Below are 57671 nucleotides of genomic sequence, written 5' to 3'. Positions count from 1 at the left end.
AAAACAACATAAAAAAACAAATAAAAAGTAAAAGTATTTCTATAAGTAGAAATAACCCCGTGTGTAAATGCCACCGTCAGGTGGCATTTTTTTGTTTGAATAGTCATAGACTGTAATAAGCACATTTTGAATAAAGATATTACTTTATAGGTGCTAACTTATAGGTGTGTAACCAGGTAAGTTATCAAAATCTACCTCATCTAGCTGCTCTGGGTTAGCATATTCGTTGATATAATTTTTATAGACTTCTGACTCAATAAAAATAGCAAAAATATCAGGATCAAGGTGATTATTACTAACCATGTTCCCTAGAATATTCAAACATTCACTTACCGGTTTTGCTTTTTTGTAGGGCCTGTCTACGGCAGATAGTGCTTCAAATATATCCGTAATAGCCATTAACCTTGCAGGCACCGACATTTGCTCTTTGGTTAAACCTCTTGGGTAACCAGTACCGTCAAGTTTTTCATGATGACCTAATGCATATTCAGCTACATTACTAAGATGTTTAGGGAACGGCAAAATATCTAATATATTTTTAGTTATATCCATATGGCGTTTCATGATTTCGCGCTCACCTTGGGTAAGTGTGCCGCGTCGTATCATGAGGTTTTCTACTTCATCATCAGTCAGTAAAGGTGTTTCTTCGCCGTTTATTTTAAGCGAATACTGTTTTGATATTCTCAGTATATGGGCTTGTTCTTCTTCGCCCAAAAACTCACCGCCAATATTTACCCGCTGTAATAATGCACGGTCGAGGGCTAGTTGTTTAAGCTCAGTTTCAAGCAATCGTTCAAATTGTAAAACCTCAATCGACTTATTCTGTTTTATTGCTGAAATAATTTTCTGCTGATAAGAGAGTTCTAAATCTCGACTAATTATTTCAAACTTAGCATCAATAAACTCTATGCGATCGAAAATAGTCTCTAACTTGGTCGACTTTTCCATAATGTGATCAGGAGTAGCAATTTTCCCACAGTCATGTAGCCATCCCGCAACACTTAGTTCATGGCGATCCTCTGGGCTCATTATAAAATCTGCTAGTGGACCTTTATCTATTGCATGCACTGCATCAGCAAGCATTAACGTCAGTGCTGGTACTCGCTTACAGTGGCCGCCCGTGTGAGGAGACTTTTCATCTATTGCCATTGCGATAGCTTCGGCAAACGTTGAAAAAAGCACTTCCATATCTTTAACTAAAGTAGAGTTAGTTAGTGAAATAGCGCCTAAAGAGGCAAAAGATCGAATTAGAGTGACGAGTTCTTCACTAAAAGGAATATTTTTATTTTGCTCGTCTTTAACATTTATAAGCTGAATGACACCAATAATATCATCTTCATGATCTTTCAAGGGAATTGTTAGCATGGACTCAGAGCGATAACCCGTGCGTGCATCCATTTTGCGTGCAGCGCTCATATCAAAAGGCAAGGCATCATACACGTCAGGAATATTTATTACTTCCCCTGTATTAACAGAATGCGCAACAATAGCGGTGTCATTTGGTTTGCCATCAATAAAAAGCTCTATATTAGGAAAATCAACAGGACCACCTAATGTGCCGCCTAAATAAAGATTCAATGATTTGTTTATTACTGTTTCAAACTTTAGTTGTTTGTTTGAGGTAATAGAGTAAATGCTGCCAGCATCAGAATTTGCTATCGACATTACAACTTGCAGTATTTCATCAAGTAACTTAGACGAATTTTTTTCTGTTGTTAGTCTAATGCTAATATCGATAAAGTGTTGAAGATTTGTTTTGTCTTTAATGTGCTGTCGCATATGTTTACTACTTTTGAGTATGTTTAAAGGCACCATTCCAATCCTTAGCTAGTGTTTGCAAATCAGTGCCCTTAATACGTTCAATAAAAATGGCATAAATGTTGGGGCTAAATACGGTTGTACTGTGTAGTTCTTTAAATAAGCTAAGTGCTTGTGGCCAGTTTTTATTATAAAAAAGCGTTATGGCCTGCTGCGACTTTTTAACTTCATTTAACTGCTCTTCATCGAGCTTATCTGTAAAGTTTATAGGTTCAAACAACTGTACAGCAGCTGTTTTACCAACAACTTGCACTTTATCTATTAGACGAAATGAAATATGAGGGCATTTCTTCATCGTTTCTTCTGTAACAAGAATAGCTACGCCATAAAATTTGGTCAAGCTTTCTACTCTAGCACCTAAATTAACAGTATCACCAAGAACTGTATAGGCTTTACGGTAAACCGAACCCATATCACCTACATTCATGTCGCCAGTACTTAAACCGATACCTATTTTTATTGCAGGCTGGTTGTTTTCTGCAAATAACTGATTTATTTTCGTTAACCCGTGGATCATAGACATTGCGGCTTCAACACCATGGCGAGCGTGATTTTCATCTTTTAGTGGGGCATTCCAAAATGCCATCACCATATCGCCTACGTACTTATCAATAGTTCCGTGATGATCAAATATGATTTTGGTAATAGCCGTAAGATATTCGTTTAAATATTCACTTAACTGATGAGGGGTCATACTTTCTGATAGTGAAGTGAAACTACGAATGTCGGCAAACAACACAGTCATATTTTTTCGCTCACTTTTTTGAGATAAACTTTTACCTTGCAGTATCATTTGGTTTATACGCTCAGGAGGAACATATTGGTCAAACATAGATTTTATTTTTCGGCTGTGTTTCATTTCAGCGATAGAGCCTACAATGATGTAATAACCGGCTAATATAATGATGAGTAAAAGAGGCATTAATAAAGGTAAACTAATTTTTTGTACTGACCATAAATAAACGTTTGAAAATATAACGACACTTGTGACTATAAGAGACAAAATAATAATAAAACGTGCGCTCTTACCGTGGCTAAAAAACGATAATACGCCACCAGTTAATGCAATGATGAGTAAGCTTGCCCCCAGTGACCAATTAGGTTTAGATGGAAGTAGTTCTGGGTGCATTAATCCTTCAAATATGTTGGCATGTACCTCAACACCAGGGTACTGCAAACCAACCGGTGTTGATCTTAAATCAGCGAGCCCAATTGCCGATGTGCCAATAAACGCTACAGTGCCTTCTAATTCCTCTGAGCCAATTCGCTGAGTCAAAATATCGGTAGCCGAATAATAAGGAAAGCTATGCGCACGGCCTTTGTAAGGAATTAATACTTGCCCATACTCATCAGTTTGAATCCACTTATCTTGAAACTTTATACCTTCGAATAAGGTTATACCATCTAACATATTGGAACGGGTTTCTATGTTTTCAGCAAGGGTATACAGCCGAGCAACTTCAAGTGCTAAAGAAGGGTAGAGTGTATCGCCAACTCGATTTACAAGAGCTGCTTTACGTATAAAACCATCTTCATCGCTATGTGCATTGATAAAACCGGTACCCGTTGTCGCATTTTGTAACTGAGGAATATTTACAATAGCACCAGGAAACTGGTTTATTTGTGAATTAGTATGATCTGCATTTGCCCATACAACACTGCTTTTAGCTGGCAAGTTTTGATTTGTGAGTTGTTCATCAATTAATAAAAAACCAAGAACAGTATCATTTTTAGATAATGCGCTTGCTAGCTTTGAGTCTGCATCGACTTGTTTAGTAATTTCAGCAAAGGGGATGGTGTACTTTTTTGATAAATCAGGAATCTCAGACATAATTTTTGTAACAGGGTTTTCTTCCTGTTCAGAAAAAAATATATCGAATGCAATAACAATAACACCTGCATCGCTAAGCTTTGTAACAAGGTCGGCTAATTTTGAGCGACTCCAAGGAAAGCGTCCTTGTTCTTGCATGCTCTTTTCATCGATATCAATTATTACAACGGTTTCATCGATGCGCCTAGGCGTCTCTGAAAGCGTCAGTAATAACCGAGAGTCGTATATTATGCCTTCTACACGGTTAACTAACTTTGCAAGCGACCCAGTTGAAAATAACTCTATTGATGCAATTAATAATGTAATAACAGCGCCAATAAAAAAGTGCTTTGAGGTAATGGGTTTTAAGAAGCTAATGAGTAACGCTCCTTGATAGACTAAAAATCAAAAACTCGTCCTTCTCGGCCGCATTCTATTTTTACCTGTTGAGCGTACTGCGTGTGTAAATACTTTTCTATAGCGACTAACTGTTCATCGGTTCTTGATGGATCGTGGCTAATAATAATCACATTTTTAATACTCGCTTTTATAGCAAGCTCAGCAACCTGATCTATGGTGCTATGACCCCAACCATGCTTAAGAGGCAAGTCTGCATCTATAAATTGAGCATCGTGAATTAGTAAATCAGCGCCTTCAATAAAATTACTCCATTCGCAAATACTTGTGTTTAGCTTATCTGGTGGGTTTAGCTCATTGTCGGTAACGTAAGCTATCTTTTTTTCATCTGCTTTAATGCAATAAGCAGTACCGCCACCAGGGTGATTCAGTGGAGCAGTAGAAACCAAAAAACCGTTAAGTGTAAATTGCTTTTGAGACGATAAATCAGTATTAAGCGTAATATTGGCAGGTAAATCCTGATAACACACAGGAAAGTACGAACCACTCATTTGCTTTAATATGGCATCTTGGCTTTTTTTATCATCAACGTTGCCAGCTACAATGGTTATATTGCGGTTGGGCTGGTAGATAGGTTTAAAAAAAGGAAACCCTTGAATATGATCCCAATGATTGTGCGTTAGCAAAATATTGATAGGACTTTGTGTTTCTAGTAAACGTGTACCGAGTTCTACAATACCGGTACCAGAGTCTAAAATAAGATCTTTACCGTTGTTTTGTTCAATGTACACACATGAGGTATTTCCCCCAAAAATGTGTGTATTACTTCCAGCTGAAGGCATCGAGCCTCTAACACCAAAAAATTCAACTTTCATAATTTAAGGCTAAGCTCCATCTGCTTCAAAATTGAATTTAGAAATACTAACATTGTTAGAGTTAGTGTCATTACAGGTGCTACTTACAACAACTTGGGTATCATTTTGCAGGATGATTGAAGTAAACACATGTGTACTGACACATTGGCTTGCTTCATAAAAGCCGGCACCACTGGCTCCAAACGTATTATCCAAAGTACCGTCAGTTAAAATGCGCGCTAACATGCCTTTATTGTTAGCCTTGCCTGCTAAAATAAGTTGATTGCTGCTATCTAGCGCTGCACCACTTAGCTCAGTGTTACCGGTTGAGGCCAAAGTATATTCACCGACACCATTTGCGGCAAAGCTAGTATCAAGCGTACCCGTAACAAGCAACCTAATAACATTGGCTTTATTTGGCGAATCAATAAGGTTTGCTATTAAATATAACTTACCCGTTGTGTCAGTTAAAATCTGCACTATTTTATTGTCGGTATCTGTAGTTTCTTGACCTACATATTTAAAGATTTCAGTACCGTTTGAGCTCAACTTCAATGCGATTAGCTTTGAAGTGCCACTTAATACAGACTTACCACCAATGAAAATATCTGCATTGTCGGTATGTACGCGGTTATAGTACTCAAAAGCTGAGCCTATGATACTTCCGCCAGTGCCAAAGTTAGGCTCAAGGGTGCCTTCTGGAGTCAACATTATAACGATTGGGCTAGGAGTACCACTTGTTACTATTGACCCGACAGTAATAATGTTACCGCTGTTATCAAGTGCAATATCTGTCAGGTTTACCAATTCTGCGCCACTGACAGAGGTTGTGTATACACCGTCTGTTGCAAATGAAGTGTCTAAATTACCAGACTGTTCAACTTTAGCTATAAAGCCCTCTTCACCGTCAGTTTTGCTTTTAGATCCCACAATAAATAAGCTTCCGCTATTGTGTTCAACCAACGCTATATTAGATGCGCTTAAATCTATGGCAATTTCTTTATGGCCACTTTCGCTAAAGCTAGTATCGATATCACCTGCACTCGTAAAGCGTGTTAATACTAACTTAGTAATTGAGTCCGATTTAGCCGTTGATGCAAGAATGTACTTACCGGCATGAGGGTCATTGCTAAGTTGTAAAACGTGCATTGATTGATCGTCAGATTCTGCGCTTATAGTATCAAAAGCAAGATAACCAACGTCTGCAAAGTTGGTAAATAATGTGGCTTGCTCGTCAACTGCAGCAACAAATGGTTTGGTGGTTGAGTCGTCAACAACACCCGATATCCATACAGTATCATTAGCATCTATAGTTGCTGATTTGGCAAATTGTTTTCCATTGATATCTGAAATGATATTAATACCTGATGCACCATAAGTACTATCAAGTGAGCCGTCTGAAGTTAAAATACGGGCAGAAAATAACTTTTCGTTAGCTGAAACACCGGTAGTGCCAGATAAAGTAATTCCATTTTTAATTGGCTCGTATTTTACGCCTGTTACGTTCGCGCCACCATTACCTGCACCACCGTTACCATCAATATCGTAAATAGCAGTACCTGCATCACCAAAACTCGTTATAAGAGTACCCGTTTTATCAATAGCCAAAACCACGGCTTCTTTTTCACCACTGTTACGAGTTATGTAACCACCTGCAAAAGCTGTAAATTCGGTGTTTTTAGCGCCGCCAATTGCAAATAATTCGTCATCTTTATTATTCTCAGACAAGTCGAACGATAATGCTGCGCTACCATTAAAGCTTCCATTGTTTTCACCATCAGAAATTAAATAACGAATAAGTACGTCTTTATCACCAGTTGCACTTGTGACACTGCCAACAACCATAAGATCAGAGCTATTAAAGTTTTTAATAGCAAACGCTTCGTCATCTCTACTAGCGCCGCTCACATCGACAATTTTAGGGCTTCCGGCTTCATAAGCGAGCGTAGATATGTCGTATTTTATCCATAAGTTATCGTTGTCGTTACCATTAAATGACTTACCAACAGCCTGAATTTTATTGTCGCTAAATTCAAGGTCATTAATCACGAGGGTGCTTGCTAATGCGGTACAGTGAATACCTGAATTATTATCTCCAGAGTTATTACTTAATACGCCAGCGGTATTCATTTTCAACAAACATGCTTCGGTATTTGTGCCATCAAAACTAGTGTAAGCAACAAAGAGGCTTGTACCATCAGAGATAATAGCAGTTGCTTGTTCATCATTTTCTAAATCTAATACCTTAACGCCATCACTGTTAAATGCTGTATTTATCACACCACTCGTTGTATAGGATGCAATAACAATATCTTTGTCGCTGTTATTACTAAAACCTACAAAGTAAAGGTTATTATTTAGCTCAATACTGTCATTAAATTCACCACTTGAAAAAACACCCGAAAGCTCAAGTTCACCTGTTATAGGGCGACCAAATGTTTCATCTTCAACAGGAACTAGAGGCTCCGCATCATCAGTGACATCAATTATTATATCAATAGTAGTTGTTTCGTTAGGCGTACCATCGTCAGTAATAGCTAGGCTCAATATGTACTGAGGAGTTGTTTCAAAATCAAACGGGCTTTCACCTTTTACAGTTAATAAGCCAGAATCATTATTTATTTCGAATATGGGGGCACCACTGAGCAGGGTGTAACTTAAATTTTGGTTCTCAATGTCTGAGGCACTAACAGACCCAATAGTGTCGCCATCGGTTGCGTTTTCGCTAATATTAAAACCTTGGTTTGACGCAACAGGAGCATCGTTAATAGGAGCAATCGTAATTGACAAACTACCAGTATCTGTAGCGTTATTCCCATCATCAACAGTATAACTGACAACAACAATACCGTTGGTATTTGCAGCCGGTGTGTACTGTAGTTTGTTATCAACAACGGATACTGAACCGCTATCGGCTGACGCTGCTGTTATGCTTAGGTTATCACTATCAGCGTCTATATCATTAATCAACACATCAATGAGTAGCGGTGCTGCATCTTCATCCATCGTTGCCGTGTCAGCATTTGCAATGGGTTCATCGTTTACGGGAGTAATAGTAATAGATAGTGTTGCTGTACTGGCACCACCGTTGCTATCAATTGCCGTATAAACAACAGTTGCGAGTCCATTTACATTGGCTGCCGGTGTATATTGAATTTGATTGCCAACTACTGAGACCGAACCAGTATCTGCCGAGGCTGCACTGATAGTGAGGCTATCGGCATCCACGTCTGAGTCATTTGCCAATACGTTTATTAGTATCGGCGCTGCATCTTCAGCCATGGTCGCGGTATCATTATTAGCAACAGGTGCATCGTTCACTGCCGTTATCGTAATAGCGACCGTAGCGGTATTCGTTCCACCATTATTATCACTAACAGTATAAGTAACTGTTGCTAAGCCGTTGCTATCGGCTGCCGGTGTGTACTGAATTTGATTGCCAACAACTGAAACCGAACCAATATCAGCTGAGGCTGCACTTATCGTTAGGCTATCGCCGTCTTCATCTGAGTCATTTGCTAATACGTTTATTAATATTGGCGCTGCATCTTCAGCCATGGTCGCGGTATCATTATTAGCAACAGGTGCGTCGTTCACTGCAGTTATCGTAATAGTAACCGTAGCGGTATTCGTTCCACCATTATTATCACTAACAGTATAAGTAACTGTTGCAAAGCCGTTGCTATCGGCTGCAGGTGTATATTGAATTTGATTGCCAACTACTGAGACCGAACCAATATCTGCCGAGGCTGCGCTGATCGTGAGGCTATCACCATCCACGTCTGAATCATTTGCTAATACGTTTATTAGTATTGGCGCAGCATCTTCAGCCATGGTAGCCAAGTCTGCGTTTGCAACTGGGGCATCGTTTACGGGAGTAATAGTAATAGTTAATGTTGTTGTACTTGAACCACCGCTGCTATCACTTACTGTATAAGTAACCGTTGCTAAACCGTTGCTGTTAGTCTCAGGAGTGTATTGAATTTGATTGCTTATCACTGAGACCGAGCCAGTATCTGCCGAGACAGCGCTGATCATGAGGCTATCACCATCCACGTCAGAGTCATTTGCTAATACGTTTATTAGTATTGGCGCAGCATCTTCATCCATTGTAGTTGAGTCAGCGTTTGCAATTGGAGTATCATTTATTGGTAGTATAGTAATTGTTAAGTTAGTCGTTGCAGTACCGCCGCTACCATCACTTATTGTGTAACTAATAATTGCAGTTCCATTTGTATTAGCAACAGGCGTGTATTGGATTTTATTATCAACAATAGATGCAGAACCTATATCTGCAGTAGCAGCTGTTATTGCAAGAATATCGCCATCAATATCGGAGTCGTTAGTTAATACGTTAACTAATACCGCAGGGGCATCTTCGTTCATCGTTACTGAATCAGCATTTGCAATAGGGGCATCATTAACGGGTGTGACTGTAATAGTCACACTAGCTGTTCTGTCGTTTATACCTTCATTACCAGCGCTATAGCCATCAGTAATGGTGTAAGTTAGTACTATCTCACCTGAAAAGTTGGCTGGTGGAGTAAACTCTATTTTTCCGGCAACAATAGTCGCCTCTCCAACAACATTTTCTACATTAGAAATAGAAATTGTATCGCCATCTTCATCTGTATCGTTAGCTAGCACATCTAATAGAGATGCAGAGCTGTCTTCATCTAACGTATATTGATCGTCATTGGCTTCTGGAAAAGTATTAACACCGCTTTCACTTAACGTTACTTGGGCTGTTGCGGTTAAGCCTTGCTCATTTGAAATTGAATAAGTAAAGCTATCTACACCAATAAAACCTAAGTCTGGCTGGTAAGTAAACGAGCCATCAACTTTTAATGTAAGCTCGCCATTTTGAGTCGTATTAATTGCTGTCGTATTAACTGATAAATCGCCAGCTTCAATATTAAAATCGTTAACTAGTAGGCCATTTTGCGTAGTTACTTCAAATAGTTTATTTTTACCAAATTGATAGGCATCATTTTGTGCGACAGGGCTATCGGGTTCGCTGTTTATTATTAAAGTTACTGTGGCTGTAGAGGTTGCACCTAATGAGTCTATAGCTTGATATCGAAATTGATCAACACCATTAAAATTAGCATCCGGCACATAACTAAAGCTGCCATCAATTGCTAATAATAGTTGGCCATGTGTTGGTGCCACAATAAATGTTTCATCAACTGAAAAAATGTCATTATTTGGGTCAGTATCGTTACTAAGCACACCATTGGCTGATGTAACCACAAGTGTTTCATCTTCGCTTAAACTATAGCTATCATTTTTTGTTACAGGGGCTACGTTAGTGTTTGAGCTTACAATAGTTACATTTGCAATAGCCTGAGCACCTTGTGCATCAATAACTCTATACTGAAAGCTGTCTTGGCCTTGCATGTTCTGCTCGCCTTGGTATTCAAAGCTACCATTATCAAAAAGGGTTAATTGTCCTCTTGTCGGTTCGCTAACAGGCGTTGTATCAACAGTTAAGTTATCTAAGTCAATATCGCTATCGTTAATAAGTAAGCCAGGCGATAGGACAACTAAGGTTCCATTGTTTGTAATGTTATAAGTATTATCAAGCGCAATAGGGGCGTCGTTAACAGCTAAAATAGTTATCTCTACAACTGCGGTGTCTGTCATACCTAGCTCGTTAGCAACTTGATAGCTAAAGGCATCTTCACCATTAAAGTTTGCAATAGGGATATAAGTAAAATCCCCATTTTCATTTATATTAAGCGTGCCATGCTGCGGTAGAATTAAGGCATCAGCATTTACACGTAAATCGCCACTGTATTGATTTGTATCATTTGTTAATACGTTGCCTTGTAGAGTTTGATCTTCACTTATCTGAAATTGATCGGTATTAGCTTCTGGTGCAAATGCAAGCTCTCCACCCACTGGTGCTATATTTATTGTATTAGCAAAGCCACTTTCACCACTGCCATCAACACCGGTAATAAGTACTTGATAACTTTTATCTGTCAATGACTCGGTAATGCTTAATGCAGTATCTTGAATACTTAAAAATTGTTGCCCGTTTTCTAACTCATTAATATTAGTAGATGAGACACCCGCTTGAGTTGCAATATAAACATTATAACGATTAAGTTCGGGGTTAGCTTGCCACGAAAGATTAATATTATCTTCGTCTCGCTGAGCTGTAACACCTTCAATTTGATATGGTTGCCAGTTAAAAGTAATTGCATCAGCAAGGACTTGATTATTTAAAGTGTCAGTTATCCATATTTCTAGGCGTATCTCTCCTGGAGTTACACCATAAAGTGCAGGGCTGAGGCCTATAATTGATTTTTCGTAGTCAAAACCACAATCAGAAGAACACAGTGATATGCTTTTATTGACACTAGGGAGCACTAAATTAACTTCAGCAATGCCATCAGTATCCGAAGCTTCAAGTAAAAAAGAAACGTTGCCTTGCACAGTTTCGTTTGTTTGTGAAAAAACAATATTAGCGCGTGTATTAGCTATGCTTGATCCAACTACTCCTCTACTTGAAGTGACAGCACCTAAAACTTTTGTATTCTTGGTTTGATTACTCGCTATAACACCAGCTAAATTTATATAGCTAGTCACCGTTGGCGTTACTACTTCAGCCGTAGGTGATTGTATTGTCTCTTGAGCAGGGCTTTCTTCTGAGCCTCCACAGGCACTTAACAAAAACACCATAGAACCAAGCAAAAATATATTTTTTGCTGTCATTTTAAATACTCCATAATAAAAGCTTTGTATCCAATGTGTTTATGGTTCTAATTTAAAAGAACCGCTAGCATTTACATCAGGATTATTTATTTCGTTAAGATTAAAGTTGCCAGTAATGTTGTCTAAGTCATTCAAAAATATTGCATCAACATCGCCCTCGGCTTTATTGTTGCCATGGGATGCAAATGTAACGGCTAAGTCAAGTTCGCTTAAATTTATTAAACCGCTGTAAGCCGCATACCAATTTCCGCCCGCGTCATTAAAACTAATTTCGCCATCAGGCACTGTGCCATTATCAAAATCAACGGCCATAGTCATAGCAAAGTCAGTAACAGCACCCACACTCGAATTTACATTAAAGCTTGATGCTTCATAGTTAAATACACCTTGGCGCTGAGCTATTTGATCGACTAAAGATGCGCTGCTAACTGTTTGAAATTGTTGTTCAGAATATATATCCATAGTATCTGTATCTGCTTCAAAAGCATTTACTTCAACTTCAGTTACAGCTACTTGCTCAGTTTCTTCTTCGTTGTCATCTTTAGGGTCGATCGTTACTATATTTTGATCAAACACACGTGCCGCACGCGTCGTTTTTAATACTTCACCAGAGGCTGTAATTTGTGCAAACGAAAATGCCTCGTTATCACCCAAAGAAACTACGCTATTATTTTCGAGTGTTAGATCTATTGCGCCATCCCATACAGCTAAAAATACATTGCCTTCAACGAGCTGAACTTCAAAATGTGTTCCACGTATACCAATAGAGCCCACGGGAGTTTTTACACTATAAGAGCCGCCATTTTTTTTAATCACACCCGAAATAGAGCGTAAACCACCTTTAAGTAACTCAATGGACGCAGAGCCTTGTTGGGTATTAGCATCAAATTCGTAGTTAGCAATATTTAGTTCTGAATTTTCTTTTAAAGCGATTAAACCACCATCCGACATCGAAAACTGCGCTTTACTTTTCTCTCCAGTCGTAATGCGATCTACACCAAAAACGGTATCTCTGCGCTGCAACTGTCGTTGTTGTTCAGAGCTTCCATCAACCGCTAGTACAGAGCCTCGCGCTAAAATAGTTTTACCAGCAGGATCATTTGCTTGCGTATAAAAACTTACACACAGTAAAGTGGTAATTACAGGGAGTAAATGTTTCATAAATACCTTAAATTAAAATGAGTAAGAAGCGCTTAAATTGATATCTAAACGGTCATATTCGAATAAAGAAATATTACTGGATTTATCTTGATAGTTTGCAGCCAACTGTATTGCTAAATCACGATTAACTAAATAGCGAACAGTAGTCGAAAGCATAAAGAGGTTATCGGCACGTTCTTGTAAAAATAAAGGGTGATCTTCTTTATAATTAATCCATTGGTATCCAGCAAGAGAGAACAACTGCCAATGTTGAGCCAGCTGAGTGTTTGCTTGGTAGTACAAGCTAGTAATATTTCGGCTATTAAATTCGCCTTCAGTAATATCGGCTTTTTCGTTTTTGGCGTTAACGCTTAAACTTTGAAACCATTGATTAGTTGCATAGCTAGCACCTGCATTTAATGTATAAAACGAATTATCGAGCTTTTCATCAAACCTATTATTCAAAACACCAGCAGTCGCAGAGCTAAATAAATTAACTTGTTTATTCAGCTTATAATTAGCACCTGCTGTTAAAGTTGATTCAGTACGATAAAGATCGCCATCAAGCATTAATGGAGTCGTCGATACTTGTGCAAACCAACTTATGTCATTTTGTTTATATTGATAAGCAGCATTAATGTGCGCGTTTATACGATCGTATTGGCTGAGTTCTGCAAATTTGTACCACCCAGTATTAACACTCAAAGTGATTAAACTTTTTTGATCTATAGGGTGGGAGTACTTTCCTCTATAATTTAGTCGCGCATAGTTGTCTTGCGTACTTTTACTTTCTGGCGATAATAAAAATTCACCAATGTTAGGAATTATAATTGTATCTTCTGCCGTACCTGCATTTACGTTGCCATCAACGCCAAGGGCAAGCTCAATATTTTGCTTATAAGAACGCCTAGCTTCTTGTTTTTTAAGTGTGGTTGTATCAAGTAACGACTGTGCTGAAGACTTTATGTTATTAGGTGTATTAGGTGAGTTAATCAGTATTAAAGCTTGTGTGTCAGCAGCAGGTAAATTATTAACTGTTAAATAAGCGCGCACTAAATACAAGCGAGCTTGATACCACCTTGGGTTGTTTTCAACCACACGTTCAAAGGCAAATACAGCTGGCGCCGGATGTCCTGTTTTAAGGGCAGAGATCCCTAGTAAAAAATCGTATACGGGTTCACCCAGGTACTGGTATTCACTATTACTTTTTTGATAAGCCTGAGTATATTTTTTTTCAGAAACTAATTTTTGAAGTTCAATCAGTAGCTTATTATATTCATCATTGCTTTGAGCCAATGAGTTAAAGCTCATTACAGCTAAACAACTACACAGTAAATTTCTTAAAACCTGTTTAATCATGCTTAATTTTATATCCCAGTAGAAGTTTGATGTTTTGCATAAAAAGAGATGTATGTACTAGAAATTTAGCACTTTTTGTACTTAAGTACAGCCAATGTAATCACATTGGTTAAATAAATGTTATTTAATTTAGGCTAAATACTTGTTTAATAAATCTTCTAATTAAACTTATTAAAACAGAAGAGGTTGCTGATAGACTGCTTTAGCTTAAAATAGTAATTAATTTGGGTAACAAAGGTTAGATATTCTGTATAGGATATAAAAAGATAATTTAGGGAGATTATTGAAATATAAATAAAGGGTATTAATAGGAGAAAAAGTGGGGCGATTGACGGGGCTTGAACCCGCGACAACCGGAATCACAATCCGGGGCTCTACCAACTGAGCTACAACCGCCACTACACACACCTTGTTTGGTGTGGCGCGCATAATACATAAAATAATAAATGTTGTGAAGCCCAAAAGTGAAATAAATTAAAATAATTTAAACCATGCAAATGTAATCAGCGTTGGGCAACTAATATTTATCCATACCAGGGGATATATTTGGCACAGAATTACCCCTAAAAAATCGAATGAAGTTATGTTTAATAGTATTAATTCATTATTTCATGAGAATAAATTGTAAATTAATGTATAATAATGCTCGGAAAACGCTTAATAAAAAACATTTGGAGTAAATATGGATTCAGTACTTAATTGGCTTAACGAAAACTCAGGCCTAATCTTACATTATGGTATTCAAGCTGTTGTTGCGCTTGTTATCTTTTTAATTGGTAGTCGTGTTGCTAAGTTTTGTTCTAACTTAACTGAAAAAGGTTTTGCTAAGAAGAAAGTAGATAAGGCAGTTGGATCTTTTGTTGCTAGCATCGTGTTCACTCTTGTGTTCGCAGTAACCATATTAATGGCACTTTCGCAAATTGGCATTGAAACAACTTCGTTCATCGCTATTTTAGGTGCTGCAGGCCTAGCTGTTGGCTTAGCATTACAAGGTTCACTATCTAATTTTGCATCAGGCGTGCTAATTATTTTACTTCGTCCGTTTAAATCTGGTGACTTTGTAGAAGCTGGTAGTAAAATGGGTACTGTTAAGAAAATCGAAATATTTTCAACTGAGCTTCGTACTCCAGACAATAAAGTAATCATCGTACCAAACTCTCAAATAATGTCTGGTGCTATTACTAACTTCTCGCGAGAGTCTACTCGACGTATCGATTTAGTTATTGGTGTTGGTTACGATGCTGATTTACGCCAAGCAAAAGAAGTACTAAAATCTGTATTAGATGCAGAAACACGCATACTTAAAGACCCAGCTTATACAGTAGCTGTATCTGAGCTAGGTGATTCTAGCGTAAACTTTATTGTTCGCCCTTGGGTTAACGCTGCAGACTACTGGCCTACTTACTGGTCATTAATGGAAAATATTAAAATTGCATTAGATGATGCAGATATTGCCATCCCATTTCCGCAAATGGATGTTCATTTACACAAGCAAGACTAATTTTAAATACCTATTAAATTAAGGTTCTTCTTAATTGTTGTAGCAGTAAAATTGCTTATAAAATTTTCATGTGGATTTTCTGCATGAAAATTTTTAATTTAATTAATAAGCTATTTAGCTTGCTCTAACAAGTAACGCTTTAATAAAATAGATATACATTTATACAAAGGTTATTTTTTAATGAAATTAAAGCTTTTATCAGTTTTAGTTGCAGCATCTGCTGCAACAAATGCATTCGCTGCAGACGCAGATCAAAAAACGTGGGAAGTTACCAGTGAACTTGGTGCTATTATCACTAGTGGTAATACCGAAACAACCACACTTAAAGGTGGTATCAAGGTACAACACAACCTTGAAAACTGGAACAACGAATACAAGCTAGACGGCATCTACAAAGAAGATGAAGTTGAAGATGCTGATGGCGACAAAAATAAGCAGCGCACTAACGAAAAGTACTCAATTTCTGCTCAAGGCAATTACAAATTAAATGAAGATCATTCTCATTTATTCATTTATGGTTCACACGTTTCAGATTATTTTGGAGCATATAGAAGTGAGTCGGTAATTTCTGCTGGTTACGGTCTACGTTTATTAAACGAAAAGACAATGTGGTTAAGCGCCGAAGTTGGTCCTGGTTATAAATATTTTGAATACCCAGATGACAGCACTGAAATAGATGATAACGGTAACTCTCTTGCTGGCGAGTTTGAAGGCGAAGTAATTGCCTTAGGTAAGTTAGATTACAACTGGCAAATTTCTGAAAGTGCCCGTTTTACCCAATTAGTTGCTGTGGAGTACGGTGATACAAACACTAAAACTCGTTCAGAAACTGCATTGCTTGCAAAAATAAACGGCTCATTACAAATGAAAGTAGCTTTTAATGTTACCAACAACTCAGACGTTGCTGATGATAAAGAAAGTACAGATACTGAAACGTCATTCACGTTGGTTTACAGTTTTTAACCAATGTAACTAAGTTAATGACACAAAAGTGACAAAAGGGGCGAAAGTCCCTTTTTTATTTGCTCAAAATTAATGTATTATAGCCACCAATTTTGGTTGTAGACCTAGGGATATACCTACTCGTGAAAGTTTTTACACAATTTATTAGTGCTTTTATTCTACTTTGTAGTTTTAGTACTTTGGCTTTTACGCCAACAGCTTCTCAAATTGAGCAATTTAAAAAGCTGCCAAAAGCTCAGCAAGAAGCCCTAGCAAAACAATACGGTGTTGATGTTTCAACAATCACCGGTACAAACCAATCCAATAATCAAAATAATACAGAGCAACAAAACAGTATTGGCGAGCGCGCAGAGCCAGAGAAAGAGCAGCTAACAGATGAAGAGCGGTTCAAACCAAAAGCAGACGAATTAAAACCATATGGTTACGAGTTGTTTGCAGGTGAACCAACTACATTCATGCCGAGTGAAAATGCTGCAGTACCAGATACCTATATTGTAGGCCCTGGCGATCAGTTAAAAATCAACTTTTATGGCAAAGAAAGTGACAGCTTTGAAGTCATAGTTGACCGTGAAGGGCGTATTAGTATCCCTGATCTAAGCCCTGTAGAAGTGGCTGGTTTAACCTTTGCTGAAATTAAAGAACTAATAAAAGTAAAAGTAGAGCAAGAGGTAATAGGTGTAAAAGCTTTTGTATCGCTTGGTCAGCTTCGTAGCATGCGTATTTTAGTGCTCGGTGAGGCTTACAAGCCGGGTAGCTATAGTGTTTCTTCATTAACAACCGTTTCGCATGCATTATTTGTAAGCGGTGGTGTATCTGATATTGCTTCTCTTCGTAACATTCAAGTTAAACGAGCTGGTAACGTAGTTGCAAATTTTGACCTTTACGACTTACTTATTAATGGCGATAGCAGTAATGATATTGTATTGAAATCGGGCGATGCTGTATTTATTCCATCGGTTGGTGCCCAAGTAAGAGTTGAAGGGGCAGTAAAGCGACCAGCTATATTTGAACTTAAAAAAGGCGAGTCGGCAAAGCAGTTATTAGCAATGGCCGGAGGTCTTAAACCAAATGCCTATGCCAAAAGTGCAATTGTAGAGCGCTTTAACTTCGATCGTAAAGAAGTACTCTCGGTAGATTTTTCAAAATCACAAATTAACTATATTCCACAAGATGGCGACCGTATTCGCTTTAATTCAGTTAGCTCTCAATATCAAAATTCGGTTAGCCTAATTGGTGCAGTAGCACGCCCAGGCAATTATCAATGGCACCAAGGTAAGCGTATTTCTGATGTACTTAAATCAGTACGTGGTGACTTACTACCGCAAGCAGATTTAAGCTATGGACTCGTAATCCGCGAAATAAATATAAACGGCGATATAGAAGCGCATCAGTTCGACGTTGCTCAAGCGATTATTAAAAACCCTGAAAACAACTTACAACTTAAAGCTAATGACAAAATTGTTGTATTTAGCCGTTTTGAAGAAAAAGAAGTAGAACAATCAGCTCTAGCAAATATGGCTCTTAGCCAAGAGCAACAAGAGCAGCAACAAAAAGCCGAGCAATGGCATAAGTTTGAGCAAAAAGAGTTCGAAAAATACATTGGTGTTAATCAAGAAGGTGAAGAGCTTGTTCTTGAAGACAATAAAATACTCACTATTGCTGAAATTTCTAAACGCAAAGCAAAAGAAGAAGACCAAGAACTCAAACCTGAAGATTATGCATTATTTAGTCGCTATAATTTATTAGCGCCAATTATAGCTAGATTTAAGCAGCAAGCTTCAGTGAGTCAAGCTATGCAACTTGTTGAAATTAGCGGGAACGTTACATTTCCAGGTATTTACCCATTAATGGTTGGTGGTGAAGTGCGTGATTTAGTTACTGCTGCCGGTGGATTGCTGGAGTCGGCTTATGTAAAACAGGCAGAGATTACTCGGATTGTTGAAAGCGACAGCTCTCAAATTGAGCACTTACGCCTAGATTTAGAAAGCGCAATGCGCGGCGATTTACAGAGCAATATCATGCTAAAGAGTAAAGACAGTATTAACGTATTTGCTATCCCAAACTGGCAAGAAAACGTAAAAGTAGAACTTAAAGGTGAACTCAGATTCCCGGGCACTTACACTATCCGCCGTGGCGAAACATTAACAGAGCTATTAGAGCGCGCAGGCGGCTTCTCTGAATTTGCAGAGGAGAAGGCTGCAGTATTTACTCGAGCTTCTATAAAGGAACAGGAGCAAGAGCAGTTAGCTCGTTTATCAACAGAGCTACGCCGTGATATTGCATCAAAAAGCTTTCAAAATTCAGTAAGCAGCAACACACTTTCGTATGATGAAATGAATATGCTTCTAAATGATTTAGCAAGTGTAGAAGCTGTGGGGCGCTTAGTTATCGATTTACCTTTAATTGTTGAAAACAAACAAAACTTAGTACTTCAAGATGGTGATGTTTTGTATGTACCTAGTAAGCGTGATTCAATCAGTGTGATTGGTGAGGTTAATTACTCAACATCACACTTGTACAAAACGGGCGTTAGCGTTGATGATTACATTGGTCTGAGCGGTGGTCTTAAAGAGCGCGCTGATGAAGATAGCATTTACATAATTAAAGCTAACGGTTCGGTGAAAATTCCTGATACAGGTGGCTGGTTTACGGCTAATAATACAGAGCAGTTAGAGCCTGGTGATACAATAGTGATACCAATGGATGCAAGTCATATGGATAAGCTAACACTTTGGAGTACAGCAACGCAGATTATGTACCAACTAGGTGTAGCGGTTGCTGCTATTAGTGGTATTTAATAGAAAGTATGTTTTTTCTAATGGCTTGAGTAGAACGAAAGTATTTCTAACTTAAGTTTGTATTAGCGCTATTAAAACTATTTTAATAGCTGATAGCAAAATATGAGATGTAAATGGATAATAGCTCTAATAATCATACAGATAAAAATAAGCCTATGATTGCTTATGACATTGCTGATGACGAAATCGACTTAAGAGAACTGCTTACTGCTATTTGGCAGGGTAAATGGATTATTATTGTAGTAACCATTTTATTTGCAGTGGCGTCTGTTTTTTATGCGATTAATCAGCCTAACATTTATAAGTCAGAAGCTTTATTAGCACCTGCAGAGCAAGAGCAGCAGGGAGGACTAGGTGCATTAGCAGGTCAGTTTGGCGGTTTGGCTAGTTTAGCAGGTGTTAGTTTAGGTGGCGGTAGTGTAGATAAAACTCAGATGGCACTTGAAGTGTTGCAATCGCGTAAATTTACCAGCGAGTTTATTAAAAAATATAATATATTGCCTGATTTAATGGCCGCAAAATCGTGGAATAGTCAAAATAACACAATAAATTATAACAAAGACCTTTATTTAAAAGGTGAAGCTAAATGGGTTCGTGAAGTTGAACCTCCTTTTAAGGCTGAACCTTCAATGCAAGAAGCTTACAAAGAGTTTACAAAAGTACTTTCTACAAATGCGAATAAAGAAAATGGTATGGTGACTATTTCAGTAGAGCATGTATCACCATATATTGCAGAGCAATGGGTAAGTTGGCTAATACAAGAAATAAACTCAACCATGAAACAGCGCGATGTAGTCGAAGCAAATAAAAGCACTAGTTTTTTAATTTCACAAATACAACAAACCAAAATTGCTGATATTCGTGCTGTACTTTATAAATTAGTAGAAGAGCAAACAAAAACCATTATGTTCGCTAATGTACGAGATGAATATGTTTTCAAAACAATTGATCCAGCTATCGTGCCAGAGAAAAAGTTTAAACCGCAAAGAGCTTTGATTTGCTTTGTAGGGGTTTTGTTAGGGTTTTTTATTAGTTGTGTCTTTGTCTTAATGAGATATTTTATTAAACAGGGAAATAGTAAACCTATAAAATAAGTCAGATTAGGTTAAAACTATAAATAAATTTTAAATAAACACTACTTTCGATGATTAAACTTTGAGTCATAAGTAACACGGTATTTATTTACACATAAGACAAATTGGAATTTTTAATTGTTTACTAAGAGTTTTAAATCAAAAAAAGAAGCATTAAAGCAAAATAAAATATATGTATTTTGCCCAAATGAGTGTGTTTCTAATATTGTAGAAATTATTAATGCCCATTCATTTGAGCTTGTAATTAATGACTTCTCACTAATTGACTTTACTGAAAAAGTCATATGTCATTATAGAAGTGCGCAGCTTACAGATGAACAGCGCGCTTTTTTAGTAAGGGCAACGGAAAGTGGTGCCTGGGTAGAGCCATTAGTTAGTTATCTAGATGGTAGATTAAACTATACAGAAGTACATTTATTGAATAGTAGCTACTTTCTACATCAAAAGGCATTTTCAATCTTATCTAATAAAAGAACTCAAATAACTAAAAGAGTTTTAGACATCGTAAGTTCAGTATTTTTACTTATTGTAACGTTACCGTTTTCATTAACTGCTGCATTATTTATTAAATTAGAAAGCCCTGGCCCTATTTTATATAAACAAAAAAGAACAGGCCAATACAATGAAGAGTTTAAAGTTTACAAATTTAGGTCAATGCGTAGTGATGCTGAAAAAAATGGTGCTCAATGGGCTAGTGAAAATGATGTAAGAATCACAAAAGTAGGTAAATTCATTCGAAAAACACGGATTGATGAAATACCTCAGCTAATAAATGTTCTACAGGGAAGTATGTCAATAGTCGGTCCTAGGCCCGAGCGAGAAGTCTTTATCAAAGATCTTGAAAAAGAAATTCCGTACTACCGCTTCCGTCATGCAGTGAAACCCGGTGTTACCGGTTTAGCGCAGGTTAGGTACCCATATGGCGCATCGGTAGAAGATGCAATTTGGAAGCATAAATACGACATTTATTATATTAAGCACCACTCTACAATATTAGATTTAAAAATTCTTATGCTTACAATTAAAACTGTAATTTTTGGTATGGGCCGCTAACAGCGTGAAGGGTTAAATCAATAAATGCAGCTTCATGAAGCCGTTAAAAAAAATAAATTAGGCTTAAATAGATCACTAAGCGCAATATTTATAAGCATTTTAATTTTCTCGATTTATAACCGAACATTTTCGCTTGGTTTTGATATTCGGTTTTTAGTTTTCCCGTTTTTTATTTCGAGTTTAATTATTGCATTGCTAGTAAAAGTAAAATTTGGTGATTGGGTAGTACCTACTCGCGCTGTTTTACTAACATTATTACTTACATTAATAGTGATTCAAGATCAAATTGCTTGGCAATTTTCTGATATTGATAAGAATACTACCGTATATAAAAATGTAATTATTTTGTATATATATAATTTTTTAATAGCTATTTATTTTTTGCTAAATAAAAAATATTTAAATGATAAAGTATTAATAAATTCAGTGCTCTTATCTAGCTTTTTTTTGTCTCTTTCTTGCTTGTACCAAGCTATGACTGGCGATTTACCATTTGTATCTATAGGGTCTTCCGGTGAAGCATTTGAGGATAAACTATCATTATTAGGTGTAAGGCCATCAGGTTATGCACACGATCCAAACTATACTTCACTACTAATGGTTTTTAGTATTTATATTATTGTTAATATTAAAAAAACTATTTTTAATAGAGCTCTATTATTAGTCTGTTTGCTTACCCTTTTTGCCTCAGGTTCAAAAACTGTTTTATTAATCAGTGCTCTCCTGTTGGTTAGGTTAATGTTTATTAAATTAAAAATTAAAGTAATTTTCAACATAGGTTTCATTGCTTTTATTTTGTTCGGCGCTGTAATTGCTTTCTCTCTTTTTGAGCACTTATCAACGTTTTCTCAGCGATTAGTTATGTGGCGATTAGCTCTAGATGGATTTTACGAAAGACCGGTATTAGGGTATGGGATAACTGGGGTAAGGAGTTTACTCGAGTTAAGTATGCGTTATGTTCAACCTCATAATGGATGGTTAGCTATATTAGTAGATCATGGGATAGTGTTATTTACGCTTATTATTTCTGGTTTTACATATATGTTATTTAATACGCAAAAAAGAGCTAATAGATACCTAATAATAATATTTTGTTTTCTCTCAATTTCTAATGAAATGTGGGTGTACCCATACTGGATACTTTTTTTAGTAGTTCCATTTGTATATAACTTAGGTGAAAAACGTGTCTAATCAAGAACAATTAGTAAGTGTATATATTCCCTCTCACTATCGTCCTAGTGACCTTAGTAGATCACTCAATTCGGTTCTGATTCAAACACATACTAATATTGAGGTGATAGTAGCCTTGGATGGGAAGTGTGAAGACTCTATTTCTCTTTTAGAAGGCATTGCAAATAAAGACCATAGGCTAAAATTCTTAGTTAATGAGCAACCTAAAGGGGCATGTAATGCAAGGAATCGTGCTATTGATATGGCCTCTGGGGACTTTATAACTGGGCTAGACGATGATGATATAATGGAACCCGATTGTATTCAAAGTTACCTTGCAGCTTGGAATGATAGATATGCATTACTTTGTGCTGATTATTCTATCTTTGGGGTGCACTCAAACAGGTTTGATTTAAATAAAACTGAGTATACACACTTTGATCTCGTTGAAAAAAATTACGTGGGGAACCAAGTATTTACAAAGTTAGATACTTTAAAAAATAATATTTTTGATGAAAAAATGGTTGCATGGCAGGACTATGACTGTTGGTTTCGCGTTGTTTTAGCTCAAAATAAGCCTTTTTTAAAACTGGGAAAAAAGCTATATAAAGTAAATGTGGATCCAAATAGAGAAAGAATTACAACGGGCACTAAAACAGCAACAGGTGCTATACAGTTTTTAAGTAAACATGCTGAGTATTTGAAAGACAAAGTAACATTCTGGTTGCTGAATGATCTTGTAAATAGAGGGCAAAAAATTCCCCTTTGGTTAGTGGTTGCTCTTTTGTCTAGTTCACAATCGAAAAGAGCTGTTTATTTTTTTCTTAAACATTCCTTTTTAGGAAGTTTAGTATTTTCATTAAAAAACTTTTTAGCAAAGTTTAATTAATTCATTTTAAGGAATATATGAAAGTTCTTTATTTATTAAATTCAAATGGAGTTGGTGGTGCTGAAGCATCAATCCGTAGAATGGTCGATCGAAAGTTTGTTCAAGGTAAGGTCGCCCTTTTATGGAACCATAATAATGTTCAAAAGAATTTTTGGAATGGTAGGGAAGTGACTCAAATAACAGATGCCAATTCTCCGCTTGTTGGTGCATTAAAGTCTATATTTGCGATACCAAAATACTTAAAAGGTCAAAATTTTGATGCCATTCAGAGTCAGCTAAAAGGTGCAGATTTAATTTTTGCTTTTTTAATTTTTATTGGCCTTATAAAAAAAGATTTTATTTACGTTGTAAGTTTAAGAAATTCATATGACTTTTATTATGGGAATGGTTTTTTAAACCGCCTTATTGGTAGAGTACATAAATTTTTTATTAATAAAGCCGCTGATGTGATTGTTGGTGTTTCAAAGCAAGACATTGATAGGTTTACACAGGCGTTTGGAAGCAAGTTTAAAGTTATTGAAAACTCAGTAGATATTTCTAACTTTAAAGTAAAAGAAAAATCTATATTAACTAAAAATGTAAAAGTAGTTTTGGTAGGAAACGTTAAATACAGAAAAGGTTATGATCGTTTAAGTTCTCTTATTCAATACCTTAATAAATCATACCCTGATTATCGGTTCACTTTCTCAATTGCAGGCGGTATAGAAAGTGAGCAGTTCAAGGCCGAGGTCTCGAGTTTAGCCGGTGGTAATAGTGTTATCGAGTTTTTAGGCAAAGTTGAAAATATAAATGAATTACTAGTATCGTCAGATATTTTTTTATCGTTATCTAGAGAAGAAGGGTTGCCAATTTCTGTGCTAGAAGGAATGGCTGCTAAACTACCTATTTTACTATCAAATATTCCAGCGCATAGTTTGATTCTTGACCCTACGGTATCTGAATATATCTTATTTAATAATGATAAAGAGATGCAAGAAACATTTAGTAATTTAATTGAATCTCAAACTTTAAGAGAAGAAATTATTCAAGCGCAATATAAGAAGTTATTAAAAGATTTTAGTTTAGATCGAATGTGTTCAGAATATTTACAAAGTTACAAGACAGGTTGCACTGATGAAACTACTGCTTCTAACTAATTCCTCCTCTGGCGGAGGTGCCGAAAAAGTTTTTAATAGTCTCGTTGATGGTTTTACAAAGCATAGCAGTTGTGAAATCAAGCACCTGTATTTGAAAGAAAGTTCAGCAAGTAAGTTGTGGAAGGTTTCAGGTTTTTTTAAGTTTATTTATCTTGTTTTAAAATTTAAACCTGATGTTGTGCAATCTCATTTGTTGTATCCAAATATTATTAATTCTTTTTTATCTATTTTTATGAGGTATAAATCTCAGCTGGTCTGTCACAGTAGCTTTGAAAGGTTTCAGCGTAGTAGAAATGCATATATTATTCGCTTAGCCTACAAAAAAGCGAGTAGTATTGTGTGCATATCTGAAGAAATGCAGAGACAAGCAAGAGTATTTTTATCTAGAGATGACATTGAGAAAATATACAATCCACATGATTTAAAGGATTATCAAGACCTATCTTCTAAAGATGTCAGCCCAGTTCCATTTCAAAGTTTTTTGATTTCAGTAGGGCGCCTAGTTGAATCAAAAAGAATAAAAGATATATTACTGGCTTTACAAGCCTGCAATAAAAAAAAGAATTTAGTAATAGTTGGAGATGGCGACGCTCGTGAAGATTTAATAGTATTAGCTAAAAAATTAGACATAGAAGATAGAGTGTTTTTTGCTGGGCATTCAAGTAATCCATATCCGTATATTATAAACTCAGAAGCTATGCTATTAGCATCAGAAACTGAAGGTTTTCCTAATTGTTTAGTCGAATCTCTTGCATTAGGGGTTCCTATTATAACTACTAATTGTAAAACGGGCCCTGCAGAAATTTTAAGAGTCAGCTACGAGGATGATGTATTACGCAGGCCTTATCCTAACTGTAGTATTTACCCTGTGGGTGATATCGATAGCTTGGTAAACGCTATAGATTCGCTTGACGATATGTGTGTAGATACAGAGCAATTAAAAAGCTTAGTCAGCCATTTAGATTTAAAAGATGTTATAGATCTTTATTATTCATCTCTGCAACGCTTGCGAAATAGCTAACAAGCCTCAAGCAATTAGTTTAAATGAATACAAATTAAAATTTTAAGTTAGGTATTAATAGATAGTTAATATACCTAGTTTTATCAAATATATTAGGGTGTGTAGTGAAAGTACTTATAACTGGCGGTGCGGGCTTTATAGGCTCTGCTGTAATTCGCCACATTATAGAAAACACTAATGATTCAGTCATTAATCTCGATAAGTTAACTTATGCTGGTAATTTAGAATCATTAAATTCGGTTGCTAATGATGACCGCTACGTATTTGAACAAGTTGATATATGTAATCGTGTAGAGCTTGATCGTGTTTTTAAAACATATAAACCAGATGCAGTAATGCATTTGGCTGCTGAAAGTCATGTTGACCGCTCGATAACTGGACCAGCTGAATTTATTCAAACCAATATTGTAGGTACTTACAACCTATTAGAAGCGGCTCGTGAATACTGGAATACATTAAATGACGATGGTAAAAAGTCGTTTAGGTTTCATCATATTTCAACTGACGAAGTTTTCGGCGACCTTCCACATCCAGATGAGCAAGAAGGTAATGCCTTGGGTAAAGAGCTACCTTTGTTTACTGAACAAACGTCTTATTCACCAAGTAGCCCTTATTCTGCAAGTAAAGCATCGAGTGATCATTTAGTTCGAGCATGGCTGCGCACGTATGGATTACCTACTATCGTAACTAATTGTTCGAACAATTATGGGCCATACCACTTTCCTGAAAAATTAATACCTTTAGTGATACTTAATGCGCTAGAAGGTAAGAATTTGCCTATTTATGGTAAAGGCGATCAAATTCGTGACTGGCTATATGTAGAAGATCATGCACGTGCCTTACACAAAGTTGTAACTGAAGGCGTTGTTGGAGAGACTTATAATATTGGCGGTCATAACGAAAAACAAAATATTGAAGTAGTACAAACTATTTGCAGTATATTAGATACTTTAGTTCCAAAGCCGACTAAATATGCCGATCAAATTACGTATGTAGCAGACCGCCCTGGGCATGATAGACGCTACGCCATCGACTCGTCAAAAATGAGTAAAGAGCTGAATTGGGAGCCTATAGAAACATTTGAAACAGGACTCCGTAAAACAGTCGAATGGTATTTGTCTAATCAACAATGGTGCAAAAATGTTCAAAATGGCTCTTACCAGCGTGAACGGCTTGGCGAATTATAGAAAGGAGTAATTTAATGAAAGGAATAATTTTAGCAGGCGGGTCAGGTACCCGTTTATACCCCATTACGATGGGTGTATCGAAGCAACTATTACCTATTTACGATAAGCCAATGATCTATTACCCGCTATCAGTTTTAATGTTAGCGGGAATATGTGAGATATTAATTATTACGACTCCTGAGGATAGTGATTCATTTAAGCGTTTACTTGGTGATGGTTCACGGTTTGGTATTAAGCTTAGTTACGCAATTCAACCTAGTCCAGACGGATTAGCACAAGCATTTATTTTAGGTGAAAACTTTATAGGCAACGATGATGTGTGTCTAGTTCTTGGCGATAATATTTTTTATGGTCAAGGATTTAGCCCTAAATTAAAGCATGCAGTACAAAATGCAAAAGATGGCCAGGGCGCAACAGTGTTTGGTTATCAAGTTAAAGATCCTGAACGTTTTGGCGTAGTTGAGTTTGATGAAAATCAAAAAGCGATTTCAATTGAAGAAAAACCAGCTAATCCTAAATCTGATTTAGCTGTAACAGGATTGTATTTTTATGATAATTCTGTAGTTGATTTAGCAAAGCAAGTTGAGCCTTCTCATCGAGGAGAGTTAGAAATCACTTGTCTTAATGAGATGTATTTAAAGAAAAATAAACTTAATGTTGAAATACTTGGCCGTGGTTTTGCTTGGTTAGATACTGGTACTCATGAAAGCTTGTTAGAAGCAGCGCAGTTTGTTGAAACCATAGAAAAGCGTCAAGGTTACAAAATAGCGTGTTTAGAAGAGATTGGTTTTAATAATGGTTGGCTAACAAAACATAAAGTGGAAGAGTTAGCTGCACCTATGCTGAAAAATAGCTACGGTAAGTATCTAATGGATTTAATATCAAAGTAATGAGCAACTATTTTTCTCAAAGAGAATGGGATAGCCAGTTTTTCGAGCGTAAAATATTTTCGTTAGAATTACCTGTTCCTAAGATAAAAAGTAATGATTGGCCTATAGACTCACTTATAACTATAAAAGCTAGCTCTACAGATTACCTAAGCTTAAATACTATAAATGAGTATTGCTTTAGTTTTATTGAAGGCGAGTTGGTATTTAAAAAAGATATCAAAGCAAATTCAAAAGCTTTTACAAGTTTTGAAGCTTACATAGCTAATCATGGCGCTATTGAAGAGCTTAAATGTATCGTAAGTGACTTATATATTAATAGTCGCTTTCGAGAACCTTGGTTTTCGGCACAAGAGCGAGACAGCTTTTACCAAAAATGGGTTGAAAATGCTGTCCTTTCAAAGTTTGATGATTGTTGCCTAGTGATAAAAAATGATGGTGCTATATCTGGTTTTGTAACAGTCAAGATTCGAGAGGAAGAAGCAACAGTAGGGCTTATTGGTGTTGCTTTACCCTATCAAGGTCAGGGTTTAGGCAAAAAACTACTCGCACTTGCTGAAAGCTATTGCATTGCTAAAAAAGCTAGAGTAATTAAGGTTGCAACACAAACAAGTAATATTTCGGCTGCAAATTTATATAGTAAAAATGGTTTTGCTATTGCTGATATTTCGTATTGGTTCTACAAACAGGTTTAAAGATGATCCCTTTCAATATGCCTCCTAAGACAGGCAACGAGTTAAAATACATAGAGCAAGCTATTAACTCTGACAAGTTATGTGGTGATGGGCAATTTTCAAAAAAATGTGAAGCATGGATAGAAAGTAATTTTAATACCACAAAAGCGCTGCTAACGCCTTCGTGCACAGCAGCTCTAGAGCTTGCGGCTATTTTAATTGATATTCAGCCAGGCGATGAAGTTATAATGCCTTCATATACATTTGTATCTACAGCTAATGCGTTTGTATTACGTGGTGCAAAAATTATATTCGTTGACGTTCGCCCGGACACAATGAATATTGATGAAACACTCATTGAAGCAGCGGTTACGGCTAAAACAAAAGCAATAGTGCCAGTACATTACGCAGGTGTAGCTTGTAATATGGATACAATACTCGCTATCGCAGAAAAACATGACTTGTGGGTAGTAGAAGATGCAGCACAAGGCGTAATGTCTACCTATAAAGGTAAAGCACTAGGAACTCTTGGTCATATAGGCTGCTATAGCTTTCATGAAACTAAAAACTACTCATCGGGTGGCGAAGGTGGGGCAATTTTAATTAATGACCCTAAGCTGGTTGAGCGAGCTGAGATTATACGTGAGAAAGGAACAAATCGCAGCCAGTTCCTGCATGGCATCGTCGATAAGTATACGTGGCAAGACATAGGGTCAAGTTTTTTACCAAGCGAGTTACAAGCGGCTTATTTGTATGCCCAACTTGAAGCAGCAGACACGATAAATAATTTTCGTTTATCAATATGGGATTATTATTACAGTAAACTTAGCCTAAAACTAAAGACTGAACAGTTACCCTATATTCCCGATTCAATAAAGCATAATGCGCATATGTTTTATATAAAATTAAGCTCAAATGAAAAGCGAAATGAATTTATCAGTTATATGAAAAAACAGGGTATTACAACACCCTTTCATTATATCCCACTGCACTCAAGCCCTGCGGGAGAAATGTTTGGAAAATTTGTAGGTGATAATACTTACACGACCCATGAAAGCGCAAAACTTGTCCGTTTACCACTGTACTTCGGAATGACCCACGTTGAACAAGAAAAGGTTGTTAAAGCTGTTGAGGAATTTTTCTGTGGGGGCTAAAAAAATATTACATGTAGCAGAATGTGATAAATTTATTCCTCCATATATTAGATTTATAAACCAAAACTTTAATAGTGACGAGCATGAGTTTTTAATTAAAAATGGCATGGCTGATGATGAGCTTGAAGATGCTAAGAATATCTGCTTGTCAGGGCGTTCGACTTTATTAAAGGTAAAGCACCATACTCAGTTAATAATAAAAATGCACCGAGCTGATAAAATCATATTACACAGTTTAATCGATATAAAAATGGTTCAAATACTGAGTGTTATGCCTTGGTTGCTTAAAAAGTGTTATTGGATGATATGGGGAGCAGACTTATATGCCTATCAACTAAAGCGTGTCACTCTCAAAGAAAAAATAAATGAGTTTTTAAGGCACAGGGTGATAAATCGGCTTGGGCATTTAGTTACATATTTAGAAGGAGATGTAGCCCTTGCAAAAGACTGGTATGGGGCAAAAGGAACTTACCATGAGTGCTTAATGTACACGAGTAACTTATACAAACAATATAAACTTCCCGAAGTTGATAAGGTGAGAGTTAATATTCAAGTAGGCAACTCAGCCGACCCGAGTAATAATCATATAGAGGCGTTGGAAAAGTTATTACCATTTAAACATCAGGATATATGTATTTATGTACCTTTGTCGTATGGGCATCAAGAATATGCACAGCAAGTAATAAAGCAAGGTAAAGAATGGTTTGGCAAAAAGTTTAAACCCCTTACAGATTTTATGCCATTTGATGATTATTTGTTATTTTTAAGCTCAATTGATATTGCCTTTTTTAATCATAAACGCCAGCAAGCCATGGGCAATACAATAACTTTATTAGGCCTTGGAAAAACGGTTTACTTGCGAAGTGAAACCACGCAATGGAATTTTTTTGCAGAAAAGGGTATTAACGTTGGCGATATTGAAAAGCTCAGTAATTTAGATTGCTACAAATCACATAAAAATATTGAAATAATAAAAAATTACTTCTCTTCAGAGAACTATAAAAATCAACTTACCCAATTATTTGATAAGTAACTACTACAATATCTTTAATAGTCATTGTTTTTATAAATAATACTCTATTAGGGGTTTACTCGCATTATGGAACGAAAAAAATATGACCCCCAAAAAAATCCTGTCTTTTGCATTGGGCCCTGTGGGTGGTGCTCTTTTAGGTTTTGTTAGTTTGCCAATTATCACTTGGTTTTTTTCCCAAGAAGATATTGGCCGTATAGCCATGCTAAATGTGGTGGTAGGTTTTTGCACACTCTTCTTTAGCTTAGGGCTAGATCAAGCGTATGTACGTGAATTTCACGAAGTAAGTAATAAACCAGCCCTATTAAAAGCGTCATTCTCTCCTGGCTTAACCTTATTAATTTTTAGCTTATGTGTACTACTTAGTTTCGATAATGCAATTTCGTTATGGCTATTTGAGGTTGATAGCCAATTACTTAGCCTGTTAGTAGCTTTAGCTATTTTAAGCGCTTTTATGTCTAGGTTTTTATCTTTAATTTTACGAATGAATGAACAAGGCTTTGCCTACTCAATGAGTCAGCTACTTCCTAAGCTACTTTTGATTATTATTATCTTAGGCTATGTTTTATTTTCGGTTAATAAAAATATTACCAATCTGGTAATAGCCAATGTTGCAACTATATTACTCGTTTTTTTTATATACGCGTGGAATACAAGAAAGGAGTGGATTGCAGGGCTTAAGGAAAAGCTAGACTTTAGCCAGTTAAAAGGTCTTTTAAGCTTTGGTATGCCACTAATTTTTGGCAGCTTAGCATTCTGGGGACTAACTGCGTCAGATAAAATATTATTAAAAGAGCTCTCAAATTTTGAGCAGTTAGGGCTTTACTCTGTTGCTGTTAGTTTTGCTGCCGCTGCGACCATTATTCAGAGTGTTTTCTCTACTGTTTGGGTTCCCGTTGTATATAAGTGGGCTGCAGCAAATGAAAACCTTGATAAAATATTTAAAGTAAACCGATATGTATTATTAGTCGTTATCATTTTATTTTGTTTGGCTGGCCTACTCTCTGCGGTAGTAACGTTTATACTACCGGATAATTACAAAGCGGTTCAGTGGATTTTAGTTCCGTGTTTAGGATATCCATTGCTTTATACTCTATCCGAAACAAGCGTCGTAGGCCTAGGTATTACCCGCCGCACCGGATTTTCAATGTTTGCTTCTGTAGTTGCTTTTGGAGTTAACTTGCTAGGAAACGTCTGGTTAATTCCAAAGTTTGGTGCAATTGGCGCCGCTATAAGTACGTGTTTTTCTTTCTGGGTATTTTTTATATTAAGAACTGAATTTTCTATTTACTTTTGGAAAGCAATTCCTAGGTTGGGTATGTATATTTATACAACTTTACTGGTATTTGGTTCTGTTATACATGCATTATACGGTAGCAGTTTACAAAATTATTTTGCGTTATATTGGTGTTTGATATTATTGAGCTTATTGTTATTTTTTAAAAATGAAATTTCTGAAAGTAAAAACTTTATTGCCAAAAAAATATCTGGAATTAAGTCTTAGCAAACTTTCTTTGACTGCTACAATTAGGTTAACCACAAATAAATACGTAAACATTTTTAAAGTTAGCCTAATAAAATATTCAACCACTTCACAAAGCCACTATTAACAGTTATTTGACTGCACTCTCATGACTTTTTTGAAGGAAAAATAGTCTAAATACAAGTGTTTAATTATCTTCTATTTGAAGTATGTACGTATCAGCTTTAAGTGATTCTTAAATTAAAGCTTTATTATTTACCTATCTCAACTTCAACATCATTACCTAAAACTTCTTTGTACTTATTCGCTAACGCGTTTTTTGCATCATTATCGCCATGCACAATTTTTATATGGCTTGGCTTTTTATGCATACCTGTTACAAATTTAATTAATCCGTTTTGATCTGCATGGGCGCTGTATCCACTAATTGTATGTACTTTGGCCTTTATAGTAATGCGAGCATCGTTTATAAAAACATACCCATTACGTGGGCCATATTTTTGAATTTCGCGACCTAACGTTTTGTTTCCTTGGTAACCTACAAACAATACATCGGTGGTTTTGTCACTTAAAAATCGCTCAAGATAATTAACTATACGCCCACCAGTACACATACCGCTTGCCGCTAATATTATTGCTGGTGTTTGCCGCCTACTTAAATAGTTAATAACAGCCAAGTGCTCCTTGTGTGTATCAACCGTAGTTAGGTTTTTAAAATCGAGCGGGTGCCTACCATTTGCAACTTTGCGTTTGGCTTCGCTATCCCATAGGTGCTTAAAGTTTTTGTATTGCTCAGTAAAATTAGCTGCCATGGGGGAGTCGAGTATTACGTGAATGTCTCGCCACTTAGACTTTTTAGATGAGCCATGTATGAGTTGCTCAAGCTCATATAGTAGCTCTTGTGTGCGGCCAATACTAAAAGCAGGAACTAAAACAACGCCGTTGTCGGCTACGGCGCGTTCAATAATGTTTTTTAGCGTTTTTGTACGCTCTTTACGGCCTTGGTGATTTTTATCGCCGTAGGTTGATTCAATAACTAGAGTGTCGGCTTTATAAGGCGGCTTAGGTGAAGGGAGTAGTGGGGTATACGGCGCGCCTAAGTCTCCTGAAAATACAACGCGATGTTTGTTGTTATCATTATTTGTAACGTCAATTTCAACGTAGGCAGAACCTAATATATGCCCAGCACGCTGAAACCTCGCCTTAGCTTTATCGGGCGCTTTGCAAGGCAGTTCAAACCACGTTTTATAATCAACAGCAACTATGCGTTTATTTAATAAGCTTAAGCAGGCAGCTATAATTTTAGGGTCGCGGGTTACACCCACTTTTAAAGCGTCTTCAATTACTAAAGGTAATAAACTGGCCGATGCAATACTTGTAAAAATAGGGCCTTTAAAACCGGCTGCTAACAAGTAAGGAATTCGACCAACATGGTCAATATGGCAATGGGTAACAATAAGCGCAGTAACATGGGTAATATCAAATTCAATTGAAAGGTCGGCTTTAGAGTCCTCACCCTGAAATAACCCGCAATCAACAAGCACGCTTGTTTGCTCGTTAATTACCAGTTCGTGGCACGAACCGGTAACTCCATTAACCGCACCATGATGAAGTATTTGCATTGCACTTCCTTGTTATCAATTTGTTACATTGAATTTTAAGGTAGAAGCAAAGCCACAAATATTCAAGGTTATAGCGCTTGAGCTAAATTAATAACCTCACCTACAAATATGAACCAACCTGTAGGTGCGAATTTATTTCGCGCTTTTATTATTTTATTACTTTGGGCTCTTACTTAAATATTAATTTTTAGATCATATAAATTCAGGTTTTTAATAAATTTATTACCTTTTCCTAAACTTTTGTTTAGCTTGCTCTAAACATTGCTTTATAAGCGCTAAACCAGCGTTAAAGCCTTTATTTCTCTTAAATTCAATAACATTGTTTACTAATGTGAGTGGCTATTAACCACTAAGGCGTATTTACATAGGCACTCTATGTTGGCTATAATGTCGCCGCTGTTTAGTTTGGAATTGTATTTTTTGCAATTTAGTTATGTATTAAGGGCTACTATGGAATGTTGGTATTTAGTCGTATGCAAACCAAAGCAAGAAGAACGAGCCAAAACTAACTTGCAAAATCAAGGGATTGAAGCGTTTTACCCCAAATTAACTACCGAAAGGTTGGTTAAAGGTCGTCGGACCGTCAAACACACTGCTTTATTCCCTAATTATTTATTTGTATGCCTTGAATCAAAAAATGGTAATTTTTCTTCTGTAAAAAACACCCGTGGAATAGGCGGTTTTGTTTCTTATGGATCAAATTATCAGTTGGTTTCTAAGCACATAATTGACCAGCTAAAAAATGAACGTGCACATACTATAGAATCAAAAATACCAAAAACAGGTGATGTAGTAAGTGTTAACAACGATTCATTCAGTAATATACAAGCAATATACAAAGAGCCCGATGGCGACTTGCGCAGTATTTTACTAATTAACTTACTTAATCAAAAAATTGAAGTAAGTGTAGATAATAAAGATATTAAGCAATAATAACTAAAAACGTAGCAGCGGCTTTTACACCGCGTTAATTAAAAACGTAGCAGCGGTTTTACACCGCGAAAAAAACGTAGCAGCGGCTTTATGCCGCGAAAAAATAGTTTTATATCAGTAAGTAGGAACTGTAACCTAAGGGCGGAAGCGTGCCTAAAGCACTTAAAACACCGTTGTTAATTTCACTTGTAGACGTGCAGCTTGCTGGCGTGACGAGCAAAGCTCTTAATAGAACTTCTTCACAAAGAGGTTAAGAGGGCACTGCGCTTTAGATAAGTAAACAGCCTAAAGTACTTGTTTAAATGTCTTCTCATTTACTCCTCATTCGCTTCTCTTTGTGCAATAAAGCTTTAAGTGGTTAATCTGAAGAGGTCGAGGGCGCTGTGCTTTTAAGTGAAAGCCCAGCGGCAAAGTTTAACACCGTGGTTAAGTTACTTTGTAGACGCACAGCTTGCTGGCGTGACGAGCAAAGCTCGTAATAAGGGTTATTCACAAAGAGGTCGAGCGCACTGCGCTTTAGGGAAGTAAACAGCCACAAGTACTTGTTTAAATGGCTCCTCATTCACTTCTCTTTGTACAATTGGTGATGAATGCGTTAAGTGTTTTACTAAAAACGGCTATCAATTAAATTTATTCATAAAGGCCTTATGAAAATACTGATATAATTTCAGTGCTAATTAAAAACTAAGTAACAAAGCTTTTACAAACCATAGCCTATTGCTTCACAATAGGGCTCATGCTTTAATTAGCCAGCTAAAAATACAAGTGCTCACCAAGGTTGGTGAGTAAGTGCAATATTTAAAATAATTTTGGGATTCTACAATGGCGTTAAGCTGTAAATCACTCGCATCAATACTCGCAATACTAAGCATGACCGGCTGTACAATAGTACCAGGCAGCCACTTTGAAGGTATAGACTCAGGCGAGCAAACACAAAACCTCGAACAAGATCTCGAAAAAGTAAACATTCAAATAATCGACTCGCTACTAATAAATAAACAAAATCAAGCGCGTATAGCAGCTAAACCAATTTCAAGCACCGATGGTTTAAACGTAAGTAATTACGAATACAAACTAGGTGTTGGCGACGTACTAACCATAGGCGTATGGGATCATCCAGAGCTAACAATACCGGCAGCAGTACAACGTACCGCAGAATTTGACGGCTTTAGAGTACAACGAGACGGCACCATTACTTACGCCTACGCACCAAATATACCCGCAGCAGGTAAAACAATAAGCCAAGTACGCAATGAGCTTGTAAAACGCCTAAGCCGAGTAATAGAAGACCCTCAAGTGGACGTAAAAGTAGTTGGCTTTAGAAGCCAAAAAACCTACGTTACCGGCGAAGTAAAACAACCTGGTGTATACCCAGTAACCGAAATTCCACTTACCCTTATTGATGCCTTAAACCAAGCAGGCGGTTTAACAGAAGCTGCCGATTGGCGCACAGTAACATTTACCCGTGGCGACAAAACAGAAGTTATTAAACTTGATGACTTTTATGCCCATGGTGACATTTCGCAAAACCGTTTATTACAACATGGCGACATAGTGCACGTAAATCGTAACGATGCACAAAAAATATTTGTATTAGGTGATGTTAAAAAAGCAGGTTCAGTAACGCTTAACCGTTATGGTTTAAACTTGGCCGAAGCGCTAAGCGACTCAGGCGGTTTAAATGAAGCAACAGCCGATGCTAATGGCGTATTTGTACTGCGTAAAAGTGACGTAGAGCAAACTGGTATTATTGCAAACGTATACCAATTACACGCTAAAAATATAGCAGCAATGGTATTAGCTGAGCAGTTTGAGCTACAACCGCGCGATATTGTATATGTAACATCGGCACCACTTGCCCGTTGGAACCGTGTAATAAGTTTATTATTACCGTCGGTAGCATCGGTTGATAGCCTAGACGATATTTCATCAAACTAAGGGTTTTTAAAAATGTTTGATTCAGTTTTAGTAGTGTGTGCAGGCAACATTTGCCGCAGCCCAACAGGTGAGTATGTTTTAAAGCAAAAGCTTGAAGGCAAAAATATTAAAGTATCGTCTGCTGGGTTAACAGCACTTGAAGGCAAACCAGCAGATGCAAAAGCAAAACAAATAGCGCTCGCACATGGCGTTAATATGGATGCCCACCAAGGCCAGCAGCTTACATCAAGCTTAGTTGCGCAAAACAGCGTAATACTCGTAATGGAAGAACGCCATTTAAACGACGTACACGCTCGCTATCCAGAGGCGCGCGGTAAAACGTTTTTACTCGGTAAGTGGATTAATAACGCTGAAATACCAGACCCGTACCGCCAAAGCCAAGAGGCTTTTGAACACGTTTATACATTAATCGACAGCGCGTGTAGCGCTTGGCAAAAGTATTTATAAGGAATGGCTAATTTAATGAATACCCAGCCGAATAACAGCGCTAGTAACGCTAACAATAAAAGCACTAATAATACACAACCAACGCAAGAAATTGATTTAATGGCGCTACTGGGCGCATTGCTCGATCGCAAATATTTTATAGTAACCGTAACTGCGCTATTTATGTTTGTAGGTGTTGTTTATGCAGTATTAAGTACTCCTGTTTACCAAGCAACAGCCATGATACAAGTTGAAGACGGCGGCGCATCAGTCCCTGGTTTTGACGATATGGCAGGCATGTTTGAAAGTACATCGGCTGCAGTAACCGAAATAGAGCTACTAAAGTCGCGCAGTATAATAGGTGAGGCAGTAGACACTTTAAAGCTTGATGTACTAACAGAGCCTAAACTATTCCCGTTTATAGGTAGTCGCGCTTATCGTAAATTCACCCCAGTGGAAGATGGCGACTTAGCAGAACCAAGCTTTGGTGCTAACAGTTACGCATGGGGCGGTGAGAGCATAAATGTATTTAGGTTTGATGTACCACGTACAGCAGTAAATCAAACATTTACTTTGGTAGCACAAGCTAACAATAGCCTTGCACTTTTAAATGGTGACGGCGAGCAAATACTATCTGGTAAAGTGGGCGAGGAGCTTACAAACGGTAAATTTAACTTAACCATTCGTACTTTAAATGCCCGCCTTGGTACAGAGTTTACAATTACCCGTAAAGATCGCCTTAATACTATTTTAGATTTGCAGGCTGCAATTGGCGCAAGCGAAAAAGGTAAAGATTCAGGTATAATTAATTTAAGTCTAGAAAGTACAAAACCTAGCTATGCTGAAAAAGTGCTTGATAAAGTGGCGGCTATTTATGTACGCCGAAATGTAGAGCGTAATAGCGCCGAAGCACAAAAGTCGCTTGAATTTTTAGAAGTACAATTACCTGAAATTAAAAAACAGCTTGAATACGCAGAGCAACGCTTTAACGACTACCAAATTAAACGCCAATCAATAAACATAACACTTGAGACCCAAGGCGTGCTTGAGCAAGTTGTAAAGCTCGAAACCAAGTTACAAGAGCTAAACCTAAAACGCTTAGAGCTTGGCCGTAAGTTCAAAAAAGACCACCCAACATACCAAGGTATGCTTGAACAAATTCAAGCGGTTGAAAGCCAAAAGCAAGAGCTAGTTGGTGAGGTAGGTAACCTACCAGAAACTCAACAAGAGCTACTACGTTTAAAGCGCGATGTTGAGGTAAGTAACCAAATTTACACATTGTTGCTTAGTAAAACACAAGAGCTTGATATCGTTCGCGCAGGTACTGTAGGTAACGTGCGTATTATTGACTACGCCGAGGTAAATACCAGTAAGCCCGTTAAACCTAAAAAAGCATTAATAGTGGTAATGGCCACTATGCTAGGCGGCATGTTAGCTGTGGCTATAGTGCTTATACAAAAAGCAATGCATAAAGGGGTGGAAGACCCAGCAGAAATTGAAGCACTAGGCCTACCTGTATACGCAAGTGTACCGCACTCTGATTATCAAGATAAACTAAGTGGCTTTGCCGAGCGAGCCCGTAAAAACAAAGTTAATAAACCTAAAAGTATATTAGCGCTAGATAACCCAGCCGACCTAGCTATAGAGGCATTACGTAGTTTGCGTACGAGCCTGCACTTTGCGATGATGGAAGCTAAAAACAACATTATTGCTATATCGGGCCCAAGCCCAAGTGTGGGTAAATCGTTTATATCGGTCAACTTAGCAAGTGTGCTTGCACAAAGCGGTAAAAAAGTACTGATTATTGATGCCGATATGCGTAAAGGCTACTTACAAACTCAGTTTGGTTTAAAGTGGGACGATGGCTTAAGTGACTACCTATCAGGTCGTTTAAACCTAGAGCAAGTTACTAAGCCAACTAAGGTTGAAGGTTTAAGTGTTATAACGCGCGGTCAAATACCGCCAAACCCTTCTGAGCTATTAATGCATAGTAACTTTAGTAAATTAGTTGAAGAAGTAAGCGCTGCTTACGACATTATAATTATTGATACGCCTCCAATACTTGCAGTAACCGACCCCGCAATTGTAAGTGCGCATACAGGCACTACTTTACTTGTAACACGCTTTGGACAAAACCATGTACGCGAAATAGAGCTTACTCGTAATCGTTTTGAACAAAATGGCATAGATGTAAAAGGCGTAGTATTTAACGGCGTAGTTAAAAAAGCGAGTAATGCATACGGCTATTACGGGTACTACAACTACGAATACAAAAGTGATAAATAATTTTTAACTGTTTATTAAAATATAAACAGGGCCTATTGGGCACTTTTAAATAAAAGTATAAAAACAAGCAATTACAATGAGGTAGTCTAAATTGACCGTCTCAAAATGGAAAAAAGTGTCTCAGTGGGTTGTAATAAAGCTGAGATATAAAATTGCTAAAATACAATTTTGTGGTGAGCTATTGCGGACTGATTTAGTAAATTCAGTCCGTTTTTACCATCAAAAAATTAATGGCAAACTACCCGAAATAGATTTTTAAACGTGCTTTTTAGCCACGAGTATATCTCTAAATACTCGTTTTTTACTGCACGTTTTAATATGAAACCAATTTTAAATTTAACTTTTACGAAGCTCGCAGTTCAAAGCTCGAAGCTCTACAACCAAACAAAGAGAGTATAATTATGCACGATTCATTAACGGACCTAAAAATTGGCATCATAGGTTTAGGTTATGTAGGCCTTCCATTAGCAGTTGAGTTTGGTAAAAAGTACTCTGTTTTAGGGTTTGATATTAACCAAAGCCGTGTTGACGCATTGCAAGGCGGTCATGACTCAACGTTAGAAGTAAGCGATAACGAGCTTGCTGATGTGAAAAACCTAACCTTCTCTTGCAATAAGCAAGAATTAGCAGAATGCAATGTATATATTGTAACAGTACCCACTCCTATTGATGACTGTAATGCCCCAGATTTAACACCACTTCGTAAAGCATCTGAGCTACTTGGTGAGTTTGTTAAAAAAGGTGATATTGTTATTTATGAATCGACAGTATACCCAGGTGCAACAGAGGAAGTGTGTTTGCCTATCATTGAAAAAGTATCAGGTCTTGTGTTCAATCAAGACTTTTTTGCAGGTTATTCGCCAGAGCGTATCAATCCAGGTGACAAAGTAAATACGTTAACAAAAATAATGAAAATCACCTCGGGCTCTACTCCTGAAGCAGGCGAGTTTGTAAATAATCTATACGGTTCAATAATTACTGCAGGCACCCATTTAGCGGGCTCTATAAAAGTAGCCGAAGCTGCAAAAGTAATAGAAAACACGCAACGTGATTTAAATATTGCCATTGTGAATGAGTTTGCAAAAATATTTAACCGTCTGGGTATTGATACAGAAGAAGTATTAAATGCAGCAGGCACAAAGTGGAACTTCTTAAAGTTTAAACCTGGTTTAGTAGGTGGGCATTGTATCAGTGTTGACCCTTACTACTTAACTCATAAAGCGCAAGAAGTTGGTTACCGTCCAGAAGTTATTCTAGCCGGTCGTCGTATTAACGATGGTATGGGTGAATATGTAGCAACTCAACTCGTTAAGAAAATATCAAGTCAAAAAATACACGTTGATGAGGCAAAAGTACTTGTGCTTGGTTTTACTTTTAAAGGTGACTGCCCCGACGTACGTAATACAAAAATCATCGACATTGTTCAAGAGTTAAAAGACTTTAATATGAGTGTTGATGTTTATGACGGTTGGGCAAACCCTACTGAGGTTGAACATGAATATGGCTTATCATTAATTAGCTCTCTTAAAGAGAACTATTATGACGGTATCGTTTTAGCGGTTGACCACAGTGAATTTAAAAATATGGGTGTTGAAGAGATTCGTAAACTCGGTAAAGAAAAACATGTACTTTACGATGTGAAGCACGTATTCGGCCCTAAAGATTCAGATATCAGATTGTAATAAAGGATTTAATATGAAAAATTTCGCTCTTATCGGTGCTTCTGGTTACATTGCGCCACGTCACTTAAAAGCAATTAAAGCAACAGGTCATAATCTGTTAGTCGCCATGGATATTAATGATTCCGTTGGTATTATGGATAGCCACTTCCCTGATGCTGAATTTTTTACTGAGTTTGAAGACTTTACTGCTTTTGTTGAAGATTGTGCGATGAAAGGCCAAAAGCTGGATTATATCGCTATTTGTAGCCCTAACTACTTGCATGCTCCACACATGAAGTACGCCCTTAAAAATGGCATAGACGTAATCTGTGAAAAACCACTAGTACTGCATTCAGAAGACATGGATATTCTTAAAGCGTATGAAGTTAAGTATGGCGCAAGCGTAAATTCTATTCTGCAATTAAGACTACACCCTTCAATTATCGCTTTGAAAGAAAAAGTAGCTGCGGCCCCTGCCGGCAAGGTGTTTGATGTTGATTTAACGTATATGACATCTCGCGGTAAATGGTACATGAAATCGTGGAAAGGGTTTGACCATAAATCAGGTGGTATCGCGACTAATATCGGGGTGCATTTTTACGATATGCTACACTTCATTTTTGGCGACCTTAAACACAACGAAGTTCACTTTAAAGATGAACAAACGGCTAGTGGTTATCTTGAATATGAGCGCGCCCGTGTTAAGTGGTTTCTGTCTATTGATTCTAATAACTTACCTGAAAATGCGGTTAAGGGTGAAAAGCTCACCTATCGTAGTATTACAATTAATGATGGAAATAATACCGAAGAGCTTGAGTTCTCTGGTGGGTTTACAGACTTACACACGCAGAGCTATCAAAATATTTTAGCCGGTAATGGTTTTGGTATTGATGAAAACCGCGTTGCAATTGAGACAGTCGAAAAAATCCGTGAGATGCCTTTAGCTCAAGCGGGTAGTAAAGCCCATCCATTACTTTCAAAGGTGTTATAACCATGAATTATCATGTGCATGAAAGCGCTATTGTTGATGACGGCGCAAAAATAGGCTCTGACACACGAGTTTGGCATTTTGTGCATGTGTGCAGTGGTGCTCAAATTGGTGACGGTTGCTCTTTAGGGCAAAATGTATTTGTCGGTAACAAGGTTACAATCGGAAATAACGTAAAGATACAAAATAACGTATCAGTTTACGATAACGTGCATATTGAAGATGATGTGTTTTGTGGGCCAAGCATGGTATTTACCAATGTATATAACCCACGGTCATTCATTGAGCGAAAAACAGAATACCGCGATACATTAGTAAAAAAAGGCGCAACATTGGGTGCTAATTGCACCATTGTGTGTGGTGTTACAATAGGTGAGTATTCATTAGTGGGTGCAGGTGCCGTTATAAATAAAAATGTACCTGCGTTTGCATTGATGGTTGGTGTACCTGCCAAGCAAATTGGCTGGATAAGTAAATATGGTGAGCAACTAGACTTGCCATTGACCGGGAATGCACGTACCTCGTGTGAACACACCGGTGAAGAGTATGTTTTAGAAGAGGATGTGTTGTTGATAAAATAGCACACACTTGCATGTACACATCGCCAGTTATTAATAAGTTGGGCTTTCCCCCTCAAAATCACTAGGCCTTTAGTGTTTGGTGGTTGCTATTTAATAAGCTTATACAAATTGGAAATCCCCCCCTAATTTAAAGAATTTAAAATGACGATACAATTTATAGATTTAGCGGCGCAATACCAGCACCTAAAAACAAAAATAGACGCGCGAATTAAAGCAGTTTTAGACCACGGGCACTATATCATGGGGCCAGAAGTACAAGAGCTTGAAGAAGAGCTTGCAAAATATGTGGGTGTTAAACATGCCATTACCTGTGGAAATGGTACTGATGCACTTACACTTGCCATGATGGTACTTGATATTAAACCAGGCGACGCTGTTTTTTGCCCCACCTTTACTTTTTTTGCAACAGCAGAAGTTATCGCGTTTGAAGGCGCAACGCCTGTGTTCGTTGATTCAGATGAAGCAACATTTAACATTTGCCCAATTGACCTAGAAAAACGTATTCAAGCAACGATTGCGGAAGGTAAATTAATCCCTAAAGCAATTATTGCTGTTGATTTATTTGGCTTACCAGCGAACTACCCAGAAATTCAACAAATTGCAGACAAGTACAATTTAAAACTGGTTGAAGATGCAGCGCAAGGGTTTGGTGGCAGTATTGATGGAAAGCGTGCTGGTAGTTTTGGTGATATAGCCACAACTAGTTTTTTTCCAGCTAAACCACTGGGCTGTTATGGTGATGGTGGTGCAATTTTCACAGATAATGACGAATACGCTGAACTACTAAAATCATACCGTGTGCACGGTAAAGGTAAAGATAAATACGATAATATCCGTATTGGTATGAATAGCCGTTTAGATACGATTCAAGCAGCCATATTACTCGAAAAGCTAGCAGAATTCCCTACTGAACTTATTAACCGTAATAAGGCCGCTGACAATTATGAAAGAGCACTAGCAGGTAAATATAAAACACCTCAAGTACCAGAAGGCTATGTAAGCTCATGGGCACAATATACATTAGTTTCTGATTTTAGAGATGTAGAAATGGCGAAGTATAAAGAGCAAGGCATACCGACTATAGTTTATTATGGGACATGTATGCATCAACAAACGGCTTTTGAAGGTTTGTGCTACTCAGATGATGATTTTCCTATTGCAAGCAAACTGGCAGGCCAGGTCTTCAGCTTGCCAATGCATCCTTATTTATAATAATTAGTAACTTACTATGCATGTACTTATTATACCATCTTGGTACCCTAGGATTAAAGGTGATAACTTTGGAAGCTTTTTTAGAGAGCAAGCGATAGCGCTGAATAATCAGGGGGTTAAGGTTGGAGTTATTTATCCGAATATCCAATCAATAAATAAGATTCGCTTTGCAGGTTTTTCTTTTTATAAAGAGTTTTCTTATAACGATTGCGGTGTAAATGTACTTCAGTGCAATACATTTAATTGGACCCCGAAGATACAAAAGACAAGTTCATATCTTTGGGCTGCTTGGGGGATGCGCTTATTTAAGCAATATATCTCGAAGTATGGGATGCCAGATATTGTGCAGGCGCAATCAATGCTAAATGCCTGCATATTAGCTAAACAACTAAAAAGTAAGTATAATATACCTTTTATAGTGACTGAGCATAGTAGCGCATTTATAAGAGGTCGCTTCTCTCCCAGTGAATTGAAGTGGGCTTTAAGTTTTACTAATGAAGCAAGTCATCGGTTTGCTGTAAGTCAAGCTCAAGTTGATTTTTTATCTTCTAAATCCGCTGAGCTTAAATGGAGTTACTTACCAAACATCGTTAATAGAGCATTTTTAGAGTCTGAACCAAGCAATACGGTAAATTATAACTTTATCCATGTTGCTAATCTTGATAAAAATAAAGGAACAGCTCTTTTATTAGAAGCCTTTGCTAATGAATTTAAAGGGGATTCAAATGTGTTCCTAACCGTTTGTGGTGATGGTCCGGAGCGCGAGTTATTAGAGGTACTTGTACAACAGTTTAACTTGTCTGATCAAGTTACATTTACAGGGGCTCTTTCTCGAGATGAAGTGCTAGCACAAATGAAACGCGCCTCATCTTTAATTGTATCTAGTTATTTCGAAACATTCAGTATTGTGTGTATTGAAGCCTTAGCTATTGGTATTCCCGTAGTTGCAACTAGATGTGGCGGGCCAGAGTCAATAATAAACTCTCTAAATGGTCTTTTAGTGGACAACGGGTGCAGTAGTTCTTTATCTGAAGGTATGAGAAAAATATATTCAGAAAAACATAGGTTTAAATCAGAACTGATAAAAAAAGACTGCGCAACTCGCTTTAGTGAAGATGCCGTGATTAATAAATTGAAGGAGGTTATGCTCAACATAGTTTCTGAAAAAATTAGATAGAGTTTATAATATGAATGTTACTACAATTTTAAAGTACTCAATAGGACCTTTTGGAGCTGCATTTCTAGGTATGTTGAGTTTGCCATTGTTAACTTGGATTATCCCCCAAAAAGATATTGGTATTTTCTCTTTATACAATTTGTTTGTAGGTTTTTCTTTGATAATTTGCAGTTTAGGCTTAGATCAGTCTTATATACGTGATTACCACTCATCATCTGACAGGAGTAAGCTACTTATAAACTGTTTTATACCTGGTACTGTAGTCTTGATGGTATTTTTTATTCTTGTTAGCTGTTTGTACAAATTTCTTTTCCCCGTTGAGATTGATTTTGGTATGTTATTAGTAATATTTGTTGGTGTTACATCAACTTATTTTTATAGATACATAACACTATTCCTTAGATTAGACAATAAGCCAGTGAGCTATTCAATTAGCCAGTTGATCCCAAAACTGTTTTTTATAATGTTAGTTATTGCATTATATTACAGCCTCAATACAAGCTTGGAGTTCAAAGACTTGATTATATTGAGTGCTGCATCTTTACTTTTATCGCTAGTATATTTCTTCCATAAAACTATTCATTATTGGAAAGGATCAAAGGTAGATGCTCTATCTAAAATAGAGTTTATAAAGTTAGCTAAGTACGGTCTTCCATTAGCTTTTTCTGGATTAGTTTATTGGGCACTAACAGCAGTTGATAGATTTTTTATTGCTAAATTAGCTTCTCTTGAAGAGCTTGCATTATATTCAGTAGCAATGAGCATCTCTAGTGCAGCAATGATATTAAAGACTCTTTTTCAGACCCTTTGGGCACCAACTGTTTATAATTGGGTTCATCAAAAAAGGGATTTATCTAAAGTCGATAGTATCAATTCTATTATCTCATTCCTAGTAATAGTAGGGTTTTGCATTATGGGTTTATTATCAGAATTTGTTAATTACTTTATTCCATCTAATTACCATTCTGTCTACGTACTTGCAATTGCTTGTGTCGGCTTCCCTCTTTTCCTAACTTTAGCAGAAGCCACAGGAATAGGGATAAATGTTACAAAAAGAACTTATTTAAATTTTTATTCTGCTTTCATTTCACTATTATTAAATATTTTAATGAATTACCTCCTCATACCAACTTATGGCGCAAAAGGAGCCGCAGCATCTACATTGGTATCATTCTGGCTTTATTTTATTTTTAAAACTTTTTACTCTAGGATTTATTGGCGTAAATTTCCTGTTTTTAAAATATATTTATTCTCAACGTTGTGTATGACGTTATCACTTTTAAGTTTGTTTTATATGCAAGTCGAAAATGAACTTTTGAAATTGATCTGGTTAATGTTTTTAATTCTTAGTTTATATTGCTATCGGAAAACAATACAAACACTATATCAATTTATTTTATATAAGAAGGTTTTATGAAAATATTAACTATTATTGGTGCGCGTCCACAGTTCATTAAAGCCGCGACCGTCAGTCGAGTAGTAGCTGAACTTGATAATGTAACTGAGGTTATTGTACACACAGGACAGCACTTTGATACAAACATGAGTGATGTTTTCTTCGAAGAAATGGGAATTCCGAAGCCTGATTATCAACTTAATATTGCTTCACTCTCACATGGTGCCATGACTGGTCGCATGTTAGAAGAAATTGAAAAACTTATCCAAAAAGAAACACCAGATTGGGTATTAGTGTATGGTGATACTAATTCAACTTTAGCAGGCGCATTAGCAGCCTCTAAATTACATATCAAGGTGGCGCACGTTGAAGCGGGTTTGCGTTCATTTAACATGCAAATGCCAGAAGAACAAAATCGTATTTTAACTGATCGTTTAAGTAGCATTTTATTCTGCCCAACGGAAAGTGCATTGGCTAACCTAGAGAAAGAAGGTTATAAAGCTACTGAAACTAAAATGCTGAACATTGGTGATGTGATGCTTGATGCGGCAAAGTTTTATAGGGCTAAAGCTAAAAAACCTACTCACTTAAGTGAAAGCATTACTCAAAGCTTTGTTTTAGCTACAATCCATAGAGCAGAAAACACCGACAATATCGAAAAGCTAACCAATATTGTAAATGCTTTGAATAAACTGCATAGTTATATACCTGTAGTATTGCCGCTCCATCCAAGAACTCGCAACATTTTAGCTAAAGCTAAATTAACTTTAGATGTCGAGATTATTGAGCCTGTAGGTTATTTGGAAATGATATACCTACTAGAGCGTTGTAAATTTATTACCTCAGACAGTGGTGGAGTTCAGAAAGAAGCATATTTTTTCAACAAACATTGCTTAATCATACGTGAAGAAACTGAGTGGACAGAACTGGTTGATGTTGGTGCGAATATTATTGTTGGTACCGATACTACAAAAATTCTTGATGAGTCTCTTAAAATTTTACGTAGCGAAGAAATAAGCTCTACTTTTGGTCAGAACTTTTATGGTAATGCAGATGCTGCTGAGTCGATCTTAAATGAACTGATGAATTACTAACTATGATAAAATCATTTGTTATTAAGCTACTATCTTATCTTAATAAAAAAAAGCTATCGAAAATTGCGCAAATATACTCTAATACTTCTATCGGTTATGCGGCAAAAATATCTAATAGAGCCGATAAACAAAGCATAATTATTAGTGATTATAGTAGTTTCTACGGGCGAATTGTTAACGGGCCTAATGGAAAAGTAAAAATAGGACGCTGCTCTACTATTCGGTTTGGAACCATTATAGAGTCAGCTTGTCAGATTGATATTGGGAATGAAGTGATTATTAGTAATAACGTAATTATTACAGATAATGATTCTCACCCTACTAGTGTTTCAGCACGCTCAGATATGTCTAGGAGCGATCATAATGGTCCATTATGGCACTGGGAGCATGCTCGACAAGCGCCAGTTATTATTGAAGATAATGTTTGGATTGGACGCCAAGTAATGATTATGAAAGGAGTAAAGATCGGCAAAGGCTCAATTATAGCTTCAGGTACAGTTGTGACTAAAAATGTACCTGAATTCTCTTTGTGTTTTGGTAACCCATGTATTATTAAGCCTAATAAATATAATGAAGAATATGATGAAAAAAACAGTTAGGATAATCCACATAGCTCCTTTTCCTTTTATTTCTGGTGGTATAGATACCTGGTTAAATAACTTACTTTCTTCATTAAATGAAGATGATGTTAATATTGTAATATATTGCCCTAGTCCCATAGGCAAGCCTAATCCGGTCTTTCAAATTCAACAGTTAAAAAATGTTGAAATTATATATATCGGAACATTTAATAGTTATATGACAATGCTAAAATGGGCATGGCAGGTTTATAAAATATTACGAAAAGAAGTTATTAAAACTGATACAATACTAGCTTTATCGACTATACCTGCGCTTATTCCTATTGCCTTAATGAGAATACTTACTCGATTTAAAGGCAAGGTAATTTGTTCTGTACGTGGTAATATTGCTCAAGATGCGATTGATCTTAAAAAACATAAAGTTTTTCAAATTGCTGTGAAATATGCCGAACACTTAGGGCTATTATTCGTAGATAAAATTGTTGCAAATGGTTGGGATACTCAAAAGTATTTAAGTAACTTCTATAGCCTCACTAGTGAAGTAATCCCTAATGGGGTGGCGACTGACTATTCAGCTAGGGTATCAACTCTAGATAATGATATAAATACAATACAAATCCTCCGAGACCAAGGTTTAAAAATAATCCTTCATGTTGGTACTGTTAGACCAATAAAAGGAATTGATTATATTATAGAAGCTTTTTCACTCCTTCCACAACATTTAAAAGAAAATTCGGCTTTAGTTTTTATTGGCAAAGGCCAGATAGAGCATTATCAAATTAAATCGAGCGCTCTTGATATTCAACCTATCTTTTTAGGTCAAAAAGCAAATGTTAATGATTATTATGATTTAGCTGACTTGGTCATTAATGTTAGTGGTGGCAGTGGAGTAAGTAATTCTCTTATAGAGGCTTTGATGTCTGGTGTGCCTGTGCTAGCTTGGGATAATCTTACATTTTCACAGGTCATTAAGCATGGACATAATGGTCTTCTAGCCAAACATCTTAACTCGGATAAACTAGCTAGTATTTTAGAACTTTATCTTAAGGGAAACTACAGCTTTTCTAAGTCAGTAATCATGTGCTCAGTAGAAAAATTTGAGTGGAGTCACATAGAAGTGAAATGGCGTACATTATTAAATATAAAAGGTTAATATGAGAATTTTATTAGTTACAAATATGTACCCAAATAAAAGTGCCACCTCTTATGGTGTTTTTGTTAAGAATATACACCTAGGACTTACTAATAATGAATCAAATTTAGTGTACTTGTGCGCGATGACGCGTACAAACGGTAAGCTACTGCCTTACATTTATCTTTACTGTAAATTTATATATTTGTTATTAACAAAAAAAATAGATATCGTATATTGCCACTTTATATCACGTACAGCCCTTTTAGGCTTTATAGCAAAATATATATTTAGGAAAAAACTGGTCTTTAACTTGCATGGCAGTGATTATTTACTCCCTGCTCTCTCAAATAGCAGTATTCACAAGATTAATGAGTATGCACTTGAGGTTGCTGATGGCGTTGTTGTTCCTTCTCGTGCTTTTTTAGATAGAGTGAAGGAGCTTTCGCCAACCCTTTGCAAGTCTAACTTTTTTGTTTCTCCCTCAGGAGGAGTATTTAGACCTGAGAAAGTAAAGTATTTCTCAGAACCAACGGACTCGCTATGCTGCTTATATATTGGTCAAATAAGTGAGGCTAAAGGTCTAAGCGTTTTAAAATCAGCATTAGAAGAGGTTGATTTTAAGATATCTCTGATACTGATTGGTAAGCAGTGCCCAAAATTTAATTTCAAAGTAGCTAACCCTTTAGTAACACTAAATTTGATTGGTGAAGTAGTACAATCAGATTTAGTAATGTTTTATAAATCTGCACATGTGTTAGTTTTTCCAACTTTATACTTTGAAAGCCTAGGTTTATCACCTATTGAAGCTATGGCATATGGTCTGCCAGTTATTGCTAGTAATTATGGGCCGATACCAGAATACGTACATAATAATTTAAACGGCTATTTATTTAAAAAAGGTGATCATAAAGATCTTTTAGTCCAATTAAACAAATTTAATGGTCTTTCACTTGGAGCTAAGCAAGACTTGTCTATGAATGCCTTTAAGACGGCAGGACAGTATTCACGACATGAAGTAATTATAAAACTACAACGTTTTTTGGAGAGTTGTTTTGAAAAAAAATAAAGTGCTTGACTGTCCCGTGTACTTAATCAATGAGGAGCAGGCCAAAGTAGATATAAAACATTTTATCGATACCAAGGTTAATGGTTACTTTGTAGCTATCAACGCTGAAAAAATTTATCGATATAGACAAGATAAAGTTCTTCGAAACGTTATTGATAACGCTTTATACCCATACCCAGATGGTGCTGGTGCTGTTTTATCTGGCAAATTATTTCATAATAGCACTAGCGAAAAAATTAATATGCCTACTTTAGCCTTAGAACAAGCAAATGAATATCATTGGCGAGTATTTATTTACGGCGCTAAAGCTGATATTCATAGTAAAGCCGTAACTAAAATAAAACAAGAATATCCTAATATTGATATTGTCGGTAATTTACATGGATACCAGCCTGAAGAAGAGGCATTGGAACAAATTAGACAAAGCGAGCCTCAAATTGTGATGTTGGCACTGGGCTCTCCAAGGCAAGAATACTTTGCTTATAAATGTACAAGCTCTGGTGCTAAAGGTTTATTCATTGGCTGTGGTGGTGCGCTAGACATTATAAGTGGCAATATAAATCGTGCCCCTGAATTTTTCATCAATAATGGATTAGAGTGGTTTTACCGGCTCGTGCAAGAGCCATGGCGTTGGAAAAGACAGCTTGTATTATTTCAATTTGCTTACAAAGTTATTTCCACGAAATTAGCTAACCATCTTAGGCTTGGTAAGTAGTAAATGCGACGTATTAATGCTTTAGCTGTTTTGACATTTTTGCCACTAATATTAGATCAGTTTCAAGGATTTATCATTATTGAATTAGGGTTTTCTTTCCCTATATCAGTAGTTATAAAAATGACTTTGATTCTATATATGATTAACTTCATTTATAGTGTAAATAGAATGGTGCTTGGTCTATTCTTAATTTTTTTGTTTCTTCCATTATTCCTATCTATCTTGGTTGCGTTTTTTCGAGATTACTCATACACATTTGAAAATTTCATTTTTGTGACAAAAGTGATTTATTTTCCTTTAGTATTTTTATTCTTCAAAAATTACTTTAAAGTTAAACAATATGATTTCTCAGTAGTTATTAATTACCTTTGTTATTTGTACTTTATTTTCTTTTTATTTATAGCGTTATCAATTATTGGCTTGGGGGAGTCATTGTATGGAGTCAATAGTGAAGGGGTTTCAATAGGCTACTCAGGCTATTTTGTTGCTGGTAATGAGTTAGGCCCTATCTTTATAATTCTCTCTTCAGTAGTGTTGTTTTTTCTTCTAGAGAAAAAAAAATCTTTATTCCTTTTACTCTTGTTATCAGTCTTTAATTTTGTTTTTGCCTTCCTTATAGGCACTAAAGCAGCACTTTTGGGTTCTATTGCTGTGACTGTTGTACTTCCTTTTTATTTATATTTAAAAAAAGCTTGCAGGAGCAATTATAGTCTTAAATCCTATGTAGTATTCGTACTGTCGATTTCATTAATGTCTATTTCAATATTTTCATTATTATTCCATAATGTTATATCGGCTTATGTGGCACGTTGGGAATTCTTTTATAGCCAAGCAGACTCTCTTATATCTTTCTTACTCAGTGGAAGGTTAGAGCGTGTTGAGGCTGCTATGTTTATTTTCTTAGAAGACTACTCTTTCTTTGAGCAACTTTTTGGCGGGGGGTTTGTCTACTTCCAGACTAAAATGTCTCCAGAATATCCAAGGTTAATTGTGGAAATAGATCTGTTAGACTCTTTATTAACTTTTGGCATAGTAGGGACTGTTTTAGTTTATTCTTTTTGGTTTTATATAGCTTTTTCTCTTTTTTTTCGTAAGGTAAATAATGATACTAGGTTTTTGATTTTCGTTAGATTTATTTTTGTTGTTATTTTATCTTTGTCTTTTATCTCTGGTCATATTATATACTCTTCATTACTAGGCTTTTATTTGGCGTTAATTTCATCATTGTCATTAGCGCACAACAACAGGATGGGTTCGTGTATATAATGGTTTAAAGCTCTTGTATCATAAGCCTTAGCCGGAAATAGCATAAATATAATTGTATTGTTAATGAGATAATGTTAACACGGCTTTATTGAGGGCGGTAATATGAGTTATCTGCATCTGTTTTTTCATGGTGCTAGCACTAACTATTAAATTAAAGACTTTTCGCACTTTAAAAAAATATTTAACATACTACTTTGGTGATCAAAGTTTTAAGTTATTTAAAATAATTGATATATAGAATGGAGCTTAGATGTTAATTGACCTACTTTTTACCTTTTTTATTGCCTTTGCAATTTTATTTTTAATGCGTAAGGTTGCACGTAAAGCTGGTCTTGTTGATAAACCTTCTGGGCGTAAGCTACATTCAGGAAATATTCCATTGGTGGGGGGGATTGCTATATGTATTACTATCATAAATTATATTTACTCACATCCCGGTATGATTAATCATGCTAATTTATATATGCTATGTATATGTGGTTTAACAGCAGTTGGTGCACTGGACGATCGCTTTGATTTAAGTGTTAAAATACGTATGTTAGTACAAGCATTGATATCAGTTGCTATGATTTATTTTGCTAATGCAGAGTTGTATAGCTTAGGAAACCTATTAGGCTTTGGTGTTATTGAACTAGGCATCATTGGTGGCTTAGTCACTGTCTTTGCTGTTATAGGCTGTATTAATGCCTTTAATATGGTTGATGGTATTGATGGGTTATTAGGCGGCTTATCAATAGTCACATTTGGCAGTGTAGGTATATTATTATCGCTTTCTGGTGAGCAAAGTTTAAGTTACTTATGTATATTATTAGTTGTTTGCATGATCCCTTATATTTTAATGAACTTAGGTTTAGTCGGCCACAAACGAAAAGTATTTATGGGTGATGCAGGTAGTATGATGATTGGTTTTACTGTTATTTGGTTGCTAATTGGTGCAAGCCAAACAGAAGGTAACCCAATGATTCGCCCAGTAACCGCATTATGGCTTATTGCAGTACCGTTAATGGACATGGTTTCAATAATGATACGCCGAGTTAAGCAAGGTAAATCTCCTTTTAAACCCGACCGCGATCATTTGCACCATATTTGCCAGCGCTTAGGTTTATCGTCATTACAAACATTAGGTTTAATCTGTTTTATTGCTTCAGTATTTGCAAGTATAGGTATTGCAGGTGAAGTGCTTTTAGTACCAGAATACATTATGTTTTATGGGTTTATAGCTGTTTTTATAGGCTACCTAGTAATATTGGTTAACCATTGCAAGGTAATTAATTTTTGCAGACGTATACTTAACTTACCAGAAAAAGAATATTCAACTGCTAAGTAATACTAATCCGTGTTAAATATGAGTGTTTTATTTAGAATATCTAGAGGTATACAGGTTTAGTGTATTAAAAGCTGGCAAAAGCGTGAGTAGCACTCGCGCTTTTTGCTTTTTAAAGCTCATCTTAAAATCGTTTTTAATTTAAAAGGAAATAATCATGTCACGTAAGTATTTTGGTACCGATGGTGTAAGAGGCAAAGTAGGCACGTTTCCTATCACGCCAGATTTTGCAATGAAACTTGGTTGGGCTGCAGGTACGGTTTTAGCCTCAAGCGGTACTAAAGAGATTTTAATCGGTAAAGATACACGTAATAGCGGTTATATGTTTGAGTCGGCAATGGAAGCAGGCCTTTCTGCGGCGGGTGTTAATGTTGCCTTTGTTGGCCCTATGCCTACCCCCGCGGTTGCCTATTTAGCATCAACGTTTAGAGCCGATGCCGGCGTTGTAATTAGTGCCTCGCACAACCCTTACTACGATAACGGGATTAAATTTTTTAATAACTTTGGCACTAAGCTTAACGATGAGCAGGAGCTTGAAATTGAAGCCTTGCTTGAACAAGCATTAAAAAATGATGCAATGCAGTGTGTTGGCTCAGAGCGTTTAGGTAAAGCGAGACGCATTAATGATGCCGCGGGCCGATACATTGAATTTTGTAAAGGCATATTTGCCAAAGACTTAACCCTTGAAGGCTTAAAAATAGTTGTAGATAGCGCTAATGGCGCAGCGTATCACATTGCCCCTAATGTTTATTCAGAGTTAGGTGCTGAGGTGATCAGCATTAATGACAAACCCGATGGTTTAAATATTAATGAGCAATGCGGTGCTACCCATTTAGATAGCTTGCAATCTGCCGTAGTAGCTAATAATGCAGACTTGGGTATAGCGCTCGATGGTGATGCCGACAGGCTAATGCTGGTTGATGATGCGGGCAACGTTGTTGATGGTGACCAAATTTTATATATTCTGGCAAAAGCGGCGAAGTTACAAGGTAATATGGACGGCGGTGTTGTAGGTACGCTTATGTCGAACCTGGGCTTAGAGCTTGCGCTTAAAGACATGGATATTCCATTTAAGCGTGCAAAAGTAGGCGACCGTTATGTTGTTGAGCAACTTAAAAACACCGGTTGGAAACTAGGCGGTGAAGGCTCTGGGCATATTCTACACTTAGACTATGCAACCACGGGTGACGGTATAGTTGCATCACTTTTAGTGCTAACCGCGCTTATACAGCAAAAGCAATCATTAAAAGATTACGTAGCGGGTATGCAAAAACTACCTCAGGTACTTCTCAATGTGCGTTTAACACAAAATAATGCCGATGAAATACTTGATACTGATTCAGTAAAGCAAGCTGTACTTGATGCCGAAAGTATATTGGCAGACACTGGGCGTGTTTTATTGCGAAAATCAGGCACTGAGCCACTCATCCGCGTTATGGTTGAGTCTACCGATTCGGTGGCCTCGCAAGCGCAAGCTGAGCATATTGCAAGTGCAATTAAAGCGTTATTGTAAAACGTATTACTAGTAGGGAGTGAGTGTACACTCACTCCCTACGCTATTTTTAGATACGCTCTGTTGGAGTGTCATCTAGGCGTTATTACAAATATCCCTATTTGGAAACGTTAATGCGGTTAGAAGCACGCATACCCCAACTTAACCCTGCTAAGCAATCCCACGCTCAACCATCATTTCATTAAATGCATACCCATCCTGCCTAGATGCATTAGCTACATATGGCGCATAAACCTCAAATAATAAACGTGTATCGCTATGCCCTAACATATGTGAAATATAAAGCGGGTTTTCGTGTGCGGCAATATGCAGCACAGCCGCAGTGTGGCGTGTTTCGTAAGGGCGCCTACGTGCTAATCCCGCTTTTTTTAATGTGGGATACCACAGCTGTTTACTCACAAAGTGATTAACGAGTGGGTTGTCTTTATGAGTAAATACAAAGTCACTACTTGTTTGCTCTTTTAAGCGGTTGAATAGTGTATAGAGCGTATCGCACATTTTTAATTCACGGCGTGACTTAGGTGTTTTTACATCACACAGCTCACCATTAACCCAATTATGGCGAATACGAATAAGACGATGGTTAAAATCAATGTCTTCCCAACGTAAGCCGTGCACCTCACAACTGCGCATACCTGTCCAAAAACGCACTTTAAAGTAATCTTGCCACTGTGTAGGCACTGCTTCTAAAAACCGTTGAACCTCATCAGCCGTTAATGGGTTAGAGTCAGCGCGCTCTTCTTTAAGTATTTTGTATCGGCGCATAGGGTAAGGAAAGTTATGCTCTTCAGCCGCCAAGCTTAAAATCGCAATAAGTGGCCATAAAATGCCATTAATACGCTTGTTGGTGAGCTTTCGTCGGCCATTCTTTTCTATCAATGTTAAGCTTTTACGAAAATAATCTACATTGGCCAATGTAATTTCGCTTACCAATATATTACCAAATTCAGGGATCAAATAGGTATCGAGCGTATTGCGTACTACGCTTTGGTAGCTGCTTTTCCATTTGGCTTTTTGACGATCGAACCACTCATTGGCGTAGTCGTTAAAAAATGGGTGAAGGCGATCGGGGTGTTTACTGCGCTGTAGAGCTTCAAACTTCGCTACTTTTTTACTCTCAGGAAAATAATCACGGTATTGAAACGTTTCTAAATCAATTTCCGCGTTCATTTTTTTGAGTAGGGTATTGGCTTTTTTTAAATTAGCCGGCGTTGCTATGAGCTTGGTGCCTTCACGAAAGCGTTGCCCATACAGGTGTAAATCAAATTGAATACGCCCATTCGGGCGAATACGAATGTGAGCCATAATGGCCTCCATTAGTTAGTCGATCTATAAATAGATCTATCCCTCACCAATGGAATTCGTTAGAATTAAGCCATCGGCTGGGTCGGTTCAAAGTCATCGCAGCCGGTACGGGGTAGGGAGGTGCCAGCCTCTTTACCCCAACTGCTTATAAGATACCAACTCGCAATAATACGTAATCAATCTGAAGTATTAGACCTGACGCTAACAGCGTTAAAAATTTCTGATTTAGAACCACTAAATAACAAAATTTTTGCCTTGTTTTCGACACGGTTTTCTTGCTTCACAATAGCTTACTAAATTAAGCGAATTGGTATTTTCCCCAATCATGCTAATACCATACACTAGGTACGAAATCGCACAACTGATTAAAAATACACTAATAAATATAACAGTAACTGTTTATTTGTCCAGTGTTTTTGTGTTAATACTCTTCCCCTTCATCAGCATAGAAAGCAAATAAATCCTCTTGTACTTCTTGTTTCTCATGCTGCGTATTACCTTGGTTTTTATTAAAACTTTCAAGCATTGCTAGCACCCTCGGTAGCTCGCTTTCGTTTTTTTCTATCGCAATGCTACGATAAGGTAGTTTATCTTCTAGTGAGTAATACACCCCTAGCTTCAGTTCACCATTTTGATATTTAATAATTTCTAGCCGCGTACTTGTAGCACCAATTAAATCTTTGATTTTTATACTTAGTAAGTCTCTGGGTGAAAAGCGATACAGAGAACCATTATTACTCTTTTTACCACTTACTTTTGATACCGTTACACGGTAAACAAATTTATATGGGCCTGTAAATACAGCAATTGCAGCTTCTTCATTGCTCAAATACAACAATGCGTCATTTGCTTTTTTGATGACTCCATACGATATAAAACAGTGTCTAAGTTCTTTTTTAAATGCATGAAAGTCTAACTCAGCGTACTGTAGAGTCTGTGTTTTTTCTGGCGTTTTTGTATGAAACTCGTTGAGCCCAACTACAGAGCTGGTTACTGAACCTTCATCTACTTTAAATATGAGTAATTCCCCTTGTTGGGCTATTTCAATCTCATTACTATTTGTGCTGTAACACAAGTCAGTTAATTGTTTAGTAATTTCAGGTGTCATAACCATAGAGATAGGCAGTTCTATGTCGTTGGATAAATGCTTGTCTTCTACTTTGCCATCGCGTTGTACTCGAATACGCTGGTGTTTCTTATCCAGTTCACAAAGTTCAAAAGGCATATGCTCTGTAGATTCAAAAACTATACGTTCAATAACTGATTTGGAGACGATAGTGGTTGGGAGCTTCTTATTATCTTCAAGGTAAGTTAAATGTTCTTTAAAAGTATCACTGCATTCACATCG

General features: G+C 36.8%; 42 protein-coding genes and 1 tRNA gene (1 of these 43 only partly in view). 33 read left to right on the top strand and 10 right to left on the bottom strand.

Translation table 11 applies throughout. From position 1 onward, the window contains the following. Window positions 1-153 precede the first annotated feature (153 nt). The 7 genes from I6E85_RS02750 to I6E85_RS02720 all read right to left on the bottom strand — a co-directional run bounded on the left by I6E85_RS02750 (window position 154) and on the right by I6E85_RS02720 (window position 14457). The gene (locus tag I6E85_RS02750; protein WP_197236565.1) at window positions 154-1815 is read right to left on the bottom strand and encodes an HD-GYP domain-containing protein; all 1662 of its coding nucleotides are present in this window, start codon (window positions 1813-1815) and stop codon (window positions 154-156) included. Beyond that, the gene (locus I6E85_RS21185; protein ID WP_308807810.1) at window positions 1787-4006 is read right to left on the bottom strand and encodes an adenylate/guanylate cyclase domain-containing protein; all 2220 of its coding nucleotides are present in this window, start codon (window positions 4004-4006) and stop codon (window positions 1787-1789) included. Before I6E85_RS21185 ends, I6E85_RS02750 begins: the two co-directional genes overlap by 29 nt. Before the next feature lie 20 nt (window positions 4007-4026). Continuing rightward, window positions 4027-4860, bottom strand: a complete 834-nt coding sequence (locus tag I6E85_RS02740; protein WP_024605050.1) for an MBL fold metallo-hydrolase — start codon at window positions 4858-4860, stop codon at window positions 4027-4029. Window positions 4861-4869: 9 nt separating this feature from the next. Then, window positions 4870-11562: an Ig-like domain-containing protein gene (locus I6E85_RS02735; RefSeq protein ID WP_197236564.1), complete on the bottom strand. Its 6693-nt coding sequence runs from the start codon at window positions 11560-11562 to the stop codon at window positions 4870-4872. Between the two features lie 39 nt (window positions 11563-11601). Beyond that, entirely contained in the window at window positions 11602-12723 is a 1122-nt protein-coding gene (locus I6E85_RS02730; RefSeq protein WP_197236563.1) for a FecR domain-containing protein, read from the bottom strand. A 12-nt stretch (window positions 12724-12735) separates the two neighbouring features. Beyond that, the gene (locus I6E85_RS02725) at window positions 12736-14061 is read right to left on the bottom strand and encodes a surface lipoprotein assembly modifier (protein ID WP_197236562.1); all 1326 of its coding nucleotides are present in this window, start codon (window positions 14059-14061) and stop codon (window positions 12736-12738) included. A gap of 320 nt (window positions 14062-14381) precedes the next feature. Further along, window positions 14382-14457 (bottom strand) — tRNA-His (locus I6E85_RS02720). A gap of 286 nt (window positions 14458-14743) precedes the next feature. Between I6E85_RS02720 and I6E85_RS02715 the strand changes: the two genes are divergently transcribed. The 15 genes from I6E85_RS02715 to I6E85_RS02645 all read left to right on the top strand — a co-directional run bounded on the left by I6E85_RS02715 (window position 14744) and on the right by I6E85_RS02645 (window position 32125). Beyond that, window positions 14744-15562 carry a mechanosensitive ion channel family protein gene (locus I6E85_RS02715; protein WP_024597833.1) on the top strand — a complete coding sequence of 273 codons (819 nt, stop codon included), beginning with the start codon at window positions 14744-14746 and terminating at the stop codon, window positions 15560-15562. A gap of 180 nt (window positions 15563-15742) precedes the next feature. After that, the gene (locus I6E85_RS02710; RefSeq protein ID WP_024597834.1) at window positions 15743-16525 is read left to right on the top strand and encodes a YdiY family protein; all 783 of its coding nucleotides are present in this window, start codon (window positions 15743-15745) and stop codon (window positions 16523-16525) included. Window positions 16526-16647: 122 nt separating this feature from the next. Then, window positions 16648-19323: an SLBB domain-containing protein gene (locus I6E85_RS02705; RefSeq protein WP_024597835.1), complete on the top strand. Its 2676-nt coding sequence runs from the start codon at window positions 16648-16650 to the stop codon at window positions 19321-19323. Window positions 19324-19436: 113 nt separating this feature from the next. Further along, window positions 19437-20417: a Wzz/FepE/Etk N-terminal domain-containing protein gene (locus I6E85_RS02700; protein WP_024597836.1), complete on the top strand. Its 981-nt coding sequence runs from the start codon at window positions 19437-19439 to the stop codon at window positions 20415-20417. Between the two features lie 117 nt (window positions 20418-20534). After that, complete coding sequence (locus I6E85_RS02695; RefSeq protein ID WP_024597837.1) at window positions 20535-21470, top strand: exopolysaccharide biosynthesis polyprenyl glycosylphosphotransferase; 936 nt, start codon at window positions 20535-20537, stop codon at window positions 21468-21470. Between the two features lie 24 nt (window positions 21471-21494). Further along, window positions 21495-22661 carry an O-antigen ligase gene (locus tag I6E85_RS02690; RefSeq protein WP_024597838.1) on the top strand — a complete coding sequence of 389 codons (1167 nt, stop codon included), beginning with the start codon at window positions 21495-21497 and terminating at the stop codon, window positions 22659-22661. Then, entirely contained in the window at window positions 22654-23529 is an 876-nt protein-coding gene (locus I6E85_RS02685; protein ID WP_024597839.1) for a glycosyltransferase, read from the top strand. The genes I6E85_RS02690 and I6E85_RS02685 overlap by 8 nt, the downstream gene beginning before the upstream one ends. A gap of 17 nt (window positions 23530-23546) precedes the next feature. Next, window positions 23547-24665 (top strand): glycosyltransferase family 4 protein, encoded by a 1119-nt coding sequence (locus tag I6E85_RS02680; protein ID WP_197236561.1) that lies wholly within the window; start codon window positions 23547-23549, stop codon window positions 24663-24665. Continuing rightward, window positions 24643-25686 carry a glycosyltransferase gene (locus I6E85_RS02675; RefSeq protein ID WP_197236560.1) on the top strand — a complete coding sequence of 348 codons (1044 nt, stop codon included), beginning with the start codon at window positions 24643-24645 and terminating at the stop codon, window positions 25684-25686. Before I6E85_RS02680 ends, I6E85_RS02675 begins: the two co-directional genes overlap by 23 nt. 104 nt (window positions 25687-25790) lie before the next feature. After that, window positions 25791-26873, top strand: coding sequence for a dTDP-glucose 4,6-dehydratase (rfbB, locus tag I6E85_RS02670; protein ID WP_197236559.1), 1083 nt, complete (start codon window positions 25791-25793; stop codon window positions 26871-26873). A gap of 14 nt (window positions 26874-26887) precedes the next feature. After that, window positions 26888-27763, top strand: coding sequence for a glucose-1-phosphate thymidylyltransferase RfbA (rfbA, locus tag I6E85_RS02665; protein ID WP_197236558.1), 876 nt, complete (start codon window positions 26888-26890; stop codon window positions 27761-27763). Beyond that, the gene (locus tag I6E85_RS02660; protein WP_197236557.1) at window positions 27763-28455 is read left to right on the top strand and encodes a GNAT family N-acetyltransferase; all 693 of its coding nucleotides are present in this window, start codon (window positions 27763-27765) and stop codon (window positions 28453-28455) included. The genes rfbA and I6E85_RS02660 overlap by 1 nt, the downstream gene beginning before the upstream one ends. 2 nt (window positions 28456-28457) lie before the next feature. Further along, window positions 28458-29588, top strand: coding sequence for a dTDP-4-amino-4,6-dideoxygalactose transaminase (gene rffA / locus I6E85_RS02655; RefSeq protein ID WP_197236556.1), 1131 nt, complete (start codon window positions 28458-28460; stop codon window positions 29586-29588). After that, complete coding sequence (locus I6E85_RS02650; protein WP_197236555.1) at window positions 29578-30621, top strand: TDP-N-acetylfucosamine:lipid II N-acetylfucosaminyltransferase; 1044 nt, start codon at window positions 29578-29580, stop codon at window positions 30619-30621. The genes rffA and I6E85_RS02650 overlap by 11 nt, the downstream gene beginning before the upstream one ends. Window positions 30622-30703: 82 nt before the next feature. Next, window positions 30704-32125, top strand: coding sequence for a lipopolysaccharide biosynthesis protein (locus I6E85_RS02645; protein ID WP_197236554.1), 1422 nt, complete (start codon window positions 30704-30706; stop codon window positions 32123-32125). 230 nt (window positions 32126-32355) lie between these two features. Here the strand turns inward: I6E85_RS02645 and I6E85_RS02640 are convergent, their stop codons facing one another. Further along, window positions 32356-33726: an MBL fold metallo-hydrolase RNA specificity domain-containing protein gene (locus tag I6E85_RS02640; RefSeq protein ID WP_197236553.1), complete on the bottom strand. Its 1371-nt coding sequence runs from the start codon at window positions 33724-33726 to the stop codon at window positions 32356-32358. Between the two features lie 450 nt (window positions 33727-34176). On the opposite strand from I6E85_RS02640, the gene rfaH reads away from it, so the two are divergent. The 18 genes from rfaH (at window position 34177) to glmM (ending at window position 55018) form a co-directional block, all read left to right on the top strand. Next, window positions 34177-34659: a transcription/translation regulatory transformer protein RfaH gene (rfaH, locus tag I6E85_RS02635; protein ID WP_197236552.1), complete on the top strand. Its 483-nt coding sequence runs from the start codon at window positions 34177-34179 to the stop codon at window positions 34657-34659. A gap of 822 nt (window positions 34660-35481) precedes the next feature. After that, a complete protein-coding gene (locus tag I6E85_RS02630; RefSeq protein WP_197236551.1) occupies window positions 35482-36597 on the top strand; it encodes a polysaccharide export protein in 1116 nt (371 codons plus the stop codon). 12 nt (window positions 36598-36609) lie between these two features. After that, window positions 36610-37044, top strand: a complete 435-nt coding sequence (locus tag I6E85_RS02625; protein WP_007582278.1) for a low molecular weight protein-tyrosine-phosphatase — start codon at window positions 36610-36612, stop codon at window positions 37042-37044. Window positions 37045-37059: 15 nt separating this feature from the next. After that, window positions 37060-39309 (top strand): polysaccharide biosynthesis tyrosine autokinase, encoded by a 2250-nt coding sequence (locus tag I6E85_RS02620; protein WP_197236550.1) that lies wholly within the window; start codon window positions 37060-37062, stop codon window positions 39307-39309. 401 nt (window positions 39310-39710) lie between these two features. Further along, window positions 39711-40991: a Vi polysaccharide biosynthesis UDP-N-acetylglucosamine C-6 dehydrogenase TviB gene (gene tviB, locus I6E85_RS02615; RefSeq protein ID WP_197236549.1), complete on the top strand. Its 1281-nt coding sequence runs from the start codon at window positions 39711-39713 to the stop codon at window positions 40989-40991. A gap of 13 nt (window positions 40992-41004) precedes the next feature. Beyond that, window positions 41005-41961, top strand: coding sequence for a Gfo/Idh/MocA family protein (locus I6E85_RS02610; RefSeq protein ID WP_197236548.1), 957 nt, complete (start codon window positions 41005-41007; stop codon window positions 41959-41961). Window positions 41962-41963: 2 nt separating this feature from the next. Next, a complete protein-coding gene (locus I6E85_RS02605) occupies window positions 41964-42539 on the top strand; it encodes an acyltransferase (RefSeq protein ID WP_197236547.1) in 576 nt (191 codons plus the stop codon). 147 nt (window positions 42540-42686) lie between these two features. After that, on the top strand, window positions 42687-43751 hold the full coding sequence (locus I6E85_RS02600) for a DegT/DnrJ/EryC1/StrS aminotransferase family protein (protein ID WP_197236600.1): 1065 nt from the start codon (window positions 42687-42689) through the stop codon (window positions 43749-43751). A gap of 16 nt (window positions 43752-43767) precedes the next feature. Continuing rightward, window positions 43768-44928, top strand: a complete 1161-nt coding sequence (locus tag I6E85_RS02595; RefSeq protein ID WP_197236546.1) for a glycosyltransferase — start codon at window positions 43768-43770, stop codon at window positions 44926-44928. 10 nt (window positions 44929-44938) lie between these two features. Further along, window positions 44939-46345 (top strand): lipopolysaccharide biosynthesis protein, encoded by a 1407-nt coding sequence (locus I6E85_RS02590; RefSeq protein WP_197236545.1) that lies wholly within the window; start codon window positions 44939-44941, stop codon window positions 46343-46345. Continuing rightward, entirely contained in the window at window positions 46342-47418 is a 1077-nt protein-coding gene (gene wecB / locus I6E85_RS02585; protein ID WP_197236544.1) for a non-hydrolyzing UDP-N-acetylglucosamine 2-epimerase, read from the top strand. The genes I6E85_RS02590 and wecB overlap by 4 nt, the downstream gene beginning before the upstream one ends. 2 nt (window positions 47419-47420) lie before the next feature. Continuing rightward, on the top strand, window positions 47421-48017 hold the full coding sequence (locus I6E85_RS20900) for a DapH/DapD/GlmU-related protein (protein ID WP_231620994.1): 597 nt from the start codon (window positions 47421-47423) through the stop codon (window positions 48015-48017). After that, window positions 47998-49152: a glycosyltransferase gene (locus tag I6E85_RS02575; RefSeq protein ID WP_197236543.1), complete on the top strand. Its 1155-nt coding sequence runs from the start codon at window positions 47998-48000 to the stop codon at window positions 49150-49152. The genes I6E85_RS20900 and I6E85_RS02575 overlap by 20 nt, the downstream gene beginning before the upstream one ends. A gap of 1 nt (window position 49153) precedes the next feature. Beyond that, complete coding sequence (locus tag I6E85_RS02570; RefSeq protein WP_197236542.1) at window positions 49154-50200, top strand: glycosyltransferase family 4 protein; 1047 nt, start codon at window positions 49154-49156, stop codon at window positions 50198-50200. Then, window positions 50187-50915 (top strand): WecB/TagA/CpsF family glycosyltransferase, encoded by a 729-nt coding sequence (locus tag I6E85_RS02565; RefSeq protein WP_197236541.1) that lies wholly within the window; start codon window positions 50187-50189, stop codon window positions 50913-50915. Before I6E85_RS02570 ends, I6E85_RS02565 begins: the two co-directional genes overlap by 14 nt. 3 nt (window positions 50916-50918) lie before the next feature. Next, window positions 50919-52181: an O-antigen ligase family protein gene (locus tag I6E85_RS02560; protein WP_197236540.1), complete on the top strand. Its 1263-nt coding sequence runs from the start codon at window positions 50919-50921 to the stop codon at window positions 52179-52181. 250 nt (window positions 52182-52431) lie between these two features. Continuing rightward, entirely contained in the window at window positions 52432-53508 is a 1077-nt protein-coding gene (wecA, locus tag I6E85_RS02555; RefSeq protein ID WP_197236539.1) for a UDP-N-acetylglucosamine--undecaprenyl-phosphate N-acetylglucosaminephosphotransferase, read from the top strand. Window positions 53509-53662: 154 nt separating this feature from the next. Continuing rightward, complete coding sequence (gene glmM, locus I6E85_RS02550) at window positions 53663-55018, top strand: phosphoglucosamine mutase (RefSeq protein WP_197236538.1); 1356 nt, start codon at window positions 53663-53665, stop codon at window positions 55016-55018. Between the two features lie 150 nt (window positions 55019-55168). Here the strand turns inward: glmM and I6E85_RS02545 are convergent, their stop codons facing one another. Together I6E85_RS02545 and I6E85_RS02540 are read right to left on the bottom strand one after the other, a co-directional pair. Further along, a complete protein-coding gene (locus I6E85_RS02545; RefSeq protein ID WP_197236537.1) occupies window positions 55169-56323 on the bottom strand; it encodes a DUF3596 domain-containing protein in 1155 nt (384 codons plus the stop codon). Between the two features lie 421 nt (window positions 56324-56744). Next, window positions 56745-57671, bottom strand: partial view of a hypothetical protein gene (locus tag I6E85_RS02540; RefSeq protein WP_197236536.1) — the 3' portion only. It continues 354 nt past the right edge of the window; the window shows 927 of its 1281 coding nt (coding positions 355-1281); its start codon lies beyond the right edge, outside the window — the gene reads right to left on this strand; it ends in the stop codon at window positions 56745-56747.

Origin of the sequence: Pseudoalteromonas sp. NZS71 (assembly GCF_015864715.1) — a bacterium.
In the GTDB taxonomy this organism is placed as follows: domain Bacteria; phylum Pseudomonadota; class Gammaproteobacteria; order Enterobacterales; family Alteromonadaceae; genus Pseudoalteromonas; species Pseudoalteromonas arctica.
The sequence above is the reverse complement of the archived record's forward strand: the minus strand, read 5'-3'. Positions and strand labels throughout refer to the sequence as shown.

Coding starts and splice junctions, on each gene's coding strand:
- wecB (WP_197236544.1), top strand. CDS start 46,342: ATGAAAATATTAACTATTATTGGTGCGCGTCCACAGTTCATTAAAGCC.
- I6E85_RS02700 (WP_024597836.1), top strand. CDS start 19,437: ATGGATAATAGCTCTAATAATCATACAGATAAAAATAAGCCTATGATT.
- I6E85_RS02640 (WP_197236553.1), bottom strand. CDS start 33,726: ATGCAAATACTTCATCATGGTGCGGTTAATGGAGTTACCGGTTCGTGC.
- glmM (WP_197236538.1), top strand. CDS start 53,663: ATGTCACGTAAGTATTTTGGTACCGATGGTGTAAGAGGCAAAGTAGGC.
- rffA (WP_197236556.1), top strand. CDS start 28,458: ATGATCCCTTTCAATATGCCTCCTAAGACAGGCAACGAGTTAAAATAC.
- I6E85_RS02735 (WP_197236564.1), bottom strand. CDS start 11,562: ATGACAGCAAAAAATATATTTTTGCTTGGTTCTATGGTGTTTTTGTTA.
- rfaH (WP_197236552.1), top strand. CDS start 34,177: ATGGAATGTTGGTATTTAGTCGTATGCAAACCAAAGCAAGAAGAACGA.
- I6E85_RS02730 (WP_197236563.1), bottom strand. CDS start 12,723: ATGAAACATTTACTCCCTGTAATTACCACTTTACTGTGTGTAAGTTTT.
- I6E85_RS02660 (WP_197236557.1), top strand. CDS start 27,763: ATGAGCAACTATTTTTCTCAAAGAGAATGGGATAGCCAGTTTTTCGAG.
- I6E85_RS02625 (WP_007582278.1), top strand. CDS start 36,610: ATGTTTGATTCAGTTTTAGTAGTGTGTGCAGGCAACATTTGCCGCAGC.
- I6E85_RS02675 (WP_197236560.1), top strand. CDS start 24,643: ATGAAACTACTGCTTCTAACTAATTCCTCCTCTGGCGGAGGTGCCGAA.
- tviB (WP_197236549.1), top strand. CDS start 39,711: ATGCACGATTCATTAACGGACCTAAAAATTGGCATCATAGGTTTAGGT.
- I6E85_RS02645 (WP_197236554.1), top strand. CDS start 30,704: ATGACCCCCAAAAAAATCCTGTCTTTTGCATTGGGCCCTGTGGGTGGT.
- I6E85_RS02690 (WP_024597838.1), top strand. CDS start 21,495: ATGCAGCTTCATGAAGCCGTTAAAAAAAATAAATTAGGCTTAAATAGA.
- I6E85_RS02620 (WP_197236550.1), top strand. CDS start 37,060: ATGAATACCCAGCCGAATAACAGCGCTAGTAACGCTAACAATAAAAGC.
- I6E85_RS02740 (WP_024605050.1), bottom strand. CDS start 4,860: ATGAAAGTTGAATTTTTTGGTGTTAGAGGCTCGATGCCTTCAGCTGGA.
- rfbA (WP_197236558.1), top strand. CDS start 26,888: ATGAAAGGAATAATTTTAGCAGGCGGGTCAGGTACCCGTTTATACCCC.
- I6E85_RS02575 (WP_197236543.1), top strand. CDS start 47,998: ATGATGAAAAAAACAGTTAGGATAATCCACATAGCTCCTTTTCCTTTT.
- I6E85_RS02710 (WP_024597834.1), top strand. CDS start 15,743: ATGAAATTAAAGCTTTTATCAGTTTTAGTTGCAGCATCTGCTGCAACA.
- I6E85_RS02595 (WP_197236546.1), top strand. CDS start 43,768: ATGCATGTACTTATTATACCATCTTGGTACCCTAGGATTAAAGGTGAT.
- I6E85_RS02630 (WP_197236551.1), top strand. CDS start 35,482: ATGGCGTTAAGCTGTAAATCACTCGCATCAATACTCGCAATACTAAGC.
- I6E85_RS02715 (WP_024597833.1), top strand. CDS start 14,744: ATGGATTCAGTACTTAATTGGCTTAACGAAAACTCAGGCCTAATCTTA.
- I6E85_RS02605 (WP_197236547.1), top strand. CDS start 41,964: ATGAATTATCATGTGCATGAAAGCGCTATTGTTGATGACGGCGCAAAA.
- I6E85_RS02610 (WP_197236548.1), top strand. CDS start 41,005: ATGAAAAATTTCGCTCTTATCGGTGCTTCTGGTTACATTGCGCCACGT.
- I6E85_RS02570 (WP_197236542.1), top strand. CDS start 49,154: ATGAGAATTTTATTAGTTACAAATATGTACCCAAATAAAAGTGCCACC.
- I6E85_RS02725 (WP_197236562.1), bottom strand. CDS start 14,061: ATGATTAAACAGGTTTTAAGAAATTTACTGTGTAGTTGTTTAGCTGTA.
- I6E85_RS02680 (WP_197236561.1), top strand. CDS start 23,547: ATGAAAGTTCTTTATTTATTAAATTCAAATGGAGTTGGTGGTGCTGAA.
- I6E85_RS02560 (WP_197236540.1), top strand. CDS start 50,919: ATGCGACGTATTAATGCTTTAGCTGTTTTGACATTTTTGCCACTAATA.
- wecA (WP_197236539.1), top strand. CDS start 52,432: ATGTTAATTGACCTACTTTTTACCTTTTTTATTGCCTTTGCAATTTTA.
- I6E85_RS02590 (WP_197236545.1), top strand. CDS start 44,939: ATGAATGTTACTACAATTTTAAAGTACTCAATAGGACCTTTTGGAGCT.
- I6E85_RS02750 (WP_197236565.1), bottom strand. CDS start 1,815: ATGGTGCCTTTAAACATACTCAAAAGTAGTAAACATATGCGACAGCAC.
- I6E85_RS02545 (WP_197236537.1), bottom strand. CDS start 56,323: ATGGCTCACATTCGTATTCGCCCGAATGGGCGTATTCAATTTGATTTA.
- I6E85_RS20900 (WP_231620994.1), top strand. CDS start 47,421: ATGATAAAATCATTTGTTATTAAGCTACTATCTTATCTTAATAAAAAA.